This window comes from Clostridium sp. 001 (genome assembly GCF_019056555.1).
GTDB lineage: Bacteria > Bacillota > Clostridia > Clostridiales > Clostridiaceae > Clostridium_B > Clostridium_B ragsdalei.
The window spans coordinates 3,574,919-3,632,589 of record NZ_CP020473.1 but is presented as its reverse complement, the minus strand read 5'-3'; the positions used below and the strand labels follow the sequence as shown (position 1 = coordinate 3,632,589).

Below are 57,671 nucleotides of genomic sequence, written 5' to 3'. Positions count from 1 at the left end.
TTTCCAATTTCTAAGATATTTTTCAATTTCCTTATCCAAACTATCCTTATTCTCTTCTATTCCCTTTACAACCCTTTTTACATATTCCATATCAACGTTTTTTAGTTTGTCAACATTTTCAATGTAAACTTCCTCGGCACCATCAGTTTCTTTGCTCTCATTTTTTTTTTCTAAATTATCTTCTAAGTTTGCCAAAACACTTCTAAAATCTTCTCTATTTATACTCATTTCAAATAATAATTTCATTATCAGTTCTCTGGATTTTTTTCTATTCATATTTTCCTCCTACTTGGATATATACTCTTCTAAAAATAATTATTGTCATTTCAGATATAATTATACTTAAACTAATACACTAGTTCAAGTATACAAACATATCTTTAAATAGAAACACCCTCTGAATCCAGAGGGTGCATACTATTGCTCTTCTTCTATATTATCATTGCTCTCTTCTGTTTTAGAAATCATAACATTCTGCACATGTATGTTTATAGCTGAAACATCTAAGCCTGTCATAGATTGAACTGCTCTCTTTACATTTTCCTGAACTTTAAGTGCTACATCAGGAATTCTTACTCCGTATTCTACTACTACATATAAATCTATAGCTGCACTATTTTCTCCTACACTCACTTTAACACCTTTAGATAAGTTTTTCTTTCCTGTAAGTATTTGAGTAATTCCACCTACAAGACTGGCACTCATCCCAACTATGCCTTTTATTTCAGTAGTAGCAAGACCTGCAATTACACCTACAACCTCATCAGATATTTTTACAATACCCATATCAATTTCGTTATTCGTATTTTCCTCCATTGTTTCACCTCCTAGATTTTCACATCATCGAAAGACCCACATTACATACATTATATCAAATGGATATTTTTTTTACAATTAATTTATTTATGTAACAGAGATTTAGCACCTAAATTCCAGTGAAAATTTTATTTTTACTGGAATTATATTTTTTTACACTTATTTAAAGGTCTGGTAAGCCCTTAAACCGGTAGATCGTAAAAATTGTTATACACTCCCCTACCCCTAAAAATCTTAATGCAAAGTTTCCAGTTTTTATTTTAAAATTACGTCTTTATGAATAGTGGATTATCCCAATCATCTTCTATAGTAAATCTTTCATCTTTTATATCTTCAATAATATCTATTTGGAGCATTTTTTTCTTCCTAAAACCTCTGATACACCTAAAAAAATATAACTGCATTAAATTAAATGCTAGTATCATAAACATTAAAACTGTCTCTACCCCTGTAGAACTGTGAAGAAAACAATGATCTAAATGCCATTCAGTTTTCAACTGATGAAATACATTATTTTCAATATCCCATCTTTTATGCATTATTTTCCATAAAGTTTCTACTGATATAAATTTATCTGTTGTTATGATCCATTCTTCTTTAATTTCTGCTTTATCTCCAGTATGAATTTCTTCTATAAATTTTATGAATCTTACTTCTATACTTGAATCAGACATTTGAAAATTATCATCATCCCACGCTTTAATCTTTCTATAGGTATTTACATTTTCCTTTACAGTCCAATCTTTATCTGCCTCCCGGCATTTAAATAGGGCTAATGCATCTTTTACAATGTGCAGCCTTTCATCTTTTACTCTTACCAATGCATCCATTCCTATAGAAAGAACTTCTTTTATCCAAGTAGATTTACAGTAAAGAGCATCAGCCACTATGATGTCAGCGAAATGATGATACTTCTTATATAACTTCTTAATTAGTCGTTTACTACCCGTAATTTCACCTTCATCTTTACTTGAACTATCTTTTTTAGGTTCAAGCATCTCTTGACCTAAAATAATATGTGGGTCTGATCCTACTGTTGCACACACTACAGATCTATGAAAATAATGGGTAGTTCCATCTCTATTCTCTCGAGAAAGGCATTTATTGCAACATTTTTTAGTACTTTCAAATAACTCTACACCATCTATGGCAGCTACTTTTAAACCATCAATAGTACCATTTCGAAATACTTTGTTTTTTATAGTTGTTTTTATTATGCTGATATGAATGTTTTTCAAGCCATCCATATCAAAGTTACTTAAACACCGCCTGACTGCGTCAATGTGCAGCATTTTAGTATTTTTAGGTAACACTTTTTTAAATTTATTCTTTTCAATCCAATGTTCTAATCTATTGAAACTTCTTATTTGAAGCATGAATCCAAATAACACTACGAAAACTATTGTTGAAACTTTTACTGGAGATTTTACTCTTTTATCTTTTAAACTATTGATTTTTTCACCTATATCATATACTTTATTAATATAAGTAAGTAATTGTTTTAAATAACTTTTACTCATTTTATCAGCATCCTTTTATTTTTAGTTTTCAGCAAAACCATTATAAAAAGGATGCTTTTATTATGCAAATTTTTTCCGTATAATTTCCAGTAAAAATCGGAATCTATTACTTCTACTGTAAATATTCATAAGACTTTATAATCCAAAGGACTACCGTCCTAAAAATTTTTTAAGTGCTAAACTTCTGTTTATGTAATTGCTCCACTTTGTTTTAACCTTGTTTTACCTCAATTTCAACTTCCTGAATGTTTGAAATACTCATAACTACATCTTTTATCTGTCTTGTATCCTTATCTGCCAATTTATTCTTACCTTTAACTATTACCCTTGCCTTGTTGTCTTCTATAGAACATATAGCATCTTCATATCCCTTACTTTTTAGAGTATTTTCTATTTTCAATTCATAATTTGTATTCATGGCTAATGCAGTGTACTTTTTTTCAGCATCAGCACGATTTGGATCAGAAACATTTTTATCATCTATAAGACTTTTTAAAGTTTGAAGAGTTTCTGCATTTTTTTGATCCCTTGTAAGCCGTGTCTCCTCAAAGAATTGCGACTGTTCACTTTTAGATTGAGCACTTTTTGCTTGAGTACTCTTATCCTGTGAACTCTTATTATCGCTGCTATTAAAAGATACTGCACTTTTACCGCTTCCATTGTCCACACCATTTACATAATTTATAGGACTGTTTAACTTTGTAGCAACTACTCCCACACAAACAATTAAAGCTAAAAGAGTCACAATAATTACAGCTTGTTTTTTATTCATTTTAACTCCCCCCATTTATCTTCTAAAGAATTATATGCTAAAAAATATACTTATATACTACTTTTTCATAGGATATACGTTTACCTTATCTTCTGATATTCCAAACAAATCTGTTATAGCTTTTGATATTCTGAGTTCGGTTATTTTGTTTTCAGCTCCTTCAGCTACAACACATACACCTGAAACTTTAGGATTATATGTCTTAACTATAAGCGGCTGTGACTTGCTGCCATCATTTGTAACAACCACCGTACTTCCATTGTTTTTTTGGGTAGTATTTCTTGTACCACCTTCAGTATCCTTTTCTTCTGTATTATTCGTTGAATCAGTTATATTCACTGCCGGTACACTCTCCTCCCCACTTTCAAAGTTTATCATTACTTCCACTTTACCTACCCCATCCATTTTTTCCAAAGTATTTTTTAGATCTTCCTGCATTGATTTTTCATAATTCTCAGTCTTACTTTGTTCGGAAGATGTAGGACTCTGCTGCTTATTGCTCTTACTACTGTCATCATTTAAATTTTCAGAGGTATTTACACTACTTTCATTATTGTAGTTTTTAAAAAAACTTATTGTAACAATTATGAGTACTCCTACCAAAAATAATACAGCCAAATTGAAAATATTTTTTTTGTCATTAGACACCTTTTTATTATTAAAAAGTTCTTTTAACCACTTTTTTAAATTCATAATACTAACTCCTCCAACTAAGAATTTACATGTATAATATTTTTAGATACATTTAATTCCTGGCTTAAATAAGTTTTTAATTTTACATTTTTATCGTCATCTCCAGAATCCAAATTGCTGACGGAAGTACTTTTGGTATTTATATCAACCTTTTTTATTTTTTCCACACTTCCATCTTTAACTTGAACATTTACATTTTTTATACATACACTATTATTTTGTTCATCATAATTTGCATCTATTTTTACTTTATAACTTTCATCTGGATATTTTTCTTTAAGACTTTTTTCACACTTAGTTTCAAGATTCATTTTAAAAGTTTCAATAGTATCTTCCATACTCTTTTTCTTGTAATCATTAAATTCGTTTAATTGACTTTTACTGTTAAATCCCTTTTCAAAACTCTCTATAGCATTTTCAGTATACTGATTTATATCAAAATCTTTATTGAATATTTTCACTACTGGATTAATGAAAACTGTAATCAAAATGAGGCCCAATACAAATTTACAATATTTCTTCATGCTATTATCTGGCAATATCATTTCTATAGCTGTAATAAAAAATAGTGCAGTGCATATGTTTATCAGCCACTCCTTTAAAGATTGAAGCATATTGTATTCCTCTCTTTCACATTGTAATTTTCCCTGCTGCAGCTATTATACATATCATTATGAAAAACATAACAGATACACATATGAGACATGCCATTATAAGTACAATGGAGCTTCCTGCAGAGTTTATACAGTTTACAAGCCTTCCATCACTTATAGGTTCTATTAGAGCTGCAGTAAGCTTATATGCTACTACAATAATTAAAAGTTTTATTACTGGAAACAGCAGTATTGCTACAATAATTACAAGTCCTAAGCTGCTTAACGCATTTTTTAGTAAAATAGAATATCCTGCTACAGTAGATATGGCATCTGAAAGACTCTTCCCCACTATTGGCACAAAATTATCCACTGCAAATTTAGCAGTTTTTGCTGTAACTTCATCAATAGTTTTAGAAGTTATCCCTCTTACAGTTATAATTCCTATAAATACAGTCATTATAATTCCCTGTGCCCAAAGTGCTACCTGATTTAGGAGCTTGGTAAGTTTATCTATTTTATATTCAGAAGATAAATTATTTACAAACTGAAGTACAAAAGACATGGATATTATAGGAATTATCACATCCATAAACAAATTAGCACTTATAGTTATAGCACCTATTACAATAGGATCCATAATTGATGCTTCTACAAATCCTCCAACTGAAGCCACCAAAGTTATAAGTATAGGTATTAATGCAACCATAAAATCAGTCATTTCTTTTATAGTAGACCTAGCAATATCAACACTTATGTAAAAGCTTCTGGCCATTATTATTATTATTAGTGAGTAACATGCAAAATAAGCTATATTAGATAACTGTTCTCCATTAAAAGCTCTCTGCAAATTAGTAAGTAATGCACATATAAGTGAAATTACTATTAAAAGTACTAAAAGTTTTAATGAAGCTGCTACTTCTCTCACCCCATACATTGTAAGTGCACGTATAATTTTCTTTAAAGATGTATTCCCTGACCCAGTTTTTAGAAAACTTTTCACATAATCTTTTACATCTATGTCATTAAGGACCTCATTTTTTGTCTTCATATTAGATATATAATCATAAAATTTTTCTATCTGCTCTTTTTCAGATTCACTTTGTTTATTTTGAATTTTATTATATTTATCATCCTGTACACTATCCTCATTACTATTTTCTATTTTAATTTGATTCTGCACATTTGTTTCTCCATTGCTGGTGTCAAAAGCTTGTACATTAAAGCCTATTAATAAAACTATAACTAAACCCAATATAATCTTTTTCATATTAACACCTACATAATCTTTAAAATTGACTGAAGAACAGCCATAAGTATAGGAATTGCAAGTACTAAAATTAATATTTTACCTGCAAATTCAACCTTTGCTCCTAAATTTCCTTGTCCAGCATCTTTACATATTTCACTACAAAAAGAAGCTAAATATGCAATAGCAATTATTTTAAATACAGTGGTTAAATAAATGAAATCTATATTTGCCTTAGCAGCTAATTGCTGAATAAACTGAAGTACTGCCGTTATCTTTGCTATCATAAATAGGAATATAATTATCCCTGCAGCTATACTTATATAAACTGCTATGTCATCTCTCTTTCCTTTAAACAGAAGTACTAAAAACAGTGCTATAAAAGCAAATGCTACTACCTTAATTATCTCCATAACTTTCTCCTAAAGTTGGAACATAGTTCTGACTGTAGTAAATAACTTATTTACTAAGTTAATTACCATCATGAGGACAATTAAAATTCCTGCTAAATTGGTCACCACTGCATAATCACCTTTCCCACTGGCTTCTAAAACTTTGTTTATGAGTATAACAATCATACCCACTCCTGCTATTTTAAAAATTAAGCTTATGTCCATCATTTAATTATCTCTCCCTTTCATTTCTTATAAGAAATTTAATTAATGTGTACCTGCAGTTTAGACTAAAATTATCACCACCACTGCACCTAAAGAAAATCCCAGACATCTGTACATTTTCAAATTCTTATTCATTGAAATTTCAGAAATTTCAATTTGTTTTTTTATGTTTTCTAGGGCTAGGGAAAACATTCTTTTCTGTCCTTCTATATCTGATTCTCCAAGTGTTTTGGATAAATCTATTAGCGTTTCTATATCTTCATTTTTCAAATTTAGAACATCCTTTTTCTTTTCAAATATTGCATTAAAAGCCTCATATACACTGTCAACAGAATTTCCCTTTAACATATGAGATATTTCTTCAAGCACGTCTTTAATAGGATTTATACTTTTAGATGCTGTATTTAAAATAGCTTCTGGTAGTGGAGTATGTGTATATATTATTTCATTTTGAAGTTGATTGATGCATCTTTGTGCTTCCCTCAATTGCTTAACTCTGCCTTTTAGATTTTCTCCCCATATAAATCCAATTCCAGTGGAAGCACATATTGTCATAATACATCCTAGAAACTTTAACATCTTATCCCCTCCATATCATTGAATTTTTAGGGAAATCATATATATACTCCACTGTCCCTGCACCTTTTCTATTGCTAAGTACTACAGCCCTATTAAACACCTTATTTTCAACTATTTCTTTAAAAACAGGCCTGTTGTATAAATCCTCTATTCCATACCCGTGAATAGTTATAATTAGACTTATCCCTGAATTTAAAGCGGTCACAATACTATCCATATCCTTGTAAGTTCCTATTTCATCACAGACTATAACTTCTGGCGACATACTTCTTATAGCCATTATTATTCCCTGACTTTTGGGGCATCCATCTAATATATCTGTTCTGACGCCAACATTTAACTGGGGAACTCCGTTAAAACAAGCTCCTATTTCACTTCTTTCGTCTATAACAGATACTTTCTTTCCCGTAAGTCCTATGCTTTTAACACCTTGGGACATATTTCTTACAATATCTCTTACTAAAGTGGTTTTTCCACACTTAGGAGGTGAAATTATTATGGTGTTTATTATTTCATTTCCTTTTGAAATGAATTTCATAATTGAATCCGAACAATTAATTACTTCCCTACATATTCTGATATTTAAAGATGCGATATCTTTTATGGTTTTAACTTCATCTTTCTCCATAACACATCTTCCACATATTCCTACTCTATGTCCTCCTTTAATAGTTATATATCCCTGTTTAATTTCTTCTTCAAAAGCATATATAGAATAATTACTCATCCTTTTAATTATTGTCTTTATATCTTCTAATTTAGGAATATATTTGCATACAATTTCCCTTTCACCTAACTGAAGTATCAAAGGCCTATACGCCCTTATCCTTATCTCTTGTAAATTAGGGGATTCTATTAAATCACCTAAGGCAACTTTTAAATTTTCAGGTATAATGTTTAAAATTTCTTTAGTATCTATCTCTCTCATCTCCTTTACTTCTTTATATTAATTCCTATTTTGATTATGTAAAAATTATTCCACATAAATAAAAATAAATAAAAAAATCCTATTGAAGTTATAAACTTCAATAGGATTTAAAACTATTTATTTACTTTTTTTAAGTTCATCCTTAATAGGAATACTACTATGGCAATTTGGACACGTTAATTCTTCTCGTTGTTCTAATATATCCTTATCTACATATACGGTATCATTGCAATTTGGACACTGTATTTCAGTAAAGTTTTCTCCTTCATCCTTACACTTACAGATTTCATAATCATCATCATATAAGTTGTCTTGTAAATCCGCTAAATCTTCATCCATGGCATCCACATAATCTTCCATATCTTTTTGAGCTCTGGACATATCATCAATTTCTTCTGCCATGCTTTTAAGTACATCAACAATTTCTATTAGCATTTTTCCCTCATTAGTACTTTTATCAATTTTTAGTCCATCTACTAGACCATTTAGATAGGATACTTTAGATATAATAGAATTCACAATACCACATCCTTAAAGTTATTTTACCATTAGTATTGGCTAAACTCTTTCCATATATTCTCCGGTTCTAGTGTCAATTCTTATAGTTTCTCCCTCATTTACAAATATAGGGACTTGAACAACAGCTCCTGTCTCAAGCGTAGCTGGTTTTAATACGTTAGTGGCAGTATTTCCCTTAACTCCTGGTTCAGTATGAGTTATCTGAAGTTCAACAAAATTTGGAGCTTCAACGGAAAATGCTTCACCTTTATAAAACTTAATTATAGCAAACATATTTTCCTTTAAAAACTTTATTGCATCCTCTACCTTTTCATATTCCAATGGAATTTGCTCAAATGTTTCCTGATCCATAAAATAATACAATTCTCCATCTGAATATAAATACTGCATCTCTTTTCTTTCTATAACTGCCTCCTGCAATTTTGCAGTTGGATTAAAAGTAGTATCAGTAACTGATCCTGTTATAACATTTCTAAGTTTTGTCCTTACAAATGCTGCCCCTTTTCCTGGTTTTACATGAAGGAAATCCAGTACTGTGTACACTTGTCCATCTTGTTCAAAAGTAGTTCCCTTTCTTAAATCTCCTGCTGATATCATTATATACATACCGTTATGTAAACTTTTCTCTTAATTAAATATGTCTAAGATTTTAAGCTTACTTTCCCATTCATAGTGCCCGATTTCGCTATAAGCTACTTTCGCTTGGTCACACACTCCAGGGACGTAAATTCGGATATAACTAACCCTATATTTCAACACTTTTAAAAGCAGTGTTGGATTAACGGTTTTAACCCCTTTCTTATTCTTATTCGACCTAGTTTTGATTTTTATCTAATTTTTCATAGAACTTTCTTTTATATATTTAATATTATACAACATAATATGTTATATAAATATGTTATCTAAATAAAGTAATACTAAGAACTTAATTTATGCATATTAAATTCTTAGGTGACTTAGATAAGGTTTCTCCTCCATCTTCAGTTACCATTACCAAATCCTCTATTCTTACTCCACCAAAATCAGGTATATATATACCTGGCTCATCACTTACTACCATTCCTGATTTTAATTTAGAATTATTTCTATATCCAATTACAGGAGCCTCATGAATTTCTCTTCCTACTCCATGACCCAAACTATGTCCAAAGTACTGACCATATCCTTTACTAGTTATATAATCTCTAGCAATTGCATCCACTTTTGATGCTGGCATTTCTGGCTTATATTCCTTTAAGGCAAGTTCTTCAGCTTCTAATACTATATTGTATATCTCTAGCATTTTCTGTGATGGTTCACCTATTACAACTGTTCTTGTCATATCAGAACAATATTCTTCATAAATGCAACCAAAATCCAAAGTTAAAAATTCTCCTTTTTTTATAACTTTTTCTGTAGCCTGACCATGTGGTAGACTTGATCTCTCTCCAGAAGCAACTATAGATGGAAAAGATAAATCCTTAGCTCCTAACTTTTTCATATAAAATTCCAGCTCTAAACCAACTTCTCTCTCTGTCATACCAGGTTTTATAAATTTCACCATGTGGTCAAAAGCTTTATCTGCAATTTTTGCAGCATTTTTTATTGAATTTATTTCTTCTCTATCTTTCACAATTCTTATTTTTTCTACCATTCCATTCATTGGCACAAGTTCACAATCTAAATTACTATGGTAAAGCTCATACTGGCTGTAAGAAACTATATTTTCCTCAAATCCAAGCCTATGTACTTTAAGCTTGCCTATCAAGCCCGATAAAAATTTTACAAAAGAACCGCTTTTACCATATTCTAAAACTTCATAATCTTTAACTTGCTGTTTAGCCTGTTCAGTAAACCTGGAATCAGTTATAAAAAATGCTTTGTCTAAAGTTATAAGTGAAAAACTTTCATCTCCTGTAAATCCACTTAAATAATTTCTATTAGGATCTCCAACTAACAAAACAGCATCTAACTGTTGACTATCCATAGCCTCTCTCAATTTTTCAATTCTTTTTTTAAACATTTAAATTACCCCCCTAAATTTTAGCAGGGCATAATATTTTTATAATTACTTTAATTTATGGTAGATTACTCCCTGCTAAATTTGAAATCAAATTTAGCTAATAATTTAAATGATAAAATCGTTATTTTAATAAATAAAATTTAAAATAATATTATTCTATCATCATAGTGAACAATGTTATTTTATCAAAACTTGTGATTATTTGCAAATATTAATGTGCGCTTGCTTCAATCCACAATATAAAACTTTGACTTAATATAAGCAAATTGCAAAGCAATTTTCTTAAAGAACAAAATCCAGAGTTCAAATATCAAAATAAGGATAATTTTCTTCCTAACGTCAGAAAACATTAAAATTATAGATTTCCTGAGGTACGATGGAAATCATCTTTATCTGTTCTTTGCTATTTGAACTTTGTTATTTTCAAAAGCTTTGCTTTGCAATATTTTTAAACTACGAAAGTTAAGTTCTTTATAAACAGAGTTCTTAGCATTAGAGCAGGTGTTTATTGGGTAAATTTTACATCTGCTTTGGTTTTTACACCTTGAAACTTATCCTGTTCAATTTTAATATTATCTATGTTACTAAAATATTTGATTTTTTTAACTTTTTCTAGAATACTTTTGATTTCAGCTTGATTTCCTATTACTTCAAACTGTATGGTTAGTTTTCCATCATTATTGCTTGCAACATTAATTACCTGCATACCTTCTATACACTTTAGTTTTCTCAAAATATCAGTACAACTCACTTGTTCTTTATCTTTTATTTGATTTTTTAAGTTTTTTTCTACAAATTGAAGCTTAACATTTTCACTATCTATGCTTTTGAGCACATTATAATTTTTTATTAAAAGTACAGTGCAACTGCACACTAAAAATATTATAATAATTCTATATATATTATTTACCATATTCATTATTAATATTCCACCTTAATTAAATTTACAATTCACAGTTTACGTTAAACAACTTATAACAATTAGGATAAAACAAAGTCCTTTTATTTTAATTTTAGATTGACTTTCCACAGCTTCTTTCCTCCTTCATCATTTCCTATGAGCTTAAAATTTTTAATTATAAACTTATTTGATTTTTCTGCATCTCTAATTAGTGAAAAACATTCTTTTTCATTTCCCTCAAAATCTAAATTTAGACTTTTATTTTCTATATTTACATTTTTAAAGTTTCTTCCTAAATATATGTAATTATAAAAATCTAAATAATTTTCAAAAGTACTACTTTTATCATGTGATAACTTTTTTACAGAACTATGTTCTTTCAACCTAGTTTCTACATCATTTAATTGATTTTTATTCATCATAAGTATATCTAAAAATATTATGTTTACTATTAAAATAATCAAAATAAGTAACTTAAGACTTTTATTCTTTTTAGTTTTTCCTTTTTCTATACACCACTGTGGTAAAAAATATAAGTTTTTCATGTACCAAACTACCTCTTAATTTCATTATTTTAATTTCATAACACCCTATGACAACAACTAAAATAAACTATCTTAAATCCCCTAAATCTCTACATTTATAACTTGTAGAAAGACTTTCTATTATAGCTTTGTAAATAAAATTCACAAAGATTATAGTAGCAAAATTAAAATCTGGCATTAAAATATTTAATTTAAATCTAAATTGTTCTAAATTTTCTAAAAAATTATCTTTATATATATCTTTATATACATTATTCAATATAATCTTATCTCTATAGCAAGCCATGAAATATGTAATATCATTCATATTTAAAATGAATATGTAATTTTCATCTTTTATCCTGTTTTTATACTTTGACCACATATAAAACTGAATTGGTACTATTTGTTTAATATCAGCACCACTGTCACTACACATCTTTGCTATATCCATGTTATGCCAATTCATACAAGAAACCATTACTTTTAAATTGTATTTATTAGATTGAACTATTTCATAGGAAAACATTATATTATGTAGATTTTTAAATTTATTTTTTAATTCATCTCTTATGACTTTGTAGAGGAGTTTACTTTTTAATTTAGGTAATTTCATAAAAGTTACATATATCTCTTCTCCGTGTACTAATATGAACAATCTCTTATTTTTCAGATCAATTCTTATGTTCTCAATTTTACTTACAGGAATAACATTCTCATCTATTTTATTTTTCTTCAATAAATTAAATATAGAATGCTTTTTCGCCATTCTTCTATATGTTATATTTTTATTATTAATTTCTAAAATAGCTTTTTCATTCACTTTTCTAAGCCACCTTTCTTAAAAGAATAATCTATGCAACTATACAGTATATCTTTATTTTTAACTTCATACTCATAAGTTTCTTCTTTATAAAATTCACCATTAAAAATATACTCCACTTTAAAGCAATCCATATTCTTGTCATAGAAAATATAACATTCTTCAAAATATATTTTAAAATTATCTAAAGAAGATATATATTGCTTTATTCCATTATCATCACAAGATGGATTTTTACTTATATACTCATTTAGCTCCGTAAAAAGGTATTCTCTGTATTTTTCAGTTACATCCACCTGAATAGACTTTTTATGGCTGTTTAAATTGTTTGATCTAATATGCATTTCCATGCTGTAGCATCCAAGAGAAATTAAAATACACATACATCCTATAAAAAGCACATATATCAATATAAATCCTTTTTTAACTTTTCTCTTTCCATAGCAAAACATCTTCTATACAAATTACCTTTCTTTGTATTTATAGATATGTAGAACACTTTTCCCTGTCTTTCCACATAAAAGTTCTCAACATCTTTTAACACATTATTTACAGTAAAAGAATCAGGACTACCATAAGAAATTATGATACTAGATTTTCTGTCCTTTTTTATATAATCATACCCTTTATCATCATATCTCCTTAAAATTATCATATTGTTTTTTATATCTATGTATTTTGCAGCTTTTATCTGATATTCAATTATTATAAAAGCTTCATTTACATAAAAATTTTCCCTACTATAATTTATTTCTTCTCTGTGTAGCCTCATATATTTTGATATAACAATTATTTGTGTGGTAGTTATTGCAGTTATCAAAGCTATGACCATAAGCATTTCTATAATTGTAAATCCTTTTTTTACATCTAATCTACTTTTTATAATTTCCTTTATAAAAATCACATTCCTCAACCTTTATATTTCCATACATTTTAGCATGGAGCTGTAAATTTACCTTTAGCACTTTTTCACCCGTTACCTTTAAAATTATGTAAGGCTCTTTTAAAGGTTTTTCATCTGAAAACAAAGTAGTTACATTTATGTTCTTAATATGTTGAAACTTTAAATTGCTGCAGTCTATATATGTTCTTTCCTTCATCCTTAAATTCAATAAACTATCATAGCTGCAGTTATACATAATACTATTTTTCAGATATTCCATAACTAAAGTACAATTATTCATTTCCTCGTTATATGTTTTTACTTTAAGTGCATCTACCTGAATAAACAGTGCAGTCATAAATAATACCGAGAAAATAGTTATACTGCACAACACTTCAATTAATGTGAATCCTCTTTTGACCAGTATCTTTTTCCTATGAGGTAATATGTTTACCACAAAGTTTTTTAATTCACAAATTAATACTTTATATCTACGTAAGCTGTTCCCACGCACATAGTAATGCAATGCATTTCTCCCTTCCTGTCTTTAAATTTTATACTGCAGGCATCCTCTGTAATTCCCATGTTATCTATTTTTATTCTGTTATCCTCCCTTACATGGTTTAATACAAATCCTTCTGGTAACTTTAACTTAAATATTTCGGCCAATTCTACATTAAAAGTTATTTCATTGTTTTTTGTATCAAAATAAATGTATCCTCCTTCTTCTTTCTTGTCCCTACAGTAGGTTTTAGATTTATTTATAAAATTTAAAATATTGTTATTAGTAAAATCGACATCTATCTTATTCTTAAGATTGCTAAAAGTACCTAAGTTAATCAGACTAAAACTTAAAAGTATTGAAAATATGCTGAGTACTAAGAGAATTTCTATAACAGTAAATCCCCTTTTTTTAATTTTATCAGCCATAAAATTATTCTCCTCATTCAACAATTTTTACAAGAACAATTAAATATTAAATTATGAATTTTCTCATTTAGGAAATACCTGCTTATCTCCATCTTTAACTTTATAAGAGCTTTCCTGAGCATTTATTTCTAAAGTATAATCTTTATCATCACTTTTATAGCTTATAGTTATAAATTGATCACTGTCCCCAGCTGAAACTTGCGGGTTTTCTGCAGAAGTAAGCTTTGATAAACATTCCTGCACATCAGCTGTATCAAATTTTCCATCACTATTTCCATAGCTAGCCATAGCAGCTGTTTCTAGCTGTTTAGCTGTATTTATGGCTTTAGCAGTTCTTACCTTACTTTGATATCCAGAAAATTTAGGAACCAAAAATCCTAAAAGAACTAATATTATAGCAACTACAAGCATAAGTTCTATAAGGGTAAAACCTTTTTCCTTTTTATGTACCTTCATAATTTATAACCCAGCTTTCTTTTTAATTTATAGGGTAGAATCCATTATAGTAAAAATAGGCATAAGTGCAGATATAATAAATATTCCAACAAATAAGGATAGAATGATTATTATCATTGGCTCTATAACTTTAGTTGATTTTTCAAAATATCTATCCAATTCACTGCCAAACAACTTTTCCAATTTAGCAAACATTAAATCCATTTTCCCTGTCTCTTCTCCTGTGGTAATCAAGGATATAAATAATTTATCATTTATTCTCGCCTTATTTAAGGCATCACTCATGTTTTCTCCTTGTTCTATGTATTTTATTGAGTTTTCTAATCTTTCAGCCATAACTTCACTTCCAATCAAATTTCTAATTATTTTTAAAGCCTTCAATATGTTAACTCCTGATTCACTAAGTACAGTCATAGCTGAACATATTTTAAAAATAAACATTTTATTATACATCTTGTTAAAATAAGGTATTCTAAACTTTATACTCTCTCTAATTTTTCTTCCCCTACTGCTTTTACTAAATTTACAGCTCAACAATAGAATTAAACTTATAATTATAGTCCCTTGCAAATAGTACAACTTTAAAAATTGGCATATGTACATTACCACTCTGGTCAAAGTTGGTATTTCACCTCCATTTGACTGTATAATATCTGTAAATTGTGGTATTATTTTAATCATCAAAAACATTACAATGAATATAGAAGTTATCAAAGTTACTACTGGATATATAAGGGAAGCTTTTATGGTGGAAATTATATTGTTTTTCTTTTCATAATATTCAGATAATTTTGCCAATACTTCATCTAGCTTTCCACTAATCTCGCCCACTCTTATCATTTCAATCATAAAATTAGGAAATATATTTTTAAACTTTGCCATACTACTGTGTATACTTTGCCCTTTAATTACATCTTCCTTTATAGATTTTAATGCTAATCTTAAGGAACTTTTATTACACTGAGTTTCTAAATTATCAAGTACTCTTGATATGTTTATTCCAGCCCCAAGCATAACACTCAATTGACTACATAGTACGCTTATATCCATTGGTCCTGGATTTTTTAAAAAAATTTTCTTATAACTTTCTAAAGAAATAGTCTGGTATATAAAATATTTCTTTTCCCTTAAAGTATATTTTAAGCTTGTAAATGCAGCTTCTTCACATTTGCCTTTAATTTTTTTACCTTTTGTATCAATTGCCCAGTATTTTATTATGTTCCATCACCTAACCTTAATATTGTAATCAAATAAACAGAGTTCTTAGCATCAGATGGAGTTTTAACTCCATCTGATGCTTAGAAATCGTTATCCAGGGACGTAGCCGCTCTTTACTCCCAATTGAAGAAGTGGGAGTATTAGTGCGGGTAGTCATCGGATAAATTTAGCCTTAATAATTCTTCATAAGTTGTAATTCCTGATTTAATAAGCTCTATACATTTTTGTCTCAAGGAAATCGTATTTGATTTTTTTATACCATCCTTAAAATTAATTTTATCATTTTTTCTATACTGTCTTCTAATATCTTCACTGCTAACAATCTGGTATACTACTGTTCTTCCCTTATATCCTGTATGACCGCATTTAGAACACCCTTTTCCTTTATATAAATAACAATTAGAAGATAAATTTAGTTCTTTAACCTCTTGAAGTGAAGGTACATATCTGCTTTTACAATAAGTACATATTTTTCTAACCAGTCTCTGGCATATTACACCTACCAGAGCGTCTTCTATAAAATATTCTGGCACTCCCATATCTTGAAGCCTTATGACAGACTCAAGAGGATTATTAGTATGCAGTGTACTTAAAACCAAGTGTCCTGTTACTGCTGCCCTTATTGCTATATGAGCTGTTTCCTCATCTCTTATTTCACCTACCATTATTACATCTGGATCTTGCCTCAAAATACTTCTCAATCCTTCTGCAAAGTTAAACCCTATCTTGGTATTTACATTTACTTGATTTATACCTTCTAATGTATATTCCACAGGATCTTCTATGCTAATTATATTTTTTTCACACCTATTTATATTATTTAATAGGGAATATAATGTGGTGGATTTCCCAGAACCAGTTGGCCCCACAGCTAAAAGAATTCCATGATCACAACATAGCATTCTTTTTATCTTTTCTTCATCTTCTTTTGAAAATCCTAATGTAGCCATGTTTTTTATGTTTTCATCTCTATATAAAATTCTTAAAACTACTTTTTCGCCATATATAGTAGGAAGCGTAGATACCCTTAAATCATAGTTTAGATTTTGTTTAACATACTTTATCTTTCCATCTTGGGGTATCCTCTTTTCTGCTATATCAAGTTCTGACATTATCTTTATTCTAGTACACAAAAGAGGATAGATAGACTTTGGTATTTTAATATATTCCCTCATAATTCCATCTACCCTCATTCTTATGGTAACACTATTTTCAAATGGTTCTATATGCAAATCACTAGCTCTTTCATCTATAGCCTTGTCAATTATATAATTAGCTGCCTTTATAACTGGAGAACCTTGAAATTTATATTTATCTTGAAGTGGATTAGTAATTAATTCTGGAATACTCTCTTTTAACTTTATGTCCTTTAGTGCATGATCTAAATTTTGTTTGCAGTAGTACTTATTTATTAGCTTAAATATAACTTTCCTACTAGTCCTAAAAAATTTAAGTTCTTTTCCCAATATAAATTTTAGTTCCTCAATTAAAGTAAAACTTGGTACTTTATCTACGGCTATAAATAATTTATTTTCTTCCATTTTTAAAGCTATTAAACAATTATCCCTGGCTATTTCTTCAGGTATTTTTTTTATCACATCTATTTCCAGAGAAATGTCTTCTATATTTATATTCTTTAATTCTACAGGAAACATTTTATTTTCCTCTCTTCATTATTATTTACATATCTAAATTATAACCACCATTTTTGCTTTTAAACAATGCTGATAAAATATAATTAACTCAACTTTGGCAGTTTGAAAATAATGTGAAGCAAAGCTTCGCAAGTTACGAATTAATAATGAAAAATTAATAGTGAAGGATGATTTTTAGCTATCGCAAAAAATCTTTAAATTTATATAAATCAGCAATGTTTCGCTTTAGCGAAACAAGTGGTGAAAAGCTTAATCAAAGATTTTTTGTAGTGTAACGAAAAAAAATCCACATTAACTATTAATTCTTCATTCTTAACTATTAATTAAAAAAAATACTATAAAAACTACTTTAACTGTAATTTTCATAGTATCCTTATATTTCATTATTTTTATAAATTCTATACTTGCCAGAATGATCAGACATAACATTTATGGACTTTTCATCTGCATTATACATAAATACATCCACATTATCCTGCTGGTCTTCCTTTTCCATACCTGTAAAATACACATTACCATTTTCATCTTCAGCTATTCCTGAAGAAATACCAAAAGTTTGTGGAAAATCATAGGTAATCCTGTTTACTGTACCACTTTCTTCTTTAAACTCATAAAGTGCAGTGTTATTGTCCTTTTGATTTCCAATAAAAAATACACTTTTTCTCTTTTTATCTGATACTGAACTATATATTTCTGTAAATTCATCACTTAAAAGTGTAAACTGTTTACTTTCATTATTATAAAAATATAAATATAACTCATTGTAATTTCTCGATAAAAACAATATATCATTTCCTACTGGAATAAAATATATACAGTATCCTTTAATATCATTTAAATATATTTGCTCTCTGTCTGTATTAAAATCATATATATATGCTTTACTAGAATTTGCTTTTCCTTCCATGCTTCCATAATAAATTATTCTATGATCATCCAGCCACTCATATAAATCTCCAGAAACTAGAACCTTCGATTTAATATCTAAATATTTTTTATTTTTTATATCGTATACTTTCATTCCCTCAGCACTATATACCGAATTGTTTTTAAAAGTCCTAAAGGCAATCTTATCTCCTGTAGAATTTATTTTCATATTTCGTGCATTATAAAAATTTTTAACTTCATCCACAGAATCCTTAGTAATTATATCTATTTTATTTTTATTAGAACCTTTTTCCTTGTTTAAATAAATAAAAGTGGTTTTCTTTGTGTCATATAGCATTTCCTCTATATTATTTATATTGCTATTCGTTAAGTTTTGGGATAACTTATAATTACCCACATTAAATATCTTCGTATCAGTTTCTTTAGCTTCAACTGCTATAACATTAGAATAATGAATATTTGCTCCACTTTTACCTTTGTTTACATCTCTAAGTGTACAACTACTTAATATGAGAAATGTAAAAGACATGAAAACAAAAAAAATTATCATTCTAAAGTTTTTCATTAAATATCATATTCCCCTTTAAACGAAACCTCTGCAGGACCTGTCATAAAAACTTTATTGTCTTTCACTTCTATAAAAAGAATTCCTCCTGGAACCTGAGCTTTAACTTTTCCCTCTGTAAAGCCAAGCTTATTTGAAGCCACAGCACAGGCACAAGTTCCCGTACCACAGGCTAAAGTAGGACCTGCTCCTCTTTCCCAAGTTTTTATTTTAATTTCGTCCTTATTTAAAACTTCACAAAAGTTTACATTAGTTCCTTCAGGGAAAATAGAATATTTTTCAATAGCCTTTCCTTCTTTCACATCATACTTTTCAAGATCACCAAATATAACTGTATGAGGTACTCCCATAAACATTGAAGTAATACTATAAGTTTTTTCATTAATTTTTAATTCCTTTTTTACAACTTCATCACAGGAGTTTACTGGAATTTTTTTTGGATCAAAAGAAGGTGTTCCCATATCAATAGTGACTTCATTCACTTTACCATTTTCTACATTCAAAAATGCTTCCTTTATACCATCCCCCGTTTCTATCTTTATAGGAGACTCTTTTACTAAATTTTCTTCCCATACATATTTTGCAAAACATCTTATTCCGTTTCCACACATAGATGCATAAGAACCATCTGAGTTTATTATTACCATTTTAATCTGCGCAATTTCACTCTGGCGAACTATCAATATTCCATCTCCGCCTATTCCAAAATGTCTATTACAAAGCTTTAATCCAAGTTCTTTTTCTTTTCCTAAAAATCTATTCTCTCTGTCATCTATTACTACAAAATCATTTCCAGTACCTTGCATTTTAGTAAACTTCATGTTAAAATTTCACCCTTCCATAAAGATGCTGTATATTTCAAATTAAGTTTACTACTGTAATAATCTTTTATCAATAAAATTTTTACAACTTTATTTTAAAAATTCTAGATGATATAATTTATTAAATACATAACTTACGAGAGGATGAACAATATGGCTTTAGACGGTATTTTCATACACAGCATTTTAAAAGAATTGAAAGAAAAAATACTAGGGGGAAAAGTTGAAAAAATAAATCAACCTGAAAAGGATGAAATAGTATTAAGCATTAAAAATGGAAGGAAAAATTATAAGCTTTTATTAAGTGCAAGTCCAGTATATCCTAAAATGCATATTACAGTTAAAAGCAAACAGAATCCACTTCAGCCGCCTATGTTTTGCATGGTTTTGAGAAAGCACCTAAGCCCATCAAAATTAGTTGACATAAGACAATTGGATACAGATAGAATTGTTTTTTTAGATTTTGAAAGCTCAGATGAACTGGGCTTTAACAGTATATATACATTAGTAATAGAAATAATGGGAAGACATAGTAATATAACTTTAGTGCGAAAAAGAGATAACTTGATCATGGATAGCATAAAACATATAACACCTGAAATAAACACCGTGAGATCCCTATTTCCCGGGATAAAGTACGTATTTCCACCAACTTCAAATAAACTAAATCCCATTTTCTTTACAAAAGAAGATTTTAAAAAGTTTTTAACAACTACCTCAACAAAAATTGATAAAAGCTTTTTTTCAAAAGTGTTTACTGGCATAAGCAGTTCTTTTTCAAAGGAATTGTTCTACAAATTAAATAGTGAAAAAGATTTTTTAGGAAATAACAATTTAGACTTTCTATACGACTTTTGCAGGAAAATCTCTGATGAATTACTAAATGGGGATTTTTACTTTGCATCCTATATGGAAAATGAAAAAATAAAAGATTTCTACTGTTATAAATTAACCTATTTAGACAAATGCAAAGAAAAATACTATACTACACCTTCCCAGTTAGTAGAAGAATTTTACTATGAAAAGGACAAATGTGATAGATTAAGTAACAAAAGTTCTGACCTTTCTAAACTCATAAATATAAACTTAGAAAGATGCACCAAGAAAATAAAAATTCTAGCAGATAACATTGAGGAAGCTAAAAATAAAGATACTTTTAGAATATATGGTGAACTCTTAACTTCACAAATCTACAATATAAAAAAGGGTGACAGTCATATAGAAATTCAAAATTACTATAGTGAAAAAATGGAGTCTTTAGATATAAAACTTGATAAAAATAAAACTCCTTCTGAAAATATACAACGCTATTTTAAGAAATACAATAAATTAAAGAAAACAGAACAAGCTGCAAATGAACAGTTAAAAATAGCAAAAGACGAAATGGAGTATTTGACTTCTGTAATGACCAACATAAAAAATTGTGAAAACTACGATGATATTGAGGAAATAAAAAAGGAACTTATGGAAAGCGGGTATATAAAATTTAAAAAATCAAATACTAAAAAGAAGAGTAGGGACTCCAAACCAATGAAGTTTATATCCAGTGATGGAATAGAAATATATGTAGGTAAAAATAATCTTCAAAATGATTATCTTACCCTTAAATTTGGAGACAAGAGAGATATATGGCTTCATACTAAAGAAATTCCTGGGTCTCACGTAATAATAAAAAATTTTGGCAAAGTTCCAGATAAAACTTTGGAAGAAGCTGCAAATCTTGCAGCATACTACAGTAAAGCTAAAAATTCCTCCAAAGTAGCCGTAGATTACACAGAAATTAAAAATGTTCACAAACCAAATGGTGCCAAACCGGGAATGGTAATATATTATACTAATCAAACCATTTATACAGACCCCACAAAACCAGATATAAAACAGCTTCAGTAAAAATTTTCAAGTAGGTTTTTTTAAATAATCTTTTAAGACAAAATAGACCATATTTATTCTGTAAAACCAATGTAATGCCAAAAAAACTTGCAATATTAAAGAAACTATCTTATAATAAGTTGTGAATTTAATATCTTTTAAAATGATCCAGTGAGGTCAATAAAGTATTTTTATATCCGTATGACTATTATGTCCTTCACTACGTGAAGGACATTTTTTATAATACTTATACTATAAATAAAATTGAAATAAGCACAATTATAATTGTAAATTGTAAATTGTAAATTAAAAAAGAAGGGAGGGACATGTGTTGAAATTAAAAGCACTTATTTTAGATGAAAAGGCTATGAATAGAACTTTAAAAAGAATATCCCACGAAATATTAGAAAAGAATAGAGGAACAGAGGATATAATACTTGTAGGAATAAAAAGAAGGGGATACCCCTTAGCAAAAAGGATAGCCGAGAACATTTATAAAATTGAAGGAATAAAGTTAAAAGTAGAGGATGTAGATATTGGCCTCTATAGAGATGATTTAACCAGCCTTGCAGGACAACCTGTACTAAAAGGATCTAATCTAATAGATGTGGAAAACAAAAAAATTATATTAGTAGATGATGTTATCTACACAGGCAGAACTGCAAGAGCAGCAATTGATGCTATTATACATTCTGGCAGGCCAAAATTAATCCAGCTTGCAGTTTTAGTTGATAGAGGACATAGGGAGCTTCCTATAAGAGCTGACTATGTAGGTAAAAACATTCCTACCTCTAGAGATGAAATGATATCAGTGGAAATTGCAGAAATAGACAAGAATGATTCAGTAAAAATATATGAATTGTAAAACTTTTAAAATAGTCCTTGAGAGACTAGAAAAGGAGCGCGTAAATGAAAAATTTTGTTGATGTAGAAGAAAAATTACCTATAGGGGTTACCATACCTCTTAGTTTTCAGCATTTATTTGCAATGGTAGGTTCAACTATACTTGTCCCAATTTTAACAGGAATGAGTCCATCCATAGCATTATTTTGCAGCGGTGTTGGAACACTTATTTATATTTTATGTACCAAAGCGAAGCTTCCAGCTTACTTAGGTTCTTCCTTTGCTTTTATAAGTCCAATTCTTATAGCATCTAAAAGCTATGGACCAGCATCTATGCTTTCTGGTGTAATAGCAGCAGGTTGTGTATATTTAATCGTAGCTGGCATAATAAAACTTTGTGGTGTAAACTGGCTTAACAGAGCTCTTCCCCCTGTAGTTGTTGGTTCCATAGTAATAGTAATAGGCTTAGGTCTTGCAGCTACAGCTATAAACTGGGCAGGATTCAACCCTACTTATACAACTGATCAGATGCAAAGTATACCAAGATGGGCTTGGATGACAGTTTCTGCAATTACAGTTGCTGTAGCTGTTATTGGAACCATGTATTTTAAAGGATTTTTAGGAATAATACCTATACTAATAGCAATAATAGTTGGATATATATCTGCTTTAATTTTAGGTGTAGTGCCAAAGCAAGCACTAGATACTATCGTAAGTACCAAACTTTTTAAATTACCTCCATTTATGTTTCCTAAATTCAACATAAATGCCGTTATGCTTATGGCCCCTATTTCTTTTGTAACCTTAGCAGAACACATAGGTCACATTTACGTAACAAACAATGTAGTAGGAAGGGATTTCACCAAAGATCCAGGACTTCATAGATCTATATTAGGAGATGGATTAGCCACTATATTTGCAGGTTTTGCAGGTGGACCTCCAACTACAACTTATGGAGAAAATATAGGAGTTATGGCTATAACAAAAGTTTACAGCGTATGGGTTATAGGCGGTGCTGGAATAATAGCTATACTGCTTTCATTTATAGGTCCTGTAGCTGCTGTAATTGAGAATATGCCTATGCCTGTAATAGGCGGTGTAAGTATAGTGTTATTTGGAATAATAGCTTCCTCAGGTTTTAGAATATTTGTAGAGGATAAAATAGATTTTAGTAAAAATAGAAATTTAATATTGACATCTGTTATAATAGTAATAGGAATTGGTGGTGCTTCCATAAACTTTACTGTAGGTGGATCGCCAGTTCAAATATCCGGTGTAGCTCTTGCAACTATTATTGGAATAATACTTAATTTAATATTACCGGAACAAAGTGCTTCTGAAAAATCCAATGAAGAAGCAGTTTAAATTTAGAACAAAAAGCAGTCTAAAATTATATAGACTGCTTTTTTAATTCATATTATCCAGAATCTTTATCACTTTTTTAAAATAATCTGGTATTTCTGTTTCAAATTCTATGTACTTTCCTGTAGCTGGATGAACAAAACCAAGCTTTTTAGCATGGAGGAGTTGACCATTTAGTTTAAACTTCTGCTTTTTATAGCCATATACCGGATCTCCTACCAGAGGATGCCCTATATACGCCATATGTACCCTTATCTGATGTGTTCTTCCTGTTTGAAGTATACATTTTATCAAAGTATTATTTTTAAATCTTTTAATAACCTTATAGTGAGTAATGGCCCTTTTCCCATTTACACAAACTGCCATTTTTATTTTATCTTTAGGGTGTCTTGCAATAGGTTCATCTACAGTACCCTCATCTAGTTTTATAACTCCTTCTACTAAAGCTATATATTCTCTAGTCATAGAATGGTCTTTTAACTGCTTAGCCAATTTATTATGGGAATTATCGTTTTTAGCTACCACAAGTATTCCTGAAGTGTCTTTGTCTATTCTATGCACTATACCCGGTCTTGTCACTCCGTTTATACCTGATAGATCATTACAGTGATTTAAAAGAGCATTTACTAAAGTACCTTTATACACTCCTGGTGCAGGATGTACTATCATGCCTTGAACCTTGTTTACTACAATAACATCCTTATCCTCATACAATATATCAAGAGGTATATTTTCCGGCTGTATATTTAAATTCACAGGGTCGGGTATAGTAATTTCTATATTATCCCCTGACTTAACCTTATAATTGGATTTTTTTACTTTTCCATTTACTTCTACCAGCTTATCCTCTATTATATTTTGAATATATGATCTTGATTTATCTTGAAAACATTTAGACAAAAATACATCAAGTCTAATATTTTCTTCTTCATCACAAACTAAAAAATTTTTACTTTCCATATTTTTCTTCCTTTAATAAATAAAATGCTAAAAGTGCAGTTCCAATTACTACCATCACATCTGCCATGTTGAATACGGGAAAATAATAAATGTCTTTATAATGGACAGAAATAAAGTCAACTACATATTTATACACCATTCTATCCATCAAATTTCCCAAAGCCCCACTTATTATAAGAGAAAAACTTATCCTTATGAGCTTTGAACTTGGCCTATATTTTATAATATAGTATATCATGCCCATAACAACAACTATTGTAACTATAGTTAAAAAATAAAGCTTACCCTGTAAAATTCCAAAAGCAGCACCTTTATTTTGCAAATACAGTAATGAAAAGAAATCTTTTATTACTACTACCTGGGAAATGTTAGACAAAACTTCAATAGCCCATATTTTTGTGATCCTATCTAATAAAATTCCAAGTAATATTATAAGTATTTCCATTAGCTTCCTCCCTGCATACAATAAATAAAAGTTATAAACTCATAATCATGCTTTTAATTATTTGTGTAGAATTCTTTATGGCAATAGGTGCAAATTTTTTATAATCCATGCTAGCACCATTGTTTGCATTATCTGATATAGACCTTATTATTACAAAAGGTACATTGTTCAAATAAGCTACCTGTGCAATACTTCCACCTTCCATTTCACAAGCCAATGCTCCAAATTCTTTATTCAAATATCTTACTTTTTCTGTACTTGAAATAAATTGATCTCCTGTAACTATTCTTCCCACAAAACTATTTATATTTCCTAATTTTTTGCAGGCATCCTTAGCTTTTTCTACAAGTCTTCTATTACATTTAAAATCATATGTATCCAATCTAGGTATCTGTCCTACTTTATCTCCAAATGCAGATGCATCCATATCATGCTGTACCAAATTGTCTGCTATTACTATATCTCCTGGATATACGTTTTCTCCTGCACCCCCTGCAATACCTACATTTATTATGTAATCTACATTAAAATCATCTGCAAGTATTTGGGCACATACTGCTGCATTTACCTTACCTATGCCACTTCTTACTACAACTATATCTTTATTATAAATTTTTCCTAAATTAAATTTCATATTAGCTTTTTCTTCAACTTTCTCCAGCTCTAATTCAGATAAAAGTATTTCTACTTCTTCATCCATAGCTCCTATAATTCCAATAACCATGTTTGTATGTCCTCCTCATTTTTATTTCTATAATTACTAGCATATATTAAATCAACATTGATTGTCAAATATGCTTTGTTTACAGTGCATACTAAAAAGCCACTCTACTTTTAGAGTGGCTTTTTTCTATCCTTTAATAAAAAAGTTTTTAATTTCTTCGAGTTCATCCTTATCTTCAAAAATTTCTTTTTCCGTATGATTTGAGTCCTCTTTATTATTATCTTCATCAAATTCTTCGTTACGCTTTTCAACTAAAGAAATATCTTCTTTTTTTGGCTCTACTATTTCTATTTCCTTTTCCTTAACAGTACTATTTTCTACTTCATTTTCATTTGATTCATACCCTATATTATAATTCTTTACAAAATCTTTTTCCATATCATCAAACATTTCCATCTGAGTTTTCATAAAGTTTCTAAACTTAGTTCTAAACTTAGAAAATTCTTGTTTTACATTTTCAAACTCATCCGTAATTTGAATAACATCACTATGGGCTTTATCTATTATCTTTTGTGCAGCATCATTGGCACTTTTTACTACAAATTGACTTTCCTTTTTAGCATTTTCTTTAGCCTGTTCAGAAGCATTTTGAGCTAATAAAAGTGTATCTTTTATAGTATTTTCCATTTTGGTATAATGACTTATCTTCTCATCTAAAGACTGCATTTTTTCCTTTAGAATAGAGTTTTCCTTATATATAGATTCATAGTCCTCTGCTATTTTATCTAAAAATTCGTCTACTTCATCTATATTATAACCTCTAAGTCCCTTTTTAAATTCCTTATTTGTTATCTCTGCAGCAGTAATAAACATCACGAGCACCTCACAAATTAACTAAATTTTTTTATAAGAAGTTTGCATCGACCGCTTCCCGTCCAACCCGTTTCTCCCACAATTTTAAACTTTCCACAGCCTCTTACAGTTATTATACAATTATCTTCTATAGATTTATCTTTTCTTGTTTCTGGTAAATAATCTAAAAGAACTTTACCACGCTTAATCATTTCTTGAGATTTATTTCTTGATATATTGCATAGAGAACTAACCAAACAATCAATCCTCAAGGAAGAGACATTTAAAACAGAAGTTTTAAAATTATATAGGGGAATTTCCGCAGAACTAATATCTAAAACATTTACTTTGCAGCTGCTCTTTCCTACGCTATTTAAATTCATCTCTATGTAATCACTTATATCTTCACAAACAGCTAAATAACATTGCTTATCTTCCTTTAGTATTAAATCTCCAAATTTTTCTCTTTTAAGTCCAAGGGCCATAAGAGCCCCTAAATAATCCTTGTGTTGTAGTTTAACAAATTTAGACTTACATTCTATTTCCATCAGTTTTATTGGATAATTCCTTATATCAAACTTTGAAAATGCTATAAGTTTTCTTTCTGCATCTTCAAATATACCACAGCTGCGTATATTTAGGCCAATTTCTTCTCCTATACTTTCCAAAGTATTCCATACATTAGGAGTATAAAATGTTGAGGTATATACTGTATTATTAGTTTTTTTTGCTAAACTTATTTTATCATATATAGGTAATATTTCATTTTCATCGCAAAAATGAAATCTTTTTATAAAATTTTTTTTATCCATAATTATCCCTTAATTTGCTATCATTAATTCATATACTAGAGTATCGAAAATACAATTCCTCGTAATATATCTATTATAAAAAAGGCCACTATAGGTGAAAAATCTATCATTAACCCTGGCATAAGTTTTTCCTGAATTTTTCTTCCAGGTATCATAAGAGGTTCCGTAAATATATGTAAAAAATCCACAAATGCGTTACTTCTCCCCTGCATAACCCAGGATAAAATTACATCCACTATTATAGCACCTTCAAGAAATCTAAATAGTAATGATATTGCAACAGCTAAAGTACTACTTATCATTTTTTCCTCCATTTACTACTAAATATATCTACTTCCATCCAAATAATCCTTTTCCAGATAACTCATTTTTCAAATCACTGCTTACTTCTACACTAGATGGCGAAAGTATGTATACTCCCTTTTCTATCTCTTCTAAATTTCCTCCTAGCGCATAACTTGCACCACCCATAAAATCAAGTAACCTTTGAGCTATTCTGATTTCAAGTCCCGTAGTGTTTATAACTATTATCTTTCTATTTTTAAGTTCATCACATATATCAGCTGCTTCCTCATAAGTACTTGGCTTAACTATCCTTACCTTAGCTGCTATTGTAGTATGTATGCTAACAACTTTATTTTGTCTTTTACTATTTACAATAGGGTCTACCTCTGCAAAATCATTTACGATTTTTTCATTTCCTCCTCTCTTTGTTTCTTCTTCCTCTATATCTTCCTCCAAGTCATCTTCCAATCCTAAAAATCCCATCATTTTGTTTATCATTTTACCTGCCATAAAAAATACCTCCTATTTATTATTGTAATTTCTCTTTCCAAATATACCTTCGCCAATTCTCACCAGTGTTGATCCTTCTTTAATTGCTATTTTATAATCATGAGTCATTCCCATAGATAGTATATTCATACTTATATTATTAAACTTTCTTTTCTTCAAGCCATCAAAAACATTTTTTAGCTTTTGAAAATAATTTTTACAACTTTCTTCGTCCCCTTTAGGAATTACAGACATGAGACCCTTTACTTTAACATTGGTACAATTCTCACAGGCATTTAGTAAATCTTCCAATTCTTCTAGGGGTAAACCTGTCTTACTTTCTTCCAACCCTATATTTATTTGTATCAAAGTATTTGCAATTAACTTTTGATCTTTATAATGTTTTTCTAATTCATTAAGAAGTCTTATACTGTCCAAAGAATGGATAAGATAAACCTTACCAACTATATATTTCACCTTGTTTCTTTGAAGATGACCTATTAAATGCCATCTTATATCCTGTGGAAGATTTGGTATTTTATTTGTGAGCTCCTGTACTTTATTTTCTCCAAAATCTCTAATACCTGCATCATAAGCTTTTTGTACATCTTCAATAGGTTTAGTTTTTGAAACTGCCACTAAGGTTACATTTTTATCCTTTAACTCTTCTTCTATCCTATTCAAATTTTGTTCAATTGACAATATTACCGTCTCCTTTATTTAAGCACAAACATATACAATTATTAGTATTCTTCATAGACATCAAAATTCCTGCAAAAATTAATTATTTTTTTAATCATTTTCAACAAATTTATAAAATAATCTACTGTATCTCTTTCATAAATTCTGTTTTATACTCTCCCTTATAGGCAGGTATTTTTATATTATCTGATTTTTGTACCTCTACCACAATCTTTCTAGTTATCATTATTTTTAAGTAGTTTTCATTTGACATCATGTAAGTATAGAGTACTTCCTTATTTCCTATAGCATTAATCAAAAAAGGAGAAGCTATTTTTACTCCATTTACTCTTAAAAATGGACCGCTGCAATAAATTTCGGAAACCCCTACTATTCTGTGACCATTTATAGAAATTGCCTCGGATCCTGCATTTTTCAAATCATTGATAACCTGTATTATATCTGTATTATGTACAAGCTTCATCTGATACTGAAAACTATCAAGTCCATCATTCATAGGTGCATCATTCAAATATATATTTATTCCCTGACCTTTTACAGCTACTTTTCCAAGTACAATATTGTTTTGATTTAATTCCTGATTTATTCCAGCTACAACTTGAGCCTCATTCTTCTCACTGCTTCTATATTTTTTTAGCTTGTTATAGGTATCATTATATTGTTTTAATAATCCCGATATCTCACTGTGAAGCTGATTTTTATAATTATATGCATCTTGATACTGTTTTGCATTTAAAAACACTCTCTTATTAGTCTTACCTTTTGTAAAACTTATATTGGTGGATATTAATATACCTATTATTATAGAAGCTATAAAAACAAAAGTATTAGCTTCACTACTCTTCATTTATTTCACCTCATTGATGTGATTTAGCTTTTTCAATTAATACTCTTCTTATTATTGCAAAATTATTAAATATCCTTCCTCCAAAAACTATAACCACTGCCAAATATATAGGTACTCCAAGCTTATCCCCTAAATAAGCAAATGCTGCAGCAAGTACTGCATTTCCAAAAAATCCGGATATAAAAATATCTGTTTTAAAATTTTTAGACAAATTAGCTCTTATAGCTCCAAATACCGAGTCAAGACAAGCTAAGATAGCCACAGACATATAAGGTGAAAATTTATCTGGAATATTTACATTCCAAACCACACCTATAATTATTCCCAATATAAGTCCAACAAATCCTATCATTTTTTATCACCTCTAATTTATTCTTTCACAGGCTCTGCATACTCAAATTTATATGGTTTGTTATATTTCTTTATAGTTAAACTATCAGATTTTTCAAACTTAACATCACATATCGCTTTTAAATCTGAAAATACTTCTGGAAAACTCATGGCACTATATAACAAACTTTTGTCTCCTATAGCTTGTATAACTATTCTTTTTGATGGTGATATTTTTTCATCATTTATAAGTATATAATTTCCTGCTGTCCTTATACCCGTTCTTGAAACAACTCTTATGTCATTTATAGATATAGCTTCAGCACCTGCAAATCTCAATTCATTTACGAGATATACTAAATCTTTATCGGTTATGTGATTGTTAACACTATTTCCAAATAGATTGCTGTTAGGATTAAGATATATAACGACACCTTGTCCCTTTACATCTACCTCTCCTATAAGTATTCTAGAATTTTCTAATTCATCCAGAAGGTTTTTTGTAGAATCACTCTTGCTTGCTGCAGCATCTTCATAGCCCTTTACTTTATTTTGAAGATCATTTACCTTCGTTTCTAGTGCAGCTTTTTCCTTTTTATACTGCTCTATTTCCACAGTAACATCAGAACTATTTTGATTATTTAAATTTAATGTATTATCCTGTTTCATAAGTACTCTAAATTGGTAGGTAAGCATGAATCCAAGTATACAGCACACCAAAGCAACACTAATTTGTGAAGCAACTTTACGCATTTTATTTTATCCTCCTAATTTTCAATGTGAAATACAGGATTTCCATCAAATCTTACGTCTATGTATCCCCTGGCACTGCCCAATTTTTCATTTAACATTATATTTAAAGCCCTGTTTACCTTTTTACCTAAATTATCTCCTTGTCCCAATTCCACACACATATCTTTAAAGTAAACTTTAATATCCACAGAATTACTTACATCCATATAAGTAATTTCAAAAGGTAATTTATTATTTTGAATTATACTTCCTAGGGTAGTTACAGCCTTAATTTTATTATCATCTTTATTTAAAATACATTCTCCCACTTTAACTTTACTACAATCAATTCCATTTAACTTAACTAACTTCATATTATTTATGTTGTCTCTCCTTTGAAGTAAAACTCCATTTTTATCTACAATGAAATATTTTTTGCTGCTTTCTATATAAAAGGTTGCCTCTCTTTCTTTTACATTAATATTAATGGTTCCAGGAAGCTTTCTGCCTATATCAACATCTTCTATATATGGATTCTTTAATATATTTTCTGATGCATCTTTTAGATTAATATAAAAGATATTATTTCCACCATATACTTTTGAATCCTCAATAATGCTATTACTTGAAATACTTTTATTTCCATACACTTTAATATACTTTATATTAAAATAGGGCAATTTCAAGCAGAGTGTAAAAAATAATGCTATTAAAAATACCATAAGCATAAGAACTCGTTTTACTTTTACTTTTTTTCGTCTTTTCAAAATCAATTCATTATCTGTTTTCGTAATAATATGACTCATTTCCTATCCTTTCACTTATAATATAAAATAACATAAGATATATATATATTAACACTTAATAACAGTAATTTCATTAAAATAACCCTTAAATTTATATTAAATATTTATATACTTTACTTCATTAAAATTTGCTTACTCAACTTTTTTAGTTAATAATTAAGAGTGAAGAATTAATAGTTAATGTGGTTTTTTTTTCGTTACACTACAAAAAATCTTTAATTAAATTTTTGAAGGCTCGTTTTGCTAAAGCAAAACATTACTAAGTGCTAACTTATATAAATTCAAAGATTTTTTGCGACAGCTAAAAATCATCCTTCACTATTAATTCTTCATTATTAATTTTTAATTTTCAAAAGCTTTGCTTCGCATTATTTTTACATTAAGTGATTATCTTTCTAAGTCCCTAAAAGTCCACAATAGCATTACAAAAAAATTTGCAATGCTATTCTTAACCACTTTCTGTTTGCCTTGATATATTCAAAAGTATTCCAACTGCTATCATATTGATTGTGAGAGCCGAACCTCCATAACTTATAAAAGGTAATGGTACTCCTGTTACAGGCATGGCACCAGTTACAACTGCAATATTTATTATCGCCTGAACTGCAATAACCGAAGTTATTCCAGTTGCTAAAATGGTTCCATAAGTATCCTTCGCCCTTATAGCAATAATAATTCCTCTCCACACAAAAACTATAAATAATATAACAATTACAGTACATCCTATAAGTCCTAATTCTTCTCCTATAATAGAAAATATAAAATCATTGTGAGGTTCTGGTATGTAATAACACTTTTGCCTTGACCTACCAAGTCCCATTCCCCATATTCCTCCTGATCCCATTGCTAAAAGAGATTGAATCAATTGATATCCCTTTCCTTTAGGATCAGACCAAGGATTTAGAAAGCTTGTAAATCTAGCCATTCTATAAGGTTCAAATATTATACCTGCTATTCCCCCAAGGACTACAAGCCCAACTACGCCAAGTACATGGGTTATTTTAGCTCCCGATACATATAAAATTATGAGTGTAACTATCATTATTACAGCTGCTATACTTAAATTCTTTTCTGCAAATACAAGTCCTGCATAAAATGCAGAAACTAAAAGATATGGAAGCACACCATACAGCATGGTTTCTATCTTCCTTCCACCTTTAAGCTCTATACTTTTTGCCATATATAAAACCACAATATATTTTGCTATTTCAGAAGGTTGAAATCCAACAGAACCTACTGTTATCCATCTTTGTGCACCTTTTCTAGATTCAAAGGCAAAAACTGCAAGTAAAAATATTACAGATACTATCATAAGCAATTTAGTATATTTCTTTATTCTCTTATAATCAAATTTTACTGTAAAAAACATAAGGAATGTTCCAATTATTGCCCATAACCCTTGCCTTTTTAAATAAAACATGCTATCTCTTGTACTTTTATCAAAAAATGCTTTGTAAGAACTGGCACTATAGACCATAACAACTCCAATAGCTACCAATAACATTATAGTTGAGAAGAGCAAAAAGTCTATAGAGCCCATTTTAGTATTTGGTTTACTAATTCTCATAAAAATCCTCCTAGATTATTACTATATGAGGCTGACAAAAGCATTTAAAAATTACTATATTTAAAGATAACCTTCTTCTTTTCATTTTACAAAGATAGAAATCCTAACAGACACAATATTACTGTAATTATACAAAATATAGAAACTACTTTAGTCTCATGCCAACCTGAAAGTTCAAAGTGGTGATGGATTGGGGCCATTTTAAATATCCTCTTTCCTGTAAGTTTAAAGGAAGCCACTTGGAGCATTACAGACGCTGCCTCTATTACGTATATTCCTCCAATTATTATAACCAATAGTGGAAGTTTTAGTATCATAGCTACTGCACCTACTGCACCTCCCAGTGCCAGAGATCCTGTATCTCCCATAAATATTTGAGCTGGAAAAGCATTGTATTTCAAAAATCCTAAAAGTGCTCCAGCAAGAACTGCACAGAAAATAGCTAAAGTAACGTGTCCCATAGCAAAGCTTACTAGAGCTAAAAAAGTCATTATCAAAAGTGTAACTGACGTTGCCAATCCATCAAGTCCATCTGTTAAATTCACTGCATTTGTAGTTGCTGCAAAATATATTATTATAAACGGAATATAAAATACTCCTAAATTCCAACTTCTATGTGCAAAAGGAACTATTATAGATGTCCCTATATATGGATTATTGGCAGAATAGTAGGCAAATATTCCAGATACAATTAATAATAATATCATTTTTTGATAAGCTCTTAGTCCCAAATTTTGCTTTCTCAATATCTTTAACATATCATCAATAGCACCTATTACTCCAAAAGCCACAAAAGCATAAAGGGCTATCATAGCCTCATCTGATGGTTTTTTTACTATAATTGCCATAGTTATAAAAGTTGCTAGTATAAATAGTACTCCTCCCATAGTTGGAGTCCCTGCTTTTTTTAGATGACTCTTTGGGCCATCTTCTCTTATATTCTGACCAAATTTAAGTTTATGAAGAAGAGGGATCAAAATAGGTCCTTCTAAAATAGCTATAAAAAATGCAATTAGTACAGAATAAATTAATCTATACATATAATATTGCCCCGAACAAAAGGGCATTCACCTCCTAATTATTGCTGTTCTTCTTTAGTTCTTCTGCTATAATTTCAAATTTCATTACTCTAGAAGCTTTTACAAGTACTGTGTCTCCCTTTTCAATGTACTTTTTTAAAACAAACTCCAAAGCTTCTGCATAGGTATCAAAACTAATACATTTTCCTTTTTTACTTGTTAACTGGAATCCCCTTTTAAAATCTTCTACATATTCCCCAAGGGCTATCAAGATATCTATGCCATTTTCTCCTGCATACTTTCCTACTTCCTCGTGCATCTTGCAGGATTCATCTCCCAATTCCCCCATAGTACCTAATACAGCTACTCTCCTTTTTGATTTAAAATTTTTCAAAACATCAATAGCTGCTTTCATTGACTCAGGATTAGCATTATAACTATCATTAATTACATTGAATTTTTTTCCTTTACATATCTCCATTCTCATTGCAGTAGTCTCTATATTTTTTAAACCCTCTCTTATTTCTCCATAAGTCATATTTAAAATTCTCCCACAAGCAACTGCAAGTAGAGAATTCAATACATTGTACTTTCCAGGTACATTTACCTTAAACCTCTCTTCCATCTTAACATTGTTTTCACATATGTTAAAACTTATAAAATCTTCTTTTACCTCTATATCATAAGCTGATATATCTGAATTTTCTTCTAGTCCAACTCTTTTTATGTTAAATCTATCTTCTTTTAAATTGCCTAACATATCATTGTCTGAATTTATTACTAAAGTATTATCCTTTGAAAAAAAATCTGTTATTTCAAGTTTTGCTGCAAGTATGTTTTCTCTTGTTCCTAAATTTCCTATATGTGCCCTAAGTACATTGGTTATTACTGCAATATCTGGTCTGGCAGATTTTGACATGCTATGTATTTCTTGCCTATTATTCATTCCCATCTCAAGCACTGCCACATCATAACTATTATCCAATCTAAATATCATATGTGGAAGTCCTATTTGATTGTTAAGATTGCCTTCTGTTTTAAACACTTTGAACTTAGCACTTAATACAGATGCTATTAAATCCTTTGTTGTTGTTTTACCTGCAGAACCTGTAATTCCTATTACTTTTACATTAAGTTTACTTTTATAGAATTCTGCTAAATCAAGCAACGCCTGATTTCCATCCTTAACTTGAATTACACTAGTACACTCATTTATTTCACTTTTTTTAAAATATACTTCATCCACAATACATATAGAAGCACCTTTATCACTTGCAGCTGCAGCATATTTATTTCCGTTAAATCTTTCTCCTCTAAGGGCAATAAATATATCTTTTTCTTCAATTTTTCTAGTATCTGTACTTACATTTCTATATCCACTATATTTCCCAGAAATTATCACTTGTCCAGATACAGCATTTACTATTTCATCAAAACTCATGTATTCCAAATTTTTATTCTCCCCTCTTTTAGGCAATTATCTTAAAGTTAAAAGTTCAAATATCAGAGTTCAAATAAATGATAACTTTTTAAAGTCTTAGAATATTTTAGCCTAATATTTTCTTATACTAGAAAGTACTCCATCATTACCTGATATTTGTTCTTTGCTATCTGTTATTTATTTTTTCAAACTCTATAGGCTTTCTAATCGAAATTTGAACTTATACATAACATGTAATGACAAAATTGAAGGCAATTTTAAAAACTTATTAAAGTTTTTAATGTGCTGCAATTTGTCATTATATGCTCTAGTATAAGTTAACTTTCAAACTAAAAACTCTATAATTGTAAATTGATCACTGTGCATTGTCTAAAATTTCAGATATTATCTCTCTTTCATCAAAATGTATGGTCTTATCTTTTAATATCTGATAATCTTCATGCCCCTTTCCTGCAACCACAATTACATCTCCTTTTTGTGCCATATGTATAGCTTCCTTTATAGCTTCTTTCCTATTTTCAACTACCTTGTAATCATCTTTTTCAACACCATTTACTATTTCATTAATTATTGCCATAGGCTCTTCTCCTCTTGGATTATCTGAAGTTATAACTGCAAAATCAGATAACTCTGTACCTATCTTGCCCATTATAGGTCTTTTGGTATTATCCCTGTCTCCACCGCAGCCAAAGACAGCTATAAGTCTTCCTGTAGTAAATTCCCTAGCAGTTTTCAATATGTTCTCCAACCCATCTGGAGTATGGGCGTAATCTACTATGACTTCGTATCCAAGGTTATACCCTTTAGTAACTATTTCACATCTTCCAGGTACAGCATCCATAGATTCAAGTCCCTTTTTCACAACTTCTAAACTTATACCTTCGCAAAGGCATGCCCCTACACTTCCAAGAGCATTCATTATATTATATTTACCTGGTATATTTAAATTTATATGCGCTGTCTGCCCCCTATATGTTATATTAAAATTAGCTCCTCTAGAATGTATATTTAAATCATCAGCTTTTAAATCAGCTTCCTTATTTATAGCATAGGTTATCTTGGTTCCTAATGCATCTTCATATATTCTATCTCCATATTTGTCGTCTATATTTATAACAGAATTAATAGTATTTTTAAATAATATTAATTTGGCCTTATAATAATTTTCAAAGGTCTTGTGAAAATCTAAATGATCCCTCGTTAGATTTGTAAATATTGCCTCTGAAAATTTCACTCCGTATGCTCTATCTAGGTAGAGTGAATGAGAAGATACTTCCATAACACAATACTTAACTCCTTCATCCACCATCTGTTTAAATAACTTCTGAAGTTCTAAAGATTCAGGAGTAGTTCTATGAGAAGGTATTTTCTTGTCTCCTATATAATTTGCTATAGTACCTACGAGTCCTACTTTATAACCTGCTGTCTCTAGTATGGATTTCATCATAAATGTAGATGTAGTTTTACCGTTAGTTCCTGTTATTCCTATTATTTTCATCTTTTTAGAAGGATTATCATAGTAATTTGATGAAATAATAGCAAGTGCTTTTCTTGTATCCTTTACCTTTATCACAGTACAATCGGGTACATTTTCTACTTCTTCGCTTATTACAATAGCTGCCGCACCATTTTTATAAGCCTTATCTATGTATTTATGTCCATCTGTAACATATCCCTTTATACATACAAAAACATCTCCAGATTTGACTTCTCTAGAATCATATTGAATTTCCCCTATATTTAAATCACCATTTCCCTTAACAACTTCATATGTAAGTCCGTTCATCACTTTCTTTAATTTCATAGTATACACTCCCTAATTTAAAATTGTCTGATGACTACCATCCATAGTACTCCCATCACACTTTGTGCATAATCTACACATAGCATTGGCATGCAGACTTAATAAATAATAGTACTGCATGCCTTAAAGTAATTTTCTATCAAATCTTTCACTATTTTATTATAATTTTCTAATCACTTCATGTAAAGAACAAGTTAATTATTTTTATCAATGAATCCATCAGATAAATGCCTTAAGGTGATGTATCCCCTTTCACTGCAAGATAATTAAGTACATCTTCAAAAACCTGCTTTGCTGTAGGTACCGCAGTTTGACTTGCATAATAAGTGGATGGATCTGGTTCATCTATAGAAATTAAAATTGTTATTTTAGGGTCATTCGAAGGTGCCATACCTGCAAATGAAGAAACATATTTTCCTGTCTGATATCCTCCAACTCCAGCTTTCTGGGCTGTACCTGTTTTTCCTGCTATGTGATAACCTTCTATAAAAGTACCTTTTCCACTGCCCTCTGTAACTACCCTTTCTAGGTATGATCTAAGCTTTGCAGTTTTACTACTATCCAAAAGTTTTTTACTATTACCAGCTAAGTCATATTTTTTATCTGTAACTTCTTTGCTACTATTTTCATCATAATGTTCTATTTCTTTCATAACATGAGGAGTAATTAAAGTTCCTCCGTTTGCCACTGCATTAAAAGCTCTAAGATACTGAACTGCTGACACTGTATCCGTCTGTCCAAAAGAAATAGTTGCCAAATCTACATCGCTTATATTTTCCGTCTTTTTGATTATTCCTTTAGCTTCTCCTGGTAAATCTACTCCAGTTTTTTGACCAAATCCAAATTTTTGTATGTAATCATTTAATTTTTCTTTTCCTATTTTTTTGCCAAGCTCTGCAAAGCCTATATTGCAGGAATTTTTAATTATATCTGGAAAACCTTGTACACCATGTCCAGCAGATACCCAGCAATGTATAACTCTATTGCCTATGGTTATGCTTCCATTACATGTAAATGTATCACTATCACTAACTGAATTTGTTTCAAGCGCAGTTTGTGCAGTTATAACTTTAAATATGGAACCTGGTTCAAAAGTATCGCTTACTGCTCTATTTCTCCATATATTTTGAAGCTCTGAGTAAGATTTATTATCTACCCAAGGAGAATTTGGGTTGTAATCAGGTTTATTTGCCATAGCCAGTATTTCTCCATTTTTAGGATTCATAATTGTTATAGAAACTGCTTTTGCATTATAATCTTTAAGTGCCTGCTCTGCAGATTTTTCTGCAAAATGTTGTATCATTTCATCTATAGTAAGTACTATATCCTTTCCATCTACAGGTTTTGTAAATTCTGAAATAGTATAGGGAAGTTCTTTACTCTTTCTATCTAATTCTGCAATTCTACGACCTGGGGTACCTGCTAAATCCTTATTATAATAAAGTTCTACTCCTGTAAGTCCAACTCCATCTGAATTAGTATGTCCTATTACCTGTGCTAAAAAGTTATTATTTGGATAATATCTCTTAGTATCTGCAGATACAAGTACTCCATTTAAATTTAAACTTCTAACTTTATCCGCTTCAGCTTTTTCCACTCTTCTTTTAAGCGTAGCAGAAGCAATAGGTAGCCCTCCTGGAAGAGTTTTTTTCATTATTTTTGATACTTCTTTCTTATCCATAGAAAGAGCCTCTGCTAACTCTTCTGATATTTTATCTTCCGATATCTTCTTCTCTTCCATAGTGTCTCTCAACGTATTCATATCCAAATCAATTCTGTACACATTAGCACTTACTGCTAATTCATTTCCACTTCTATCTAAAATTCTTCCTCTTTTTGCATCAATTTTGACATCACTTGTCCATTGAGCTATTGCCATGGATTTAAGCTGTGGCGATCTGTATATCATTACATAACACATTCTCCCTACTAGTAAAAAGAAAACCATAAATAGAAAACTAAAAATAATTACCATTCTTTTTCTGATAATTACTCTATCTCTGTATTCCTTTTTAGCCAAAATTATTTACCTCCATATCAATTGCTTCAACTCACTTAATATCCCCTTGTGCATTTCTGATTCATCCGAATTTTCTTCTACTTTAATAACTTTCTTATCTAAATTTGTATATACTGCATTTCCTTTATCCGGTACCTTCATCTGTAATTTATTTATTGCATTATCCTCTATGTATCCCAAATTATTGTATTTTACAAGTTCTACTCTCAAGTTTTCATTTTGTTTGTTAATTTCACTTATATCGTTTTCTATAGAATTTAGCTCCGTCTGTGAATTGTATATTGCACAATATCTATAGACCAGAATAACACCTACAATAAAAACCACACATATGTTTCTAATTACTTTTAGTTTCTTTTTTACCTTTAACGCCCTATTCGGATCCTTAGTTTTAATCTTTCTTTCTTCTGTCTCTTTGTAAGGCTTGTACTCTGGCTGAAGGGCAGTATTTCCATTTACCATACTGTCTTTGTTCATTAATATCACTTTATTCACCTCTTTTAAATTTTAGAACTAAATTTTCTCTGCTGTCCTAAGCTTAGAACTTTTACTTCTTGAATTTTTCTCTTTTTCCTCTTCTGTAGGTATTATAGGCTTTTTATTTATTATTTTTACAATAGGTTTTTTGCCACACACACATAGGGGAAAATCCGGTGGACAAGTACATGGATTCTCTAATTTTTTAAATTTAGTTTTTATAATTCTATCTTCTAAAGAATGAAAAGTTATAATTGATATTCTTCCGCCTGTATTCAGTCTTTTTACGCTATCCTCTACTGCTTTGTTCAATATTTTAAGTTCTCCGTTTACTTCTATACGTATAGCTTGAAAAGTTCTTTTTGCAGGATGACCTTCTTTTTGAAATCTTGCAGGTATTGCATTTCTTATTATATCTACAAGCTGTAATGTTGTATTTATAGGAGCTTTTTCCCTTTCAGTTACTATAAACTTTGCTATTCTCTTTGAAAAGTTTTCCTCTCCATAGTCCCTTATAACGTTATAAAGATTTTCCTCACTATAATTGTTAATCACCTCATAAGCGGATAATGAACTATCCCTATTCATTCTCATATCAAGGGGAGCGTCCTTCATATAGCTAAATCCCCTTTCTGATTCATCTAGTTGATAAGACGAAACTCCAAGATCCATAAGTATACCATCAACTTTATCTATTTTAAGTTCTTCTAAAATTTCATCTATATAATAAAAGTTATTGTGAACATAAGTAATATTTTTAAATTCATTTAGTCTCTCCCTTGTTGCATTTATAGCAGATGTATCCTCATCTATTCCTATTAACCTTCCCTTATGGGATAACCTCTTTAAGATTTCAAAGGAATGCCCTCCTCCTCCTAAAGTGCAGTCTACATATATTCCATCTTCTTTAATATTTAAACTATTTATAGTCTCGTTAAGTAGTACAGGTACATGTTTAAATTTCATATAATACATCCTCCAATTTTGCTATAGCATCTGAAAAAAATAACAAGTCAAAGATATGACGGATATTTTTTTAAAGATGCTTATATTCCAAGTTCATTCATTTGTTCCGCTATATTATCAAAATTTATATTTAAATTATTGTATTCTATCCAATTTTCTTTACTCCATATCTCTATTCTGCTAGATACTCCTATACTTACTATTTCCTTATTTATATCTGCATATTCTAGGAGTGTCTGGGGTATTAAAATTCTCCCCTGCTTATCAGGTTCCATTTCATTTGCCCCGGAGAAAAAAAATCTTACAAAAACCCTTGCATTTTTATTAGTAAGTGGAAGTTTCTTTAACTTCTCTTCAAGTAAATGCCATTCACAAAGTGGGAAAGCATAAAGACAACTATCTAAACCTTTAGTCAAAATAAATTTGTTCCCTAATTCTTCTCTAAATTTAGAAGGTATAATTATTCTATTTTTACTATCTAGTGAATGTTCATACTCACCTAAAAACATCATTACACCTCTTACTTCTATTACGCTCCACTTTCAACCACTTTAATCCACCAAATTACTTATTCTATATTAACATAAAATTTCCTCTTTTTTAATAGACTTTTAATATTTTTTTTAAACCTATTAAATTTATTTTTTCATCAATTTTTTTCATCTCCTTCTACTAACCAGCAGAATTAGTTTATATTAACTACATTTATTGAAATAATATGCTCTGTAGAGTATAATTTAGATGAATTTTACACCAGTTAATTATATTTTAAGAAGGGAATGTACATAGATGAAACTTGGAATTGTGGGTTTGCCAAATGTTGGCAAAAGTACCCTATTTAATGCAATAACAAAGGCAGGTGCGGAATCTGCCAATTATCCATTCTGTACTATAGAACCAAATGTAGGAGTGGTTAGTGTACCAGATAAAAGATTAGATGTACTTGAAAAAATGTACAATTCAAAGAAAAAGGTATATACAGCTATTGAATTTTACGATATAGCAGGACTTGTAAAAGGTGCTAGCAAGGGAGAAGGCCTTGGAAATAAATTTTTATCACATATAAGGGAAGTAGAAGCTATAGTACATGTAGTTAGATGTTTTGAAGATGAGAATATTGTACATGTAGATGGCAGTGTGGACCCTATTCGTGATATTGAAACCATAAACTTAGAGCTTATATTTTCAGATTTAGAAGTAATGGACAGAAGAATTGAAAAAGTGTCGAAACTTGCGAAAAGTGGAGATAAAGAATCAAAAGTTGAATATGAAATTATGTTAAAAGTAAAAAAACATCTAGAAGAAGGCAATCCTGTAAGAACTCTAGATCTAAATGAAGATGAAGCCGAACTTGTTAAAAGCTTCTTTTTACTTACAACTAAACCTGTACTCTATGTAGCCAATATTTCTGAAGATGACTTAACTTCCGGAAATTTGGAAAATGATTTTGTAAAGAAAGTACAAGAATATGCAAAAATGGAAGGCTCAGAAGTAGTAATAATTTCTGCCAAAATAGAAGAAGAACTTTCTTCTCTAGAAGATGATGAAAGACTTGAGATGCTAAAGGAATATGGTTTAAATGAAGCAGGTCTGGATAAATTAATAAACAGCAGCTATAGGTTACTTGGTCTTATGAGCTTTTTAACTGCTGGAGAAAAAGAAGTAAGAGCATGGACCATAAAGAAAGGCACTAAAGCTCCGGAAGCTGCAGGCAAGATACACACTGATATACAAAAGGGATTCATACGAGCTGAAATTGTATCCTACGACAAACTCGTGGAATGCGGCTCCGAGACTTCTGCAAAAGAAAAGGGATGCTATAGATTGGAAGGAAAAGACTACATTATGCAGGATGGAGATGTAGTTAACTTTAGGTTCAACGTTTAGACAATTCACAATGCATAGTTAATAATTTAGGAACAAAATGTTAAAACATTTTGTTCTTTTTTTGCATATTACAATACAAATTTCTAGCAGAGAGTGGAAATTTAATACAATTCCAAATTGTACATCGTGAATTGCATTATATACTATTGCCTTGAAGCGACTTAATTAACATATCTATATATTTATACCTAACATTTTTATCCTTATAATTTAAATTAGAAAATTTTCTTGTTTGGTTATCAGATATTACAGGAAAAATTAAACTAGCAATTCCCTGCAGTGCCATCATGGATAATTTTTCTTCATCTTTAATTCCCGTAACTTCGGATAAAATATCTTTTATCTTAAAGACTCCTTCATCTTCAATAAATTTAATATAATCAAATTTCAAGTCATCCTTATATATAATAAGTTGATTGACAAAATTTCTAAATACATCTGGATACTCAACGCTAGCATCAGAGTAACTCCTAAGGAAATTCCTAAGTCTATCTATTGGTGCAATCTGCTTATTTTCGAGAATTTCAAAAGAACTCATAAATTTACTGGTAAGACATTTTAACGCCTCGTTAATTACACCTTCCTTTGAACCAAAATAATAATTAATTGACGCTACATTAACATCAGCTGTCGCTGCTATTTTTCTTATAGTAACATTTTGAAATCCTTCTTTTCCAATAATATAAAGAGTAGAATTCAATATTCGATCCTTAGCATTTGGAATATCTTTTGAATTATATTTCATTTAATATCCTCCTAAAATAACTATGTATTATGAAACATTGTTTAAAACATCTTTGAATATTATATTACTTATTTATATGTTTTTTGTCAATAGTTACATTCAAGAATTTTGAATTTCTAATGATAAATGCTGATAATATTAAATTTATATTGACAATCCTACTATAAAATACTATTATTTTATTAAACAATGTTTTAAACATTGATTAAAACATATATCTCTATAATAGATAAATTTCAATTTAAGGGGGATAAAAATGAAAAAGCTAATATCAACATTATTAATATGTACTTTACTATTTATTGGATGTTCTTCTCACAATGACAGTTTAGATTCATCTAACAAAAAAAATTCTACCTCATCATCCAAAGACATATACCTCTTTGGTGGAAAAATTGCAGCAAATACCTCTTCCAATGTATCTGCTAAGATCAACGCAAAAATATCTCAAATCAAAGTAGATGTGGGAAGCAAGGTTAACTCAGGAGATCCTATTATCTACTTAGATACAAAAGATCTGCAGGCTCAGGTAGACCAAGCTCAGGCATCTGTGGCAACCGCTCAAGCTAACCTAGCTAAAATCAAATCCGGTTCAAGACCTGAACAAATTGCTTCTACAAAAGCAGCCGTAGATGGTGCTAAAGACGCTTATGATATTGCCCAGAAAAATTACGATCGTGAAAAACAGCTTCTTGCAAGTGGTAGTGCTGCCCAAATAAATGTAGACCAAGCCGAGCAAGTCCTTTCCAGTTCAAAGGCTCAATATGAATCTGTAAGCCAAAATTTAACTATGCTTCAAAATGGATCAACCGAAAGTGATATAAATGCAGTGGGAGCTACTGTAAACCAAGCTCAGGCTAGTGTAAATACAGCAAAAACTTCACTTAGTTACGGAGTTATTACAGCCCCTATATCTGGAACAGTTACCGTTAAAAATGTAAATGAAGGAGAAATGTCTGGTGTTGGTCAAATTCTTCTTACTATAGTAAATGCTGACCAATTGCACGTAGATAGTTATGTTCCTCAGGAATTACTCACTAAAATAAAAGTTGGTGACCAGGTTAATGTAAAAGTATCTAACATCAATAACGGTATATTTCAAGGAGAAATTTCCGTAATAGACACCCAGATAGATTCTCATAGCAAAGATGCACTAGTAAAAGTTACTATTAAAGATGAAAATAATGTGTTAAAACCAGGAATGTTTGCAGAAATAGGCTGTAAAAACAAGGTAGGTGTTAAGATTGAAAAATAGAAAAGTATTGATAGGAATAGTACTGTTACTTATGATGATAGCTATTGGTGGAATAGTTACCTATTATGTATACAACAATATGTATTACGTTTCAACAGACGATTCCACAATTCAAGGAGATTTGATTAAAGCAACTCCTCAAATTTCAGGAAAGCTCGTAGAAATAAATATAGATGACGGAGACTACGTACAAAAAAACCAAATAATTGCAAGACAGGACATGGGAAATCTTCCTGATACAAGCTTAGACAGTTCCATTATAAGGGCACCAATCAGCGGAATTGTCCTCAAAAAAAGCGGCACTGTAGGAGAGGTACTTTCTCAAGGACAGCAAATTGCTATAATGGTAAATCCCAGCAATTTATACGTAAATGCCAATATAGAAGAGACAAAAGCAAGAAAAATAAAGCCTGGACAAGTTGTAGACATTACAGTAGATGAATATGGTGATAAGCAATTTAAAGGTAAAGTTAAATCAATTGGTAAATATGCCAATTCTGATCTAGCACTTATACCTACATCAACTAGTGGAACTTTTACAAAAGTTGTTCAAAAAATTCCTGTAAAAATTTCATTTGAAACTACCAACTGTGAATTGCTGCCGGGAACCAACGCAATTGTTAAAATTCATATTAAATAAGGAGGTAGTTTTAAATGGCAGAAGATAATAACTCAGATTCATATAGATGGCTTAGTCTTGCAGTAGTAATTATGGGCACATTTATGTCTATTCTCGATGGCAGTATAGTAAATATTGGAATACCTAAAATGATGGCAGTTTTCAATGTATCTTTGGATGATGTTCAGTGGGTCTTAACTGCCTATACCCTTACTTTAGGTGCAATTGTACCAATTACAGGATTTCTTTCAGAAAAATTTGGAAACAAAAAACTATATATTTTTTCCTTAATATCATTTACAATAGGTTCCCTGCTCTGCGGTATTGCTTGGAGCAACACAAGCATGATAATTTTCCGTATAATTCAGGCTATTGGCGGAGGAATGATCATGCCTGTAAGTATGACTATAATTCTTAAAATGTTTAATTTCAAAGAACGAGGACTTGCCATGGGATTTTGGGGAATAGCAAGCATGGCAGCACCTGCCATAGGTCCTACTCTAGGTGGTTACATTATAGAAAAACTAAGCTGGAGGTTAATTTTCAATGTAAATGTACCAATAGGAATTATGACAACAATTTTATCAGCACTACTGCTTAAGGAATTTCCACATAAAGCCCCTGAAAAAGTTGACATTTTAGGCTTTGTATTTTCAACAGTAGGCATTGTAAGTATTTTATATATACTAAGCCAAAATCCTATAGATTGGAGTGATATAAAAAATCCCCTTCTACTAACAATAGGAATTTTTAATTTAATACTATTTATTATAAACGAATTATCTGTTCCAGAGCCGCTTCTGGACTTAAAATTACTAGCACGACTAGATTTTTCTTTTTCCTTAATTGCTCTGGCACTCATAAACATGTGTTTAATGGGTGGAGTATATGCAATGCCTTTATTTTTTCAAAAAATTGATGGATACACTGCAATGCAAACAGGATTGCTTTTACTTCCTTCTGCCATTGTTACCGGCGTTATGATGCCTATAAGTGCAAAACTAATAGATAAAGTTAATGAAAAAATAGTAATACTACCAGGATTAATTTTATTACTTTTTTCTTGTTATCAATTAGGCATGCTTACCTCTAATACTTCAAAAGACACTGCAAATTTATTTTTGATACTTCGTGGAGCAGGAATAGGTCTCACTATGATGCCTCTATCTACTTTTGGAATGAATCTGCTGCCTCAAAAATTAGTGACTCAAGGTTCTACCATCCAAAATACAATAAGACAAATATCCGGCTCCGTTTCAATAACAATGATGACCCATTCCCTTAGCAGCCAGGCAGAAATATATTACCATAAGCTTTCAGAACAAATAACTCCTTTTAACAATACAGCTTTAAATCTTTTAAACCAAATTCAGCAAAGTCTTTCACAGATTGGACTATCTACAGTAGATAAGCAGGTTCAAGCTAAAAGTACCCTTGTAAAACTAGTAAGCCGTCAAGCATACTCAGATGCTTTTGATTATGCACTGATGCTGTGTACCATATTTGTAATCGTCGCTTTAATAGCAACTTTATTTATAAGAAATAGGAATCAACTTTCTTCTTCTAATGAAGAAATAAAATCCTAAAAAGAACTGCAGCAGATTTCTCGAGATCAGCTGCAGTCTTTAAGAATTCTGCTATTGTTCTTTATTTTTATAGTACTTTTTAAGCTCCTTCTTAGCCTCATGAATTACATTATCATAATTTTCTTCCATAAGAATTTCCACTGCATCTTTTAAGTTAGACATAATATAAATATGAAAATTACCATCTTCTATTTCCTTTTCCACTTCACTTTTTAATGCTAAGCTGCTTGCATTAGACTTTGGAATGAGTACACCCTTCCCTTTTGTATTATCTAATACTTTACATATTTTAAAGAAACCTTCTATTTTTTCATTCACTCCTCCTATAGGTTGTATTTCTCCAAACTGATTTATGGAACCTGTTACAGCTATATTTTGTTTTATACTTATTTTCGTAAGTGCAGATATAATACTAACTAACTCTGCTACGGAAGCACTATCTCCATCTACTCTTCCATATATTTGTTCAAAGCTTAAATAAAAATCCACAGGTACTCTATTATAACCACCGCTTAAATTTTTAACATGCCCCTTTAATATATTTATTGCCTTGTTATGAATTTTTCCACTTAAGTCACTTTCTTTTTGGATATCTATAATATTTCCATTACCTTTGTAACACGAGCAGGTTATTCTTATAGGCTTTCCAAAATTAAAATACCCTGTGTCAATTATCGACAGAGCATTTACCTGTCCCACCGTTTTACCCTTTACGTCTATAAATATCTGACCTTCTGTGTAAGAATCCACTACCTGACCCTCTATAATTTCTTCTTTATAAGCTGTATTCGTGATATCTTCTTCATTTATAAAATCCCTATGATCTTCACAAACTCTTTTGTCTGAAATTATTAAAATTCTTTCTAGATCATAGTCATCCATAAAAAATTTATCTCTATTTTCAGCTTTTCTGGATAAAAATTTCGCCAGCTCCTTTACAGCTCCCTCATCCGCAGGATGTAATTTATTGTTTTTACATATAGAAAGCACTTTATATAAGAAAGCTTTCTTTGCATCCTTATCCATCTGTAAAATAGATTTGCACTCAGCTCTTATTCTAAAAATCTTTTTAAAATCTTCATCATAAGTATAAAGTAAATCATAGGTACGGTAATCTCCTATAAGTATTATTTTTTCATTAAACTCTATAGGTTCTGGTTTTAATCCACTTAAAGACAATAATTCTAAATATCCTCTATTATAATTCAAGTCAACTTTGCCACTTATAATAGACTTTTTTAAATAATAATATGCTCCTTTATTATTTAAAAGACTGCTAACTCGAAGTACTAATATTCCACCATTTGCCTTTAAAAGTGATCCTGGTCTAATGAGGCTTGGATCAGTAACATAAGTCCCATTTTTATTTTCATATTCTATACTTCCAAGTAAATTATTTATAGACGGATCTTCTTCAAACACTATAGGTAGTTTGTCTTTATCACTATTATCTATGAGTACATTCACAGAATACCTATATATTATATTCCGTATATTATCTACATCATCTTCATAGTTTATAGAATATATCTCTTTAATTTCACTTTCTATATTGTTACATATATTGCTTAAAAATTCTAATGCCTTATTATCCTTACTAAATACGTTAAAATATTCTTCCTTTAATTTCTTTGTATCTTTTTTATAATGTTCATCTATGAGGATTTTAATCTTTTCCATTTCATAGGATTCCATATCTTTTAATTTATCTAATATCCTCTCTGCATGAATCTTAAGTACATTTACTTTGTTTACTATTTGTTCCTTTTTTTCTAAATCTAAAGACTCATACTCTATCTCATTCATCATTTTTCCATTTTCTTTTAAAGGAACAAAGCTAAAACCATTTTCCGTAATTTTTAATGAAAATCCTTCACTTTTAGACATTTCTACAATTTTACTTATCAAATAACTTCGTTTTTTTTGAATGTTTTGCACCAACAATTTCTTTTGTTTGTCCTCATATCCATTGTAAAATTCATAAGTAGAATTAGCATATATATTTTGTATTTTCTTTAGCATACTTTTTAGTTTTTTACCTTTCCCAGGCCTTAAAAACAATACTTTAGGATTTTTAATATCTTTCATAACTATATAGCATATATCCTGAAGTTCTATTTTATCTTTCATAGTTTCATTTATAAACTTGTTAATATTTTTAAGTTTATCTTTTGAAAATTCATCTATAAGATAAACATTGTATCCTTGTTTATCTATTGTTAATGCATCCTTCATATTTTCATATACTCTACTATACTCAGGCATATAATCAACATTTCTATTTAAATCATCTCTATCATCCTCGCTAAAGTCAATATCATCTAACTTAAAATCATATATGATTTGTTCTTTAGGTAATTCCCTATAATTCATATCCCATTCTCCTTGTATACTTAGTCTAATATAATAGTATTCTTAAAAAGTTTATTTAGGAACGAAAATAAAAAAATAAGTATATCAACCTCATATAAAAAACATACTAAAAATTATAGGCGTGTTTCAAAAATAAATATACTATGGTATAATATAATCAAATTTTGTCTGTTATTTCTAATAATCGTATAAACAAAATAAAGTAACAAAGGAGTTAGTATATACATGAGTTTTAAGGAGAAAATTGCTCAATATTACACAAAATCTTATTTAAAAAAATATGGCGACAGGTTAACTCAGGTTCAAGGCACTGTTGTATCTGTCAAAGTTAGTAAAAAAACTATATTATGGATATTTAATAAATTAACAGTAACACTTTTAGTAAGACCTGATAGAAGCAGAAACATAGTAAAATGCTCTTATATTAAAAAAAGATGGTTTAAGAAGCCTGATTTCATATCTATACATCAAGGCAATCTGGTTTTAGTTCAAGGACTTAAAGGGAAAAGAGGAAAAGAGAATAGAGAAAGCGTAGAACTTATAAATATACGAAATATGACCACAAAAAAGGACTTAATTCCTATAGAGGGAAAAATGCCCAAAGTTCAAAAAGTTCAAAGATTTAAATAAAAAAATTAGAATTGCTTTTAAGCAATTCTAATTTTTTTATTTAAAGTATAAGTAAAGACTGTTTAAAAATGCAATTATCCCAGAGAAAAACAAAACTATTGCCCACTGTGAAATTCTAAGTGCAGATGTATGAAAAACTCCACGTAAAAATGGCAAGTAAAGTATGCATAAAACCATAGTAATAGATGTAGCAACTGCAGCTAAAAGATAAACATTTGTAAATAAATTTATCTCAAATAATGAATGATTTTCTGATCTACATTCAAATACATGTATAAGTTGTGACATTATTAGAGTACAAAGTGCTATAGTTCTGGATGTCTTAAGTCCAAAGCCTAGATATAATCCTATTACAAAAGCAAGCACTGTGCACACTCCAATAAGTGCTCCCCTCACAATAATTTTTTCACTTAGTCCTCGTGCAAATATACTTTCATTTTTAGCTCTAGGCTTACCCCTCATTATATCTCCCTGAGGTGGATCAACTCCAAGAGCTATAGCAGGAAGACCATCTGTAGCTAAATTTACCATTAGTATTTGTATAGGCAAAAGCGGAGTATCTAAATAAAAAATAGAAGTAAGAAACATGGTTAAAACCTCTCCTAAATTGCAAGATAAGAGATACCTTATAAACTTTCTTATATTATCATATATAACTCTTCCTTCTTCTACAGCAGATACTATGGTAGCAAAATTATCGTCAAGTAGTATCATAGAAGAAGCCTCCTTTGTTACATCTGTACCTGCAATTCCCATGCAAATTCCTATATCCGCTTCTTTTACTGCAGGTGCATCATTTACTCCGTCTCCAGTCATAGCTACAATATTACCTTTAGCTTTAAAGGCTTTTACTATTCTAAGTTTATGTCCCGGATTAACTCTTGCAAATATGGATATGTCTTGTATCTTAACTGCAAGTTGTCTATCACTCAGCTTGTCTAATTCCTCTCCAGTTATAACCTCTGATTCATGTTTACATATGTCCAGTTCTTTTCCAACAGCAAAAGCCGTATTCTTGTGATCTCCAGTTATCATAACTGGCCTTATACCTGCTAATTTACATTTTAATACTGCATCTTTTGCTTCCTTTCTAGGTGGATCTATAATTCCCGCTACACCTATAAATATTAAATTCTCCTCCAAAGACTTACCTGGCACCACTTCTTTGTCCTTGTAAGCACCTGCTATACATCTTAAAGCATCAAAAGACATTTTTTCCACTGCTTTCAAAGCCTTATTTTTCTCATCTGAAGTAAAAATTCGTACTTCACTTCCATCTAATATATATTTGCACCTTCTTATAACTCTCTCCGGTGCCCCTTTCACATAACCTATCTTTCTTGAACCTTCTTTCATTATAACAGACATCATTTTTCTATCAGAATCAAAAGGTATATCATAAGTTCTCCTGGCCTTTCCTAAAAAGGTGTTTAAAGTTTTAATATCTTTGAAAAAAGCTTTTATAAGAGCTACTTCCGTAGGATCTCCAATAACCGCCCCTGAAATATCTGCTTTTTTCATATCAAAATTACAATCATTACAATATGTAAAAGCTTTTTTCATAAGGACATTTTCTGGTAAAATATCCTTGCCTATCCTATGTACCCTTCCATTAAAATAAAGAGCCTTTACAGTCATCCTATTTTCAGTAAGAGTTCCTGTCTTATCACTACAAATCACTGAAGTACATCCAAGTGTTTCCACTGCCGGTAGTTTTCTTATTAATGCATTTCTCTTTAACATTCTAGATACTCCAAGAGCTAGTGCTACTGTTACTATAGCCGCAAGGCCTTCCGGAATAGCAGCTACAGCTAAACTAACTCCTACTAAAAACATCTCATACTTGTCTTGACCTCTCCATACTCCAGTCAATGTAACTACAATACATATAGCAATACACATGACTACAAGCACTTTTCCAAGGGAAGCAAGCTTTTCTTTAAGAGGAGACCTTTCCTTTTCAATGTCCTGAAGCATACCTGCTATTTTTCCCATTTCTGTCTTCATTCCTGTTTCAACAACTTTTGCCCTTCCCTTGCCTTTTATCACTATGGTACCCATGTATAGTGAATTATTTTTATCTCCACTATCCTTTTCCACTCCTACAGATTCTCCAGTTAAAAGGGACTCGTCTACCATGAAATTTCCAGTAGAAAGTAAAATACAATCTGCTGGAACCTTATCCCCAGTTTCCAGAAGTATCACATCACCTATTACTAGTTCTCCTGCATTTATAACCTTCACTTTTCCATCCCTTATAACCTTTGAAGTAGGGGATGCCATTTCTTTTAATGCTTCTAAAGATTTTTCTGTCTTAAATTCCTGTACAAAACCTAGTATGGAATTCATAATTACAATAATGAGTATAGTTATTGCATCTGCTTTTTCCCCCATAAATCCGGATATAATTGTGGCTACTATAAGTATCCAGGTTATAAAATCATTAAACTGAGAAATAAATATTTTTATAGGAGATACTCTTTTTTTCTGTTTAAGTACATTGGCTCCATATTTTTTAAGCCTTCTCTCTGCCTCAACTTGAGTTAAACCACTTTCTAACTCCCTTTCATTAATCAATCTTATCCCTCCAAGGCATTTATTTTCTCTACGTTAATTAAATATATGCCCCTTTTGCCTTACATTATGACAGTCAATTCACAATCCACGGTGCACGATGCACAATTCACCATGCACAGTTCACAATTAAAGATGATTTTCTGTTGTCACAGAAAATCTAAAAATTTAATGCTCATACTGCTTAATTTTTAGATTTTTAATAACACTCTGGGAGAAAAATCTACCAAAATTATGCATTGTAAACTGTTAATTATAATAATATCTGGATATAATTAATATAAGGTTTTTAATTGAAATTTAAACTTATACGTAAAATATAATGACCTGTATAAGTTAATTTTCATTATAACCCTATATATAGATAATTAAGTGATTTTTTGCTATAATATTATGTGTATTTGTAACATTACTTTTGTAAATAGATATATTATTCATATATACACTTAGGAGGAAAAATTATGAACGATGTTGTATACATTACAGGGCATAAGAATCCGGATACAGATTCTATATGTTCCGCAATAGCTTATGCTGAATTTAAAAATAAAATAGGAGTTACAACAATTCCTATACGGTTAGGAGAGCTAAATAAAGAAACTCAATTTGTACTTGATTACTTTAAAGTTACCCCACCAAAACTAATGGAAAATGTTAAACCTCAAATTTCTGATTTAGATATTGATAATGTAAATCCTATATCCCCTGAAACCTCCATAAAAACAGCTTGGTCAATGATAAGTAAAAATAATGTTAAAACCCTCCCTGTAGTAGATGGAGACGATAAATTAATAGGTGTTGCATCTCAATCCAACATAACCTCCTGTTATATGGACATATGGGATTCCAATGTAATTCAAAAAAGCGGCACTACCCTTGAAAATATACTGGATACATTATCAGCCAAATGTGCTTATGCTTCCAATGAAAACATCAAGTTTACAGGAAAAGTCATAATTGCTGCAATGCAGCCAGAAAGTATCTGTGAATTCATAGAAGAAGGGGACATAGTTATATGCGGTGACAGGGTAGACGCACAGGATATTATACTTGATTCCAAAGCTTCACTTATGATAATAACAGGAAATCACACAGTAAATGATGACATACTGGAAAAAGCAAAAAAAGTTAATTGTTCCATTATAGTTACTCCTTATGATACTTTTACAACTGCTAGGCTAATCCCTCAAAGTATTCCTATAGGGTATGTGATGAAAAAAGATAACTTAGTCTGCTTTAAGACAAATGACTTAATAGAAGATGTAAGAGAAGTTATGCTTCAAACCAGATACAGAAGTTATCCTGTAGTGAATTTAGAAAATAAAGTTATTGGAAGTATGTCTAGATATCATTTAATATCACAAAACAAAAAGAAAGTAATACTTGTAGATCACAATGAAAAATCTCAATCTGTTGTAGGATTGGAGGATGCAGAAATACTTGAAATATTAGACCATCACAAGGTAGGAGATATCCAAACTGGTTCACCTATATATTTTAGAAATGAACCAGTAGGTTGTACAGCAACTATAGTTGCATCCAAATTTTTTGAAAATGGCATAAGACCATCTCAAAAAATTGCAGGACTTTTATGTTCTGCTATAATTTCAGATACCCTTATGTTTAAATCACCTACTTCCACAGATTTAGACAAAATGATACTTAGAAGATTAGCAGCTATAGCTGAAATAGATCCTGAAACCTTCTCTAATGATATGTTTAAAGCAGGTTCTTCTCTTGAAGGAGAAACTCCTGAAGAATTATTAAATCAAGATTTCAAAGCATTTAATATTTCAGAAGTAAAAGTAGGTGTTGGACAGATTTCGACTATGGATACAGAAGGATTTAAATCCATTAGGAAAGACATTATAAAGGTTATGGAATCAAAATGTAAAGAAGAAAATTATGGTCTTATAGTTCTTATGGTAACAGATATATTAAAAGGTGGATCTGAATTAATTGCCATAGGTGAAAAACAGGATGTAGTTTCTAAAGCCTTTAACATAACTTTAACTGATAATGGTGCCTATGTTCCTGGTATTCTATCAAGGAAAAAACAGGTTATCCCACCTCTTACTGCTGCCATGTCTTAATACAAATAAAAGGGCTACTGCAATAGCAATTTTTTGAAATTGCTTTGAGTAGTCCATTTTTCTTTTTAATCCTGAATATCCGATATATCTACAGTTCTAATTCTTGTACCACCATAACTGTCATCTACAGTTTCCTGTTCGTCTTCCATATTTTTTTCTTCTGGCTCTTCTTCCTCTTGTTCTGTTTCTTCTTGCAAATCTTCATATTTTTCATCGAAAGGTACATATTCCGTTTTTTCTTCAGAATCATAATATGGATATGTTGGTGCTGGTGTCTGCATATAATTTGTAGGATACATGCACCTCATATATGCATTCTTCCTAGCATTTAAAAACATAGGGCACATTCTATAAAAGTCAGGGGAGTACATATTCTGAGGATAGTCCATATCCCCATCATACATATAATCTTCTTCCATATATTCATCTTGGTCCATAAAAGGACATCTATACATAACACTGATCCTCCTGAAAATATTACATCTGTACATTATATGTATGTACCTTGCATATGTTTCATAAAATTATAGAGTTTCTCAGTTGAAAGTTGACTTATACAGATCATATAAGTTCAAGTTTCAACCCAGAATACCTCATACAGTGTTACTCTTGAAAATAAATATATATGAAGAAATACTTTATAAAGCTTTTTAACTTAAAAATCAACTTATACGCAGGCATATTTTTACAATAATGAAGCTCTTTTAAATATTTTGTATATAAGACTTAGTGAAAAATTTTTAAAAAATCTAGAACTTTTGAATTGTTTGAGGTACGAGTTTTCAAAAATTCTCAGCATTTTTTAAAATTTTTTGCTTAGCCTTGTCAAAATATTTAATGAGCTGAAGGTTGTAAAAAATATCCGGAGTATAAGTTGATTTTATGATTAGAAACTCTCTATCTCTTCATACCGTTTATGAGTCCCCACATTTCATCTGAAGTAGTAAGTCCTTTTGATGCAAGTTCAAAAGACCTCTGTGCCATTATCATATCTGTCATTTCTCTTCCAATATCTACATTAGACTGCTCCAAATAGCCTTGAACCACATGTGCTTTGGTATTTATATTCATTTGTACATTGTTTGCTGGCTGGTATAAATTATCTCCTATAGATTTCATGGAATCCTGCCCTACTGCATTATATATGTTTATCTTTCCATAAGGTACACTGTCATTATTAACATTCATGTATATTTGTCCAGTTTTTTCATCTACTTTAAAATTATCATTTTTAAATACCGTTCCTGAATTGAATAAACTACTTCCTTCTGCTGTAAGATTGACTTCAAGTTTATTTCCATTACTATCCACCAAATTTCCGTTTCTGTCTACAGTAAAATTTCCTGCCCTTTCATAAGCTGCTGTTCCATTTGCTAGAGTTACTTTAAAATATCCATCTCCATCTATAGCCATATCTGTTTTAAGCCCTGTTTCTTCAATTGGTCCCTGAGTATTATCTCTAATCCATTCTGTAGCCTTTACCCCTGTACCATTTATTGTATTTGTCCCATTAGGATTAGTAGGATATCCTTTTCTGTTTAAGGTTTCATATACTAGATCATTAAATTCTACATTTTCTTTTTTATATCCTACAGTATCTGAATTTGCTAAATTATTGGATATACTATTTAACTTATCCTGCTGTGCATTCATAGCACTTACACTATTCCATATAGCTCTAAGCATACAAAATCATTCCTTTTCTATTAATCATACTTTACCGCCTTCATTTATTAGTTTCTCCAAAGTTTCATCTATTGACTGAACTGCCTTTTGATTAGTTTCAAAAGACCTCATAGTAGTAAGCAATTGCGACATTGTATTTACTATATTTACATTGGATTTTTCAAGTGATTTCTGCCTTACCACAGCATTTGTCTCTTCAGCATTTGTTCCTGTATATAAATTGTCTCCAACTTTTGTCAAAGTATTATAATCATTAAAATCAACTGTATAGAGCTTATAACTTGGAGTTCCATCTATACTTATATTTCCGTAATCATCTGAATTCATCTCTCCATTTCCCACATTCATTTCACCTAAAGCACCTGTCCTAGTATTTCTTGCCAAAACACTGTCTCCCGCATCATTTACCAGTACTCCATTTGTATTTACGTGAAAATGGCCATCTCTCGTATAATACTCTTTTCCATCCTGTGCCCTAACAGTAAAAAATCCTCTTCCATCAATAGCAAAGTCAGTAGATACACCTGTAGAATCTATGGATCCTTGGGTAAATCCTGTTTTAACTGAATCAATTCCACTTCCAAGACTTATAGACCCTATTATATTTCTAACACTTCTATTTCCTTCTGTTTTGTCATAATTTTGTAAAAGCATGTCATTAAAGCTTTTCACCCTAAGGTCATCCTGCTTAAATCCTACAGTATTTGCATTTGCCAGATTATTTGTTATCACATCCTGTTTTGCCTCTTGAGTTATCATTCCAGATACTGCAGAGTAAAAACTTCTAATCATTTGTTTCCTCCTTTATCCATAACTTTCATTTCGTCAGGATAATGCATTCCCATTGATCTTGCCTTATCCTCAATTTGACCTTTACTCATTTGGTATTGGATCTTAACACCACTCATTATAAAAGTAGTTATTAAAATACCTATACCTATACCTATAAGTATCTTTCTATCACTAAAAAAATCAAAAA

At 30.2% G+C, this 57,671-nt stretch carries 62 protein-coding genes (2 of these 62 running past the window's edge); 9 read left to right on the top strand and 53 right to left on the bottom strand.

All coding sequences use genetic code 11. From position 1 onward, the window contains the following. The 26 genes from nusB to dapF all read right to left on the bottom strand — a co-directional run. Positions 1-276: the 5' portion of a transcription antitermination factor NusB gene (gene nusB, locus B5S50_RS16910; RefSeq protein WP_217302384.1), read on the bottom strand. The gene continues 201 nt to the left of window position 1, outside the view; the window shows 276 of its 477 coding nt (coding positions 1-276); its start codon is at positions 274-276; the stop codon falls past the left edge of the window. Between the two features lie 141 nt (positions 277-417). Next, positions 418-816 carry an Asp23/Gls24 family envelope stress response protein gene (locus B5S50_RS16905; protein WP_063601606.1) on the bottom strand — a complete coding sequence of 133 codons (399 nt, stop codon included), beginning with the start codon at positions 814-816 and terminating at the stop codon, positions 418-420. A gap of 266 nt (positions 817-1,082) precedes the next feature. Next, positions 1,083-2,336, bottom strand: a complete 1,254-nt coding sequence (locus B5S50_RS21680; protein ID WP_254306610.1) for a transposase — start codon at positions 2,334-2,336, stop codon at positions 1,083-1,085. Between the two features lie 211 nt (positions 2,337-2,547). After that, the gene (locus tag B5S50_RS16895) at positions 2,548-3,108 is read right to left on the bottom strand and encodes a SpoIIIAH-like family protein (protein ID WP_063601605.1); all 561 of its coding nucleotides are present in this window, start codon (positions 3,106-3,108) and stop codon (positions 2,548-2,550) included. A 57-nt stretch (positions 3,109-3,165) separates the two neighbouring features. Beyond that, on the bottom strand, positions 3,166-3,801 hold the full coding sequence (gene spoIIIAG / locus B5S50_RS16890) for a stage III sporulation protein AG (RefSeq protein WP_217302383.1): 636 nt from the start codon (positions 3,799-3,801) through the stop codon (positions 3,166-3,168). Between the two features lie 17 nt (positions 3,802-3,818). Further along, a complete protein-coding gene (spoIIIAF, locus tag B5S50_RS16885; protein ID WP_217302382.1) occupies positions 3,819-4,415 on the bottom strand; it encodes a stage III sporulation protein AF in 597 nt (198 codons plus the stop codon). Between the two features lie 16 nt (positions 4,416-4,431). Further along, positions 4,432-5,664 (bottom strand): stage III sporulation protein AE, encoded by a 1,233-nt coding sequence (gene spoIIIAE, locus B5S50_RS16880; RefSeq protein WP_217302381.1) that lies wholly within the window; start codon positions 5,662-5,664, stop codon positions 4,432-4,434. A gap of 8 nt (positions 5,665-5,672) precedes the next feature. Then, positions 5,673-6,056, bottom strand: coding sequence for a stage III sporulation protein AD (spoIIIAD, locus tag B5S50_RS16875; RefSeq protein ID WP_013237771.1), 384 nt, complete (start codon positions 6,054-6,056; stop codon positions 5,673-5,675). Positions 6,057-6,065: 9 nt separating this feature from the next. Continuing rightward, on the bottom strand, positions 6,066-6,263 hold the full coding sequence (gene spoIIIAC, locus B5S50_RS16870; protein WP_013237770.1) for a stage III sporulation protein AC: 198 nt from the start codon (positions 6,261-6,263) through the stop codon (positions 6,066-6,068). Between the two features lie 57 nt (positions 6,264-6,320). Continuing rightward, positions 6,321-6,839 (bottom strand): stage III sporulation protein SpoIIIAB, encoded by a 519-nt coding sequence (gene spoIIIAB, locus B5S50_RS16865; RefSeq protein ID WP_217302380.1) that lies wholly within the window; start codon positions 6,837-6,839, stop codon positions 6,321-6,323. Between the two features lies 1 nt (position 6,840). After that, entirely contained in the window at positions 6,841-7,758 is a 918-nt protein-coding gene (gene spoIIIAA, locus B5S50_RS16860) for a stage III sporulation protein AA (RefSeq protein ID WP_217303820.1), read from the bottom strand. Between the two features lie 126 nt (positions 7,759-7,884). Continuing rightward, positions 7,885-8,286 carry a CD1247 N-terminal domain-containing protein gene (locus tag B5S50_RS16855; RefSeq protein WP_065077578.1) on the bottom strand — a complete coding sequence of 134 codons (402 nt, stop codon included), beginning with the start codon at positions 8,284-8,286 and terminating at the stop codon, positions 7,885-7,887. A 39-nt stretch (positions 8,287-8,325) separates the two neighbouring features. Further along, entirely contained in the window at positions 8,326-8,883 is a 558-nt protein-coding gene (gene efp, locus B5S50_RS16850) for an elongation factor P (protein WP_029170128.1), read from the bottom strand. Between the two features lie 328 nt (positions 8,884-9,211). Beyond that, complete coding sequence (locus tag B5S50_RS16845; protein ID WP_065077579.1) at positions 9,212-10,288, bottom strand: Xaa-Pro peptidase family protein; 1,077 nt, start codon at positions 10,286-10,288, stop codon at positions 9,212-9,214. 505 nt (positions 10,289-10,793) lie between these two features. Then, the gene (locus B5S50_RS16840) at positions 10,794-11,207 is read right to left on the bottom strand and encodes a hypothetical protein (RefSeq protein ID WP_065077580.1); all 414 of its coding nucleotides are present in this window, start codon (positions 11,205-11,207) and stop codon (positions 10,794-10,796) included. Positions 11,208-11,290: 83 nt separating this feature from the next. Beyond that, the gene (locus tag B5S50_RS16835; protein ID WP_065077581.1) at positions 11,291-11,734 is read right to left on the bottom strand and encodes a hypothetical protein; all 444 of its coding nucleotides are present in this window, start codon (positions 11,732-11,734) and stop codon (positions 11,291-11,293) included. A 67-nt stretch (positions 11,735-11,801) separates the two neighbouring features. Then, positions 11,802-12,536 (bottom strand): hypothetical protein, encoded by a 735-nt coding sequence (locus B5S50_RS16830; RefSeq protein ID WP_065077582.1) that lies wholly within the window; start codon positions 12,534-12,536, stop codon positions 11,802-11,804. Then, positions 12,533-12,886, bottom strand: coding sequence for a hypothetical protein (locus B5S50_RS16825; protein ID WP_242872095.1), 354 nt, complete (start codon positions 12,884-12,886; stop codon positions 12,533-12,535). Before B5S50_RS16825 ends, B5S50_RS16830 begins: the two co-directional genes overlap by 4 nt. 56 nt (positions 12,887-12,942) lie before the next feature. Continuing rightward, positions 12,943-13,440 carry a ComGF family competence protein gene (locus tag B5S50_RS16820; protein WP_083985572.1) on the bottom strand — a complete coding sequence of 166 codons (498 nt, stop codon included), beginning with the start codon at positions 13,438-13,440 and terminating at the stop codon, positions 12,943-12,945. Beyond that, entirely contained in the window at positions 13,409-13,945 is a 537-nt protein-coding gene (locus B5S50_RS16815; protein WP_242872096.1) for a type II secretion system protein, read from the bottom strand. Before B5S50_RS16815 ends, B5S50_RS16820 begins: the two co-directional genes overlap by 32 nt. Continuing rightward, positions 13,897-14,349 (bottom strand): type II secretion system protein, encoded by a 453-nt coding sequence (locus B5S50_RS16810; RefSeq protein ID WP_065077584.1) that lies wholly within the window; start codon positions 14,347-14,349, stop codon positions 13,897-13,899. Before B5S50_RS16810 ends, B5S50_RS16815 begins: the two co-directional genes overlap by 49 nt. A gap of 63 nt (positions 14,350-14,412) precedes the next feature. Next, a complete protein-coding gene (locus B5S50_RS16805; RefSeq protein ID WP_065077585.1) occupies positions 14,413-14,805 on the bottom strand; it encodes a type II secretion system protein in 393 nt (130 codons plus the stop codon). Positions 14,806-14,832: 27 nt separating this feature from the next. Next, positions 14,833-15,855 (bottom strand): type II secretion system F family protein, encoded by a 1,023-nt coding sequence (locus tag B5S50_RS16800; RefSeq protein WP_083985575.1) that lies wholly within the window; start codon positions 15,853-15,855, stop codon positions 14,833-14,835. Between the two features lie 308 nt (positions 15,856-16,163). Then, positions 16,164-17,678: a GspE/PulE family protein gene (locus tag B5S50_RS16795; RefSeq protein ID WP_065077586.1), complete on the bottom strand. Its 1,515-nt coding sequence runs from the start codon at positions 17,676-17,678 to the stop codon at positions 16,164-16,166. A gap of 373 nt (positions 17,679-18,051) precedes the next feature. Then, positions 18,052-19,131: a hypothetical protein gene (locus B5S50_RS16790; protein ID WP_065077587.1), complete on the bottom strand. Its 1,080-nt coding sequence runs from the start codon at positions 19,129-19,131 to the stop codon at positions 18,052-18,054. After that, entirely contained in the window at positions 19,131-19,952 is an 822-nt protein-coding gene (gene dapF / locus B5S50_RS16785) for a diaminopimelate epimerase (RefSeq protein ID WP_065077588.1), read from the bottom strand. The genes B5S50_RS16790 and dapF overlap by 1 nt, the downstream gene beginning before the upstream one ends. Positions 19,953-20,105: 153 nt before the next feature. Between dapF and B5S50_RS16780 the strand changes: the two genes are divergently transcribed. The 3 genes from B5S50_RS16780 to uraA all read left to right on the top strand — a co-directional run bounded on the left by B5S50_RS16780 (position 20,106) and on the right by uraA (position 24,029). Next, complete coding sequence (locus B5S50_RS16780) at positions 20,106-21,842, top strand: NFACT family protein (RefSeq protein ID WP_065077589.1); 1,737 nt, start codon at positions 20,106-20,108, stop codon at positions 21,840-21,842. Between the two features lie 310 nt (positions 21,843-22,152). After that, positions 22,153-22,686, top strand: a complete 534-nt coding sequence (gene pyrR / locus B5S50_RS16775; protein ID WP_217302379.1) for a bifunctional pyr operon transcriptional regulator/uracil phosphoribosyltransferase PyrR — start codon at positions 22,153-22,155, stop codon at positions 22,684-22,686. 44 nt (positions 22,687-22,730) lie between these two features. Further along, a complete protein-coding gene (uraA, locus tag B5S50_RS16770; protein ID WP_217302378.1) occupies positions 22,731-24,029 on the top strand; it encodes a uracil permease in 1,299 nt (432 codons plus the stop codon). Positions 24,030-24,071: 42 nt separating this feature from the next. Here the strand turns inward: uraA and B5S50_RS16765 are convergent, their stop codons facing one another. From B5S50_RS16765 to mraZ, 20 genes are all read right to left on the bottom strand, one after another. Continuing rightward, a complete protein-coding gene (locus tag B5S50_RS16765) occupies positions 24,072-24,986 on the bottom strand; it encodes an RluA family pseudouridine synthase (RefSeq protein ID WP_217302377.1) in 915 nt (304 codons plus the stop codon). Continuing rightward, positions 24,976-25,431 carry a signal peptidase II gene (gene lspA, locus B5S50_RS16760; protein WP_217302376.1) on the bottom strand — a complete coding sequence of 152 codons (456 nt, stop codon included), beginning with the start codon at positions 25,429-25,431 and terminating at the stop codon, positions 24,976-24,978. Before lspA ends, B5S50_RS16765 begins: the two co-directional genes overlap by 11 nt. 31 nt (positions 25,432-25,462) lie before the next feature. Then, positions 25,463-26,155 carry a 5'-methylthioadenosine/adenosylhomocysteine nucleosidase gene (locus tag B5S50_RS16755; protein ID WP_217302375.1) on the bottom strand — a complete coding sequence of 231 codons (693 nt, stop codon included), beginning with the start codon at positions 26,153-26,155 and terminating at the stop codon, positions 25,463-25,465. Between the two features lie 126 nt (positions 26,156-26,281). Next, the gene (locus B5S50_RS16750) at positions 26,282-26,968 is read right to left on the bottom strand and encodes a DivIVA domain-containing protein (RefSeq protein WP_217302374.1); all 687 of its coding nucleotides are present in this window, start codon (positions 26,966-26,968) and stop codon (positions 26,282-26,284) included. 17 nt (positions 26,969-26,985) lie between these two features. Beyond that, complete coding sequence (locus tag B5S50_RS16745; protein ID WP_217302373.1) at positions 26,986-27,759, bottom strand: RNA-binding protein; 774 nt, start codon at positions 27,757-27,759, stop codon at positions 26,986-26,988. Positions 27,760-27,794: 35 nt separating this feature from the next. Then, a complete protein-coding gene (locus tag B5S50_RS16740; protein WP_217302372.1) occupies positions 27,795-28,061 on the bottom strand; it encodes a YggT family protein in 267 nt (88 codons plus the stop codon). Positions 28,062-28,089: 28 nt separating this feature from the next. Continuing rightward, positions 28,090-28,554, bottom strand: a complete 465-nt coding sequence (locus B5S50_RS16735; protein WP_217302371.1) for a cell division protein SepF — start codon at positions 28,552-28,554, stop codon at positions 28,090-28,092. A gap of 12 nt (positions 28,555-28,566) precedes the next feature. Next, complete coding sequence (locus tag B5S50_RS16730; RefSeq protein ID WP_217302370.1) at positions 28,567-29,235, bottom strand: YggS family pyridoxal phosphate-dependent enzyme; 669 nt, start codon at positions 29,233-29,235, stop codon at positions 28,567-28,569. Between the two features lie 121 nt (positions 29,236-29,356). Further along, positions 29,357-30,082, bottom strand: a complete 726-nt coding sequence (locus B5S50_RS16725) for a DUF881 domain-containing protein (protein WP_065077599.1) — start codon at positions 30,080-30,082, stop codon at positions 29,357-29,359. A gap of 10 nt (positions 30,083-30,092) precedes the next feature. Next, positions 30,093-30,434, bottom strand: coding sequence for a small basic family protein (locus B5S50_RS16720; protein WP_023163035.1), 342 nt, complete (start codon positions 30,432-30,434; stop codon positions 30,093-30,095). A 17-nt stretch (positions 30,435-30,451) separates the two neighbouring features. Beyond that, complete coding sequence (locus tag B5S50_RS16715) at positions 30,452-31,165, bottom strand: DUF881 domain-containing protein (RefSeq protein WP_065077600.1); 714 nt, start codon at positions 31,163-31,165, stop codon at positions 30,452-30,454. A 14-nt stretch (positions 31,166-31,179) separates the two neighbouring features. Continuing rightward, positions 31,180-31,950: a cell division protein FtsQ/DivIB gene (locus B5S50_RS16710; RefSeq protein WP_065077601.1), complete on the bottom strand. Its 771-nt coding sequence runs from the start codon at positions 31,948-31,950 to the stop codon at positions 31,180-31,182. Positions 31,951-32,398: 448 nt separating this feature from the next. Beyond that, a complete protein-coding gene (gene spoVE / locus B5S50_RS16705) occupies positions 32,399-33,511 on the bottom strand; it encodes a stage V sporulation protein E (RefSeq protein WP_065077730.1) in 1,113 nt (370 codons plus the stop codon). Between the two features lie 92 nt (positions 33,512-33,603). Then, complete coding sequence (gene mraY / locus B5S50_RS16700) at positions 33,604-34,557, bottom strand: phospho-N-acetylmuramoyl-pentapeptide-transferase (RefSeq protein ID WP_217302369.1); 954 nt, start codon at positions 34,555-34,557, stop codon at positions 33,604-33,606. 34 nt (positions 34,558-34,591) lie between these two features. Beyond that, a complete protein-coding gene (gene murF / locus B5S50_RS16695; protein WP_217302368.1) occupies positions 34,592-35,986 on the bottom strand; it encodes a UDP-N-acetylmuramoyl-tripeptide--D-alanyl-D-alanine ligase in 1,395 nt (464 codons plus the stop codon). Between the two features lie 346 nt (positions 35,987-36,332). Beyond that, positions 36,333-37,781 (bottom strand): UDP-N-acetylmuramoyl-L-alanyl-D-glutamate--2,6-diaminopimelate ligase, encoded by a 1,449-nt coding sequence (locus B5S50_RS16690; protein WP_065077603.1) that lies wholly within the window; start codon positions 37,779-37,781, stop codon positions 36,333-36,335. Between the two features lie 232 nt (positions 37,782-38,013). Then, a complete protein-coding gene (locus tag B5S50_RS16685; protein ID WP_065077604.1) occupies positions 38,014-39,801 on the bottom strand; it encodes a stage V sporulation protein D in 1,788 nt (595 codons plus the stop codon). A 6-nt stretch (positions 39,802-39,807) separates the two neighbouring features. After that, positions 39,808-40,278, bottom strand: coding sequence for a hypothetical protein (locus B5S50_RS16680; RefSeq protein ID WP_217303819.1), 471 nt, complete (start codon positions 40,276-40,278; stop codon positions 39,808-39,810). Positions 40,279-40,314: 36 nt separating this feature from the next. Beyond that, complete coding sequence (gene rsmH / locus B5S50_RS16675; RefSeq protein WP_065077606.1) at positions 40,315-41,244, bottom strand: 16S rRNA (cytosine(1402)-N(4))-methyltransferase RsmH; 930 nt, start codon at positions 41,242-41,244, stop codon at positions 40,315-40,317. A gap of 80 nt (positions 41,245-41,324) precedes the next feature. Beyond that, positions 41,325-41,753, bottom strand: a complete 429-nt coding sequence (gene mraZ / locus B5S50_RS16670; RefSeq protein WP_065077607.1) for a division/cell wall cluster transcriptional repressor MraZ — start codon at positions 41,751-41,753, stop codon at positions 41,325-41,327. 280 nt (positions 41,754-42,033) lie between these two features. On the opposite strand from mraZ, the gene ychF reads away from it, so the two are divergent. Beyond that, complete coding sequence (ychF, locus tag B5S50_RS16665) at positions 42,034-43,131, top strand: redox-regulated ATPase YchF (RefSeq protein WP_065077608.1); 1,098 nt, start codon at positions 42,034-42,036, stop codon at positions 43,129-43,131. Positions 43,132-43,267: 136 nt separating this feature from the next. Here ychF and B5S50_RS16660 read toward each other — a convergent pair whose 3' ends face one another. Next, positions 43,268-43,876, bottom strand: a complete 609-nt coding sequence (locus B5S50_RS16660) for a TetR/AcrR family transcriptional regulator (protein ID WP_065077609.1) — start codon at positions 43,874-43,876, stop codon at positions 43,268-43,270. A 256-nt stretch (positions 43,877-44,132) separates the two neighbouring features. Here B5S50_RS16660 and B5S50_RS16655 point away from each other — a divergent pair, with 256 nt between their 5' ends. Genes B5S50_RS16655 through B5S50_RS16645 form a run of 3 tightly spaced genes read left to right on the top strand, consistent with a single transcriptional unit; the run spans position 44,133 to position 47,336 of the window. Continuing rightward, a complete protein-coding gene (locus B5S50_RS16655; RefSeq protein ID WP_217302367.1) occupies positions 44,133-45,131 on the top strand; it encodes an HlyD family secretion protein in 999 nt (332 codons plus the stop codon). After that, on the top strand, positions 45,121-45,771 hold the full coding sequence (locus tag B5S50_RS16650; RefSeq protein ID WP_242872097.1) for an HlyD family secretion protein: 651 nt from the start codon (positions 45,121-45,123) through the stop codon (positions 45,769-45,771). Before B5S50_RS16655 ends, B5S50_RS16650 begins: the two co-directional genes overlap by 11 nt. 14 nt (positions 45,772-45,785) lie before the next feature. Then, positions 45,786-47,336 carry a DHA2 family efflux MFS transporter permease subunit gene (locus B5S50_RS16645; protein WP_217302366.1) on the top strand — a complete coding sequence of 517 codons (1,551 nt, stop codon included), beginning with the start codon at positions 45,786-45,788 and terminating at the stop codon, positions 47,334-47,336. 51 nt (positions 47,337-47,387) lie between these two features. On the opposite strand, the gene B5S50_RS16640 is transcribed toward B5S50_RS16645, so the two are convergent. Next, complete coding sequence (locus B5S50_RS16640; RefSeq protein WP_065077612.1) at positions 47,388-49,709, bottom strand: AAA family ATPase; 2,322 nt, start codon at positions 49,707-49,709, stop codon at positions 47,388-47,390. A gap of 225 nt (positions 49,710-49,934) precedes the next feature. Here B5S50_RS16640 and B5S50_RS16635 point away from each other — a divergent pair, with 225 nt between their 5' ends. Then, positions 49,935-50,339 (top strand): hypothetical protein, encoded by a 405-nt coding sequence (locus B5S50_RS16635; protein WP_065077613.1) that lies wholly within the window; start codon positions 49,935-49,937, stop codon positions 50,337-50,339. A gap of 36 nt (positions 50,340-50,375) precedes the next feature. Here the strand turns inward: B5S50_RS16635 and B5S50_RS16630 are convergent, their stop codons facing one another. After that, positions 50,376-52,913, bottom strand: coding sequence for a calcium-translocating P-type ATPase, PMCA-type (locus B5S50_RS16630; RefSeq protein ID WP_207644792.1), 2,538 nt, complete (start codon positions 52,911-52,913; stop codon positions 50,376-50,378). Positions 52,914-53,374: 461 nt separating this feature from the next. On the opposite strand from B5S50_RS16630, the gene B5S50_RS16625 reads away from it, so the two are divergent. Beyond that, entirely contained in the window at positions 53,375-55,006 is a 1,632-nt protein-coding gene (locus B5S50_RS16625; protein WP_065077615.1) for a putative manganese-dependent inorganic diphosphatase, read from the top strand. 65 nt (positions 55,007-55,071) lie between these two features. Here B5S50_RS16625 and B5S50_RS16620 read toward each other — a convergent pair whose 3' ends face one another. The 4 genes from B5S50_RS16620 to B5S50_RS16605 all read right to left on the bottom strand — a co-directional run. Then, positions 55,072-55,461 carry a hypothetical protein gene (locus tag B5S50_RS16620; RefSeq protein WP_154104944.1) on the bottom strand — a complete coding sequence of 130 codons (390 nt, stop codon included), beginning with the start codon at positions 55,459-55,461 and terminating at the stop codon, positions 55,072-55,074. 442 nt (positions 55,462-55,903) lie between these two features. Then, positions 55,904-56,692 carry a flagellar basal-body rod protein FlgG gene (locus B5S50_RS16615; protein WP_217302365.1) on the bottom strand — a complete coding sequence of 263 codons (789 nt, stop codon included), beginning with the start codon at positions 56,690-56,692 and terminating at the stop codon, positions 55,904-55,906. A 24-nt stretch (positions 56,693-56,716) separates the two neighbouring features. Continuing rightward, entirely contained in the window at positions 56,717-57,484 is a 768-nt protein-coding gene (locus tag B5S50_RS16610) for a flagellar basal-body rod protein FlgG (protein ID WP_217302364.1), read from the bottom strand. After that, positions 57,481-57,671 carry the 3' portion of a hypothetical protein gene (locus tag B5S50_RS16605; protein WP_217303839.1) on the bottom strand. 4 nt of this gene lie beyond the right edge of the window, so only the last 191 of its 195 coding nucleotides appear in the window; its start codon lies off the right edge, out of view — the gene reads right to left on this strand; it ends in the stop codon at positions 57,481-57,483. Before B5S50_RS16605 ends, B5S50_RS16610 begins: the two co-directional genes overlap by 4 nt.

What these genes read in the sequence shown, in the direction of transcription:
- B5S50_RS16610 (WP_217302364.1), bottom strand. Translation starts at nt 57,484, where the DNA reads ATGATTAGAAGTTTTTACTCTGCAGTATCTGGAATGATAACTCAAGAG.
- B5S50_RS16810 (WP_065077584.1), bottom strand. Translation starts at nt 14,349, where the DNA reads ATGGCTGATAAAATTAAAAAAAGGGGATTTACTGTTATAGAAATTCTC.
- B5S50_RS16635 (WP_065077613.1), top strand. Translation starts at nt 49,935, where the DNA reads ATGAGTTTTAAGGAGAAAATTGCTCAATATTACACAAAATCTTATTTA.
- B5S50_RS16735 (WP_217302371.1), bottom strand. Translation starts at nt 28,554, where the DNA reads ATGGCAGGTAAAATGATAAACAAAATGATGGGATTTTTAGGATTGGAA.
- rsmH (WP_065077606.1), bottom strand. Translation starts at nt 41,244, where the DNA reads ATGAAATTTAAACATGTACCTGTACTACTTAACGAGACTATAAATAGT.
- B5S50_RS16655 (WP_217302367.1), top strand. Translation starts at nt 44,133, where the DNA reads ATGAAAAAGCTAATATCAACATTATTAATATGTACTTTACTATTTATT.
- B5S50_RS16840 (WP_065077580.1), bottom strand. Translation starts at nt 11,207, where the DNA reads ATGAATATGGTAAATAATATATATAGAATTATTATAATATTTTTAGTG.
- spoIIIAC (WP_013237770.1), bottom strand. Translation starts at nt 6,263, where the DNA reads ATGATGGACATAAGCTTAATTTTTAAAATAGCAGGAGTGGGTATGATT.
- B5S50_RS16800 (WP_083985575.1), bottom strand. Translation starts at nt 15,855, where the DNA reads ATGGATATAAGCGTACTATGTAGTCAATTGAGTGTTATGCTTGGGGCT.
- B5S50_RS16690 (WP_065077603.1), bottom strand. Translation starts at nt 37,781, where the DNA reads ATGAAATTAAAGAAAGTGATGAACGGACTTACATATGAAGTTGTTAAG.
- B5S50_RS16845 (WP_065077579.1), bottom strand. Translation starts at nt 10,288, where the DNA reads ATGTTTAAAAAAAGAATTGAAAAATTGAGAGAGGCTATGGATAGTCAA.
- B5S50_RS16780 (WP_065077589.1), top strand. Translation starts at nt 20,106, where the DNA reads ATGGCTTTAGACGGTATTTTCATACACAGCATTTTAAAAGAATTGAAA.
- mraY (WP_217302369.1), bottom strand. Translation starts at nt 34,557, where the DNA reads ATGTATAGATTAATTTATTCTGTACTAATTGCATTTTTTATAGCTATT.
- ychF (WP_065077608.1), top strand. Translation starts at nt 42,034, where the DNA reads ATGAAACTTGGAATTGTGGGTTTGCCAAATGTTGGCAAAAGTACCCTA.
- spoIIIAG (WP_217302383.1), bottom strand. Translation starts at nt 3,801, where the DNA reads ATGAATTTAAAAAAGTGGTTAAAAGAACTTTTTAATAATAAAAAGGTG.
- B5S50_RS16680 (WP_217303819.1), bottom strand. Translation starts at nt 40,278, where the DNA reads ATGAACAAAGACAGTATGGTAAATGGAAATACTGCCCTTCAGCCAGAG.
- spoIIIAD (WP_013237771.1), bottom strand. Translation starts at nt 6,056, where the DNA reads ATGGAGATAATTAAGGTAGTAGCATTTGCTTTTATAGCACTGTTTTTA.
- B5S50_RS16755 (WP_217302375.1), bottom strand. Translation starts at nt 26,155, where the DNA reads ATGGTTATTGGAATTATAGGAGCTATGGATGAAGAAGTAGAAATACTT.
- efp (WP_029170128.1), bottom strand. Translation starts at nt 8,883, where the DNA reads ATGATATCAGCAGGAGATTTAAGAAAGGGAACTACTTTTGAACAAGAT.
- B5S50_RS16795 (WP_065077586.1), bottom strand. Translation starts at nt 17,678, where the DNA reads ATGTTTCCTGTAGAATTAAAGAATATAAATATAGAAGACATTTCTCTG.
- B5S50_RS16645 (WP_217302366.1), top strand. Translation starts at nt 45,786, where the DNA reads ATGGCAGAAGATAATAACTCAGATTCATATAGATGGCTTAGTCTTGCA.
- B5S50_RS16765 (WP_217302377.1), bottom strand. Translation starts at nt 24,986, where the DNA reads ATGGAAAGTAAAAATTTTTTAGTTTGTGATGAAGAAGAAAATATTAGA.
- spoIIIAE (WP_217302381.1), bottom strand. Translation starts at nt 5,664, where the DNA reads ATGAAAAAGATTATATTGGGTTTAGTTATAGTTTTATTAATAGGCTTT.
- B5S50_RS16750 (WP_217302374.1), bottom strand. Translation starts at nt 26,968, where the DNA reads ATGTTTATTACTGCTGCAGAGATAACAAATAAGGAATTTAAAAAGGGA.
- B5S50_RS16745 (WP_217302373.1), bottom strand. Translation starts at nt 27,759, where the DNA reads ATGGATAAAAAAAATTTTATAAAAAGATTTCATTTTTGCGATGAAAAT.
- B5S50_RS16660 (WP_065077609.1), bottom strand. Translation starts at nt 43,876, where the DNA reads ATGAAATATAATTCAAAAGATATTCCAAATGCTAAGGATCGAATATTG.
- B5S50_RS16740 (WP_217302372.1), bottom strand. Translation starts at nt 28,061, where the DNA reads ATGATAAGTAGTACTTTAGCTGTTGCAATATCATTACTATTTAGATTT.
- B5S50_RS21680 (WP_254306610.1), bottom strand. Translation starts at nt 2,336, where the DNA reads ATGAGTAAAAGTTATTTAAAACAATTACTTACTTATATTAATAAAGTA.
- B5S50_RS16805 (WP_065077585.1), bottom strand. Translation starts at nt 14,805, where the DNA reads ATGAAGGTACATAAAAAGGAAAAAGGTTTTACCCTTATAGAACTTATG.
- mraZ (WP_065077607.1), bottom strand. Translation starts at nt 41,753, where the DNA reads ATGTTTTTAGGTGAGTATGAACATTCACTAGATAGTAAAAATAGAATA.
- B5S50_RS16835 (WP_065077581.1), bottom strand. Translation starts at nt 11,734, where the DNA reads ATGAAAAACTTATATTTTTTACCACAGTGGTGTATAGAAAAAGGAAAA.
- B5S50_RS16895 (WP_063601605.1), bottom strand. Translation starts at nt 3,108, where the DNA reads ATGAATAAAAAACAAGCTGTAATTATTGTGACTCTTTTAGCTTTAATT.
- spoIIIAF (WP_217302382.1), bottom strand. Translation starts at nt 4,415, where the DNA reads ATGCTTCAATCTTTAAAGGAGTGGCTGATAAACATATGCACTGCACTA.
- uraA (WP_217302378.1), top strand. Translation starts at nt 22,731, where the DNA reads ATGAAAAATTTTGTTGATGTAGAAGAAAAATTACCTATAGGGGTTACC.
- dapF (WP_065077588.1), bottom strand. Translation starts at nt 19,952, where the DNA reads ATGAAGTTTACTAAAATGCAAGGTACTGGAAATGATTTTGTAGTAATA.
- spoIIIAB (WP_217302380.1), bottom strand. Translation starts at nt 6,839, where the DNA reads ATGTTAAAGTTTCTAGGATGTATTATGACAATATGTGCTTCCACTGGA.
- B5S50_RS16615 (WP_217302365.1), bottom strand. Translation starts at nt 56,692, where the DNA reads ATGCTTAGAGCTATATGGAATAGTGTAAGTGCTATGAATGCACAGCAG.
- lspA (WP_217302376.1), bottom strand. Translation starts at nt 25,431, where the DNA reads ATGGAAATACTTATAATATTACTTGGAATTTTATTAGATAGGATCACA.
- B5S50_RS16905 (WP_063601606.1), bottom strand. Translation starts at nt 816, where the DNA reads ATGGAGGAAAATACGAATAACGAAATTGATATGGGTATTGTAAAAATA.
- B5S50_RS16715 (WP_065077600.1), bottom strand. Translation starts at nt 31,165, where the DNA reads ATGCGTAAAGTTGCTTCACAAATTAGTGTTGCTTTGGTGTGCTGTATA.
- B5S50_RS16620 (WP_154104944.1), bottom strand. Translation starts at nt 55,461, where the DNA reads ATGTATAGATGTCCTTTTATGGACCAAGATGAATATATGGAAGAAGAT.
- B5S50_RS16825 (WP_242872095.1), bottom strand. Translation starts at nt 12,886, where the DNA reads ATGGAAATGCATATTAGATCAAACAATTTAAACAGCCATAAAAAGTCT.
- B5S50_RS16640 (WP_065077612.1), bottom strand. Translation starts at nt 49,709, where the DNA reads ATGAATTATAGGGAATTACCTAAAGAACAAATCATATATGATTTTAAG.
- B5S50_RS16710 (WP_065077601.1), bottom strand. Translation starts at nt 31,950, where the DNA reads ATGAGTCATATTATTACGAAAACAGATAATGAATTGATTTTGAAAAGA.
- B5S50_RS16790 (WP_065077587.1), bottom strand. Translation starts at nt 19,131, where the DNA reads ATGAAAAACTTTAGAATGATAATTTTTTTTGTTTTCATGTCTTTTACA.
- B5S50_RS16720 (WP_023163035.1), bottom strand. Translation starts at nt 30,434, where the DNA reads ATGATAGGATTTGTTGGACTTATATTGGGAATAATTATAGGTGTGGTT.
- B5S50_RS16725 (WP_065077599.1), bottom strand. Translation starts at nt 30,082, where the DNA reads ATGAAGAGTAGTGAAGCTAATACTTTTGTTTTTATAGCTTCTATAATA.
- B5S50_RS16625 (WP_065077615.1), top strand. Translation starts at nt 53,375, where the DNA reads ATGAACGATGTTGTATACATTACAGGGCATAAGAATCCGGATACAGAT.